This window comes from Acidaminococcus sp., from assembly GCF_057597765.1.
In genome coordinates this window covers 1-52,887 of sequence record NZ_DBMBXK010000005.1, presented here as the reverse complement: position 1 = coordinate 52,887, position 52,887 = coordinate 1, and the positions used below count along the sequence as shown (strand labels likewise).

At 54.9% G+C, this 52,887-nt stretch carries 72 protein-coding genes, 1 other RNA gene, 1 pseudogene and 1 riboswitch (1 of these 75 only partly in view); of the genes and pseudogenes, 6 read left to right on the top strand and 68 right to left on the bottom strand.

Features of this window, described 5'->3' with window-relative positions:
• The 6 genes from ACZOF8_RS04445 to ACZOF8_RS04420 all read right to left on the bottom strand — a co-directional run.
• A protein-coding gene (locus tag ACZOF8_RS04445) for a hypothetical protein (protein ID WP_154488171.1) crosses the window boundary here: on the bottom strand, positions 1–534 show its 5' portion. Its footprint begins 495 nt before the window's first position; the window shows 534 of its 1,029 coding nt (coding positions 1–534); its start codon is at positions 532–534; the stop codon falls past the left edge of the window.
• 143 nt (positions 535–677) lie between these two features.
• Positions 678–2,276 (bottom strand): bifunctional metallophosphatase/5'-nucleotidase, encoded by a 1,599-nt coding sequence (locus tag ACZOF8_RS04440; protein ID WP_022487609.1) that lies wholly within the window; start codon positions 2,274–2,276, stop codon positions 678–680.
• 16 nt (positions 2,277–2,292) lie between these two features.
• Positions 2,293–3,393, bottom strand: a complete 1,101-nt coding sequence (locus ACZOF8_RS04435) for a nucleoside hydrolase (RefSeq protein ID WP_487426611.1) — start codon at positions 3,391–3,393, stop codon at positions 2,293–2,295.
• A gap of 211 nt (positions 3,394–3,604) precedes the next feature.
• Positions 3,605–4,222, bottom strand: a complete 618-nt coding sequence (locus ACZOF8_RS04430) for a response regulator transcription factor (RefSeq protein ID WP_012938209.1) — start codon at positions 4,220–4,222, stop codon at positions 3,605–3,607.
• Positions 4,197–5,609: a sensor histidine kinase gene (locus ACZOF8_RS04425; RefSeq protein WP_303225037.1), complete on the bottom strand. Its 1,413-nt coding sequence runs from the start codon at positions 5,607–5,609 to the stop codon at positions 4,197–4,199. Before ACZOF8_RS04425 ends, ACZOF8_RS04430 begins: the two co-directional genes overlap by 26 nt.
• A complete protein-coding gene (locus tag ACZOF8_RS04420) occupies positions 5,603–7,192 on the bottom strand; it encodes a hypothetical protein (RefSeq protein WP_487426610.1) in 1,590 nt (529 codons plus the stop codon). The genes ACZOF8_RS04425 and ACZOF8_RS04420 overlap by 7 nt, the downstream gene beginning before the upstream one ends.
• Positions 7,193–7,511: 319 nt before the next feature.
• Between ACZOF8_RS04420 and ACZOF8_RS04415 the strand changes: the two genes are divergently transcribed.
• Positions 7,512–8,969 carry a class I adenylate-forming enzyme family protein gene (locus tag ACZOF8_RS04415; RefSeq protein WP_487426609.1) on the top strand — a complete coding sequence of 486 codons (1,458 nt, stop codon included), beginning with the start codon at positions 7,512–7,514 and terminating at the stop codon, positions 8,967–8,969.
• Positions 8,970–9,058: 89 nt separating this feature from the next.
• Here the strand turns inward: ACZOF8_RS04415 and tyrS are convergent, their stop codons facing one another.
• From tyrS to ACZOF8_RS04310, 21 genes are all read right to left on the bottom strand, one after another.
• A complete protein-coding gene (gene tyrS / locus ACZOF8_RS04410) occupies positions 9,059–10,285 on the bottom strand; it encodes a tyrosine--tRNA ligase (RefSeq protein ID WP_022487603.1) in 1,227 nt (408 codons plus the stop codon).
• Positions 10,286–10,363: 78 nt separating this feature from the next.
• Positions 10,364–10,804, bottom strand: coding sequence for a large conductance mechanosensitive channel protein MscL (gene mscL, locus ACZOF8_RS04405; protein WP_195839627.1), 441 nt, complete (start codon positions 10,802–10,804; stop codon positions 10,364–10,366).
• A gap of 12 nt (positions 10,805–10,816) precedes the next feature.
• Positions 10,817–11,182 (bottom strand): VOC family protein, encoded by a 366-nt coding sequence (locus ACZOF8_RS04400; RefSeq protein ID WP_012938203.1) that lies wholly within the window; start codon positions 11,180–11,182, stop codon positions 10,817–10,819.
• 15 nt (positions 11,183–11,197) lie between these two features.
• A complete protein-coding gene (locus ACZOF8_RS04395) occupies positions 11,198–12,127 on the bottom strand; it encodes a DMT family transporter (protein ID WP_022487602.1) in 930 nt (309 codons plus the stop codon).
• A gap of 76 nt (positions 12,128–12,203) precedes the next feature.
• Positions 12,204–13,115, bottom strand: coding sequence for a UDP-N-acetylmuramate dehydrogenase (murB, locus tag ACZOF8_RS04390; protein WP_022487601.1), 912 nt, complete (start codon positions 13,113–13,115; stop codon positions 12,204–12,206).
• Positions 13,115–13,450, bottom strand: coding sequence for a YlbF/YmcA family competence regulator (locus ACZOF8_RS04385; protein WP_022487600.1), 336 nt, complete (start codon positions 13,448–13,450; stop codon positions 13,115–13,117). The genes murB and ACZOF8_RS04385 overlap by 1 nt, the downstream gene beginning before the upstream one ends.
• 102 nt (positions 13,451–13,552) lie before the next feature.
• The gene (locus tag ACZOF8_RS04380; protein ID WP_195839626.1) at positions 13,553–14,575 is read right to left on the bottom strand and encodes a M15 family metallopeptidase; all 1,023 of its coding nucleotides are present in this window, start codon (positions 14,573–14,575) and stop codon (positions 13,553–13,555) included.
• Positions 14,568–16,220 (bottom strand): sensor histidine kinase, encoded by a 1,653-nt coding sequence (locus ACZOF8_RS04375; RefSeq protein WP_279127104.1) that lies wholly within the window; start codon positions 16,218–16,220, stop codon positions 14,568–14,570. The genes ACZOF8_RS04380 and ACZOF8_RS04375 overlap by 8 nt, the downstream gene beginning before the upstream one ends.
• The gene (locus ACZOF8_RS04370; RefSeq protein WP_022487597.1) at positions 16,217–16,915 is read right to left on the bottom strand and encodes a response regulator transcription factor; all 699 of its coding nucleotides are present in this window, start codon (positions 16,913–16,915) and stop codon (positions 16,217–16,219) included. The genes ACZOF8_RS04375 and ACZOF8_RS04370 overlap by 4 nt, the downstream gene beginning before the upstream one ends.
• 160 nt (positions 16,916–17,075) lie before the next feature.
• On the bottom strand, positions 17,076–17,459 hold the full coding sequence (locus ACZOF8_RS04365; protein WP_022487596.1) for a metal-dependent transcriptional regulator: 384 nt from the start codon (positions 17,457–17,459) through the stop codon (positions 17,076–17,078).
• Positions 17,460–17,941: 482 nt separating this feature from the next.
• Positions 17,942–19,087, bottom strand: a complete 1,146-nt coding sequence (gene fucO / locus ACZOF8_RS04360; protein ID WP_154488177.1) for a lactaldehyde reductase — start codon at positions 19,085–19,087, stop codon at positions 17,942–17,944.
• A gap of 129 nt (positions 19,088–19,216) precedes the next feature.
• The gene (locus tag ACZOF8_RS04355; protein WP_022488300.1) at positions 19,217–19,804 is read right to left on the bottom strand and encodes a TetR family transcriptional regulator; all 588 of its coding nucleotides are present in this window, start codon (positions 19,802–19,804) and stop codon (positions 19,217–19,219) included.
• Between the two features lie 122 nt (positions 19,805–19,926).
• Positions 19,927–20,832 (bottom strand): 4-hydroxy-tetrahydrodipicolinate synthase, encoded by a 906-nt coding sequence (dapA, locus tag ACZOF8_RS04350; protein WP_022488301.1) that lies wholly within the window; start codon positions 20,830–20,832, stop codon positions 19,927–19,929.
• 12 nt (positions 20,833–20,844) lie between these two features.
• Positions 20,845–22,056, bottom strand: a complete 1,212-nt coding sequence (gene dapG, locus ACZOF8_RS04345) for an aspartate kinase (protein ID WP_022488302.1) — start codon at positions 22,054–22,056, stop codon at positions 20,845–20,847.
• Between the two features lie 42 nt (positions 22,057–22,098).
• Positions 22,099–23,130, bottom strand: coding sequence for an aspartate-semialdehyde dehydrogenase (locus ACZOF8_RS04340; RefSeq protein WP_022488303.1), 1,032 nt, complete (start codon positions 23,128–23,130; stop codon positions 22,099–22,101).
• 21 nt (positions 23,131–23,151) lie between these two features.
• Positions 23,152–23,925: a 4-hydroxy-tetrahydrodipicolinate reductase gene (gene dapB / locus ACZOF8_RS04335; protein ID WP_022488304.1), complete on the bottom strand. Its 774-nt coding sequence runs from the start codon at positions 23,923–23,925 to the stop codon at positions 23,152–23,154.
• A gap of 118 nt (positions 23,926–24,043) precedes the next feature.
• A riboswitch (Lysine riboswitch) is annotated at positions 24,044–24,205 on the bottom strand.
• A 72-nt stretch (positions 24,206–24,277) separates the two neighbouring features.
• Positions 24,278–24,721, bottom strand: a complete 444-nt coding sequence (locus ACZOF8_RS04330) for a hypothetical protein (RefSeq protein ID WP_022488305.1) — start codon at positions 24,719–24,721, stop codon at positions 24,278–24,280.
• Between the two features lie 9 nt (positions 24,722–24,730).
• On the bottom strand, positions 24,731–25,183 hold the full coding sequence (locus tag ACZOF8_RS04325; protein ID WP_022488306.1) for a dCTP deaminase/dUTPase family protein: 453 nt from the start codon (positions 25,181–25,183) through the stop codon (positions 24,731–24,733).
• Positions 25,164–25,655: a hypothetical protein gene (locus ACZOF8_RS04320; RefSeq protein WP_022488307.1), complete on the bottom strand. Its 492-nt coding sequence runs from the start codon at positions 25,653–25,655 to the stop codon at positions 25,164–25,166. Before ACZOF8_RS04320 ends, ACZOF8_RS04325 begins: the two co-directional genes overlap by 20 nt.
• A 59-nt stretch (positions 25,656–25,714) precedes the next feature.
• Entirely contained in the window at positions 25,715–26,293 is a 579-nt protein-coding gene (locus ACZOF8_RS04315; protein WP_022488308.1) for a thiamine phosphate synthase, read from the bottom strand.
• Positions 26,294–26,438: 145 nt separating this feature from the next.
• Complete coding sequence (locus tag ACZOF8_RS04310; protein ID WP_022488309.1) at positions 26,439–26,813, bottom strand: desulfoferrodoxin family protein; 375 nt, start codon at positions 26,811–26,813, stop codon at positions 26,439–26,441.
• A gap of 177 nt (positions 26,814–26,990) precedes the next feature.
• On the opposite strand from ACZOF8_RS04310, the gene ACZOF8_RS04305 reads away from it, so the two are divergent.
• Positions 26,991–27,272: a hypothetical protein gene (locus ACZOF8_RS04305; RefSeq protein ID WP_022488310.1), complete on the top strand. Its 282-nt coding sequence runs from the start codon at positions 26,991–26,993 to the stop codon at positions 27,270–27,272.
• Between the two features lie 26 nt (positions 27,273–27,298).
• Positions 27,299–27,647, top strand: a transfer-messenger RNA (tmRNA) gene (gene ssrA / locus ACZOF8_RS04300).
• Positions 27,648–27,895: 248 nt separating this feature from the next.
• On the opposite strand, the gene ACZOF8_RS04295 is transcribed toward ssrA, so the two are convergent.
• The 41 genes from ACZOF8_RS04295 to ACZOF8_RS04095 all read right to left on the bottom strand — a co-directional run bounded on the left by ACZOF8_RS04295 (position 27,896) and on the right by ACZOF8_RS04095 (position 51,291).
• Positions 27,896–28,465 (bottom strand): hypothetical protein, encoded by a 570-nt coding sequence (locus ACZOF8_RS04295; protein WP_441094524.1) that lies wholly within the window; start codon positions 28,463–28,465, stop codon positions 27,896–27,898.
• Between the two features lie 131 nt (positions 28,466–28,596).
• Positions 28,597–29,175: an N-acetylmuramoyl-L-alanine amidase family protein gene (locus tag ACZOF8_RS04290; protein ID WP_441094523.1), complete on the bottom strand. Its 579-nt coding sequence runs from the start codon at positions 29,173–29,175 to the stop codon at positions 28,597–28,599.
• Positions 29,147–31,861, bottom strand: a complete 2,715-nt coding sequence (locus tag ACZOF8_RS04285; protein WP_487426608.1) for a tape measure protein — start codon at positions 31,859–31,861, stop codon at positions 29,147–29,149. The genes ACZOF8_RS04290 and ACZOF8_RS04285 overlap by 29 nt, the downstream gene beginning before the upstream one ends.
• Complete coding sequence (locus ACZOF8_RS04280; protein ID WP_487426607.1) at positions 31,848–32,168, bottom strand: hypothetical protein; 321 nt, start codon at positions 32,166–32,168, stop codon at positions 31,848–31,850. Before ACZOF8_RS04280 ends, ACZOF8_RS04285 begins: the two co-directional genes overlap by 14 nt.
• A 38-nt stretch (positions 32,169–32,206) precedes the next feature.
• Positions 32,207–32,638 (bottom strand): hypothetical protein, encoded by a 432-nt coding sequence (locus tag ACZOF8_RS04275; protein ID WP_487426606.1) that lies wholly within the window; start codon positions 32,636–32,638, stop codon positions 32,207–32,209.
• Between the two features lie 11 nt (positions 32,639–32,649).
• Complete coding sequence (locus ACZOF8_RS04270; RefSeq protein ID WP_487426605.1) at positions 32,650–33,177, bottom strand: phage tail tube protein; 528 nt, start codon at positions 33,175–33,177, stop codon at positions 32,650–32,652.
• Positions 33,178–33,189: 12 nt separating this feature from the next.
• Positions 33,190–33,591 (bottom strand): hypothetical protein, encoded by a 402-nt coding sequence (locus tag ACZOF8_RS04265; protein WP_487426604.1) that lies wholly within the window; start codon positions 33,589–33,591, stop codon positions 33,190–33,192.
• Positions 33,558–33,953, bottom strand: coding sequence for a hypothetical protein (locus tag ACZOF8_RS04260; RefSeq protein ID WP_154488324.1), 396 nt, complete (start codon positions 33,951–33,953; stop codon positions 33,558–33,560). Before ACZOF8_RS04260 ends, ACZOF8_RS04265 begins: the two co-directional genes overlap by 34 nt.
• A gap of 4 nt (positions 33,954–33,957) precedes the next feature.
• Positions 33,958–34,410: a hypothetical protein gene (locus ACZOF8_RS04255; RefSeq protein WP_303814737.1), complete on the bottom strand. Its 453-nt coding sequence runs from the start codon at positions 34,408–34,410 to the stop codon at positions 33,958–33,960.
• A 2-nt stretch (positions 34,411–34,412) separates the two neighbouring features.
• Positions 34,413–35,261: a phage major capsid protein gene (locus tag ACZOF8_RS04250; protein WP_303344992.1), complete on the bottom strand. Its 849-nt coding sequence runs from the start codon at positions 35,259–35,261 to the stop codon at positions 34,413–34,415.
• Positions 35,262–35,267: 6 nt separating this feature from the next.
• On the bottom strand, positions 35,268–35,948 hold the full coding sequence (locus ACZOF8_RS04245) for a phage scaffolding protein (RefSeq protein ID WP_487426603.1): 681 nt from the start codon (positions 35,946–35,948) through the stop codon (positions 35,268–35,270).
• 114 nt (positions 35,949–36,062) lie between these two features.
• Positions 36,063–36,341, bottom strand: a complete 279-nt coding sequence (locus ACZOF8_RS04240) for a hypothetical protein (protein WP_071142614.1) — start codon at positions 36,339–36,341, stop codon at positions 36,063–36,065.
• A 106-nt stretch (positions 36,342–36,447) separates the two neighbouring features.
• Positions 36,448–36,603, bottom strand: coding sequence for a hypothetical protein (locus ACZOF8_RS04235; RefSeq protein ID WP_487426602.1), 156 nt, complete (start codon positions 36,601–36,603; stop codon positions 36,448–36,450).
• Between the two features lies 1 nt (position 36,604).
• On the bottom strand, positions 36,605–38,386 hold the full coding sequence (locus ACZOF8_RS04230; RefSeq protein ID WP_487426601.1) for a hypothetical protein: 1,782 nt from the start codon (positions 38,384–38,386) through the stop codon (positions 36,605–36,607).
• A 7-nt stretch (positions 38,387–38,393) separates the two neighbouring features.
• Positions 38,394–39,797 (bottom strand): hypothetical protein, encoded by a 1,404-nt coding sequence (locus ACZOF8_RS04225; RefSeq protein WP_487426600.1) that lies wholly within the window; start codon positions 39,795–39,797, stop codon positions 38,394–38,396.
• An 8-nt stretch (positions 39,798–39,805) separates the two neighbouring features.
• Complete coding sequence (locus ACZOF8_RS04220; RefSeq protein ID WP_487426599.1) at positions 39,806–41,062, bottom strand: PBSX family phage terminase large subunit; 1,257 nt, start codon at positions 41,060–41,062, stop codon at positions 39,806–39,808.
• A 2-nt stretch (positions 41,063–41,064) separates the two neighbouring features.
• Entirely contained in the window at positions 41,065–41,517 is a 453-nt protein-coding gene (locus ACZOF8_RS04215) for a hypothetical protein (RefSeq protein WP_487426598.1), read from the bottom strand.
• A 251-nt stretch (positions 41,518–41,768) separates the two neighbouring features.
• On the bottom strand, positions 41,769–42,269 hold the full coding sequence (locus ACZOF8_RS04210) for a hypothetical protein (protein ID WP_235819592.1): 501 nt from the start codon (positions 42,267–42,269) through the stop codon (positions 41,769–41,771).
• Positions 42,270–42,300: 31 nt separating this feature from the next.
• A complete protein-coding gene (locus ACZOF8_RS04205; RefSeq protein WP_337543529.1) occupies positions 42,301–42,516 on the bottom strand; it encodes a hypothetical protein in 216 nt (71 codons plus the stop codon).
• A 13-nt stretch (positions 42,517–42,529) separates the two neighbouring features.
• Complete coding sequence (locus tag ACZOF8_RS04200) at positions 42,530–42,910, bottom strand: hypothetical protein (protein ID WP_288310724.1); 381 nt, start codon at positions 42,908–42,910, stop codon at positions 42,530–42,532.
• Entirely contained in the window at positions 42,907–43,092 is a 186-nt protein-coding gene (locus ACZOF8_RS04195; RefSeq protein WP_487426597.1) for a hypothetical protein, read from the bottom strand. The genes ACZOF8_RS04200 and ACZOF8_RS04195 overlap by 4 nt, the downstream gene beginning before the upstream one ends.
• Positions 43,089–43,229, bottom strand: a complete 141-nt coding sequence (locus tag ACZOF8_RS04190) for a hypothetical protein (protein WP_487426596.1) — start codon at positions 43,227–43,229, stop codon at positions 43,089–43,091. Before ACZOF8_RS04190 ends, ACZOF8_RS04195 begins: the two co-directional genes overlap by 4 nt.
• Entirely contained in the window at positions 43,226–43,411 is a 186-nt protein-coding gene (locus tag ACZOF8_RS04185; protein ID WP_487426595.1) for a hypothetical protein, read from the bottom strand. The genes ACZOF8_RS04190 and ACZOF8_RS04185 overlap by 4 nt, the downstream gene beginning before the upstream one ends.
• Positions 43,398–43,583 carry a hypothetical protein gene (locus tag ACZOF8_RS04180; RefSeq protein WP_487426594.1) on the bottom strand — a complete coding sequence of 62 codons (186 nt, stop codon included), beginning with the start codon at positions 43,581–43,583 and terminating at the stop codon, positions 43,398–43,400. The genes ACZOF8_RS04185 and ACZOF8_RS04180 overlap by 14 nt, the downstream gene beginning before the upstream one ends.
• Positions 43,580–44,077 carry a hypothetical protein gene (locus ACZOF8_RS04175; RefSeq protein WP_487426593.1) on the bottom strand — a complete coding sequence of 166 codons (498 nt, stop codon included), beginning with the start codon at positions 44,075–44,077 and terminating at the stop codon, positions 43,580–43,582. Before ACZOF8_RS04175 ends, ACZOF8_RS04180 begins: the two co-directional genes overlap by 4 nt.
• Complete coding sequence (locus ACZOF8_RS04170) at positions 44,074–44,481, bottom strand: RusA family crossover junction endodeoxyribonuclease (protein WP_487426592.1); 408 nt, start codon at positions 44,479–44,481, stop codon at positions 44,074–44,076. The genes ACZOF8_RS04175 and ACZOF8_RS04170 overlap by 4 nt, the downstream gene beginning before the upstream one ends.
• Positions 44,478–44,765 (bottom strand): hypothetical protein, encoded by a 288-nt coding sequence (locus tag ACZOF8_RS04165; protein ID WP_487426591.1) that lies wholly within the window; start codon positions 44,763–44,765, stop codon positions 44,478–44,480. Before ACZOF8_RS04165 ends, ACZOF8_RS04170 begins: the two co-directional genes overlap by 4 nt.
• On the bottom strand, positions 44,713–45,330 hold the full coding sequence (locus ACZOF8_RS04160) for a hypothetical protein (RefSeq protein WP_487426590.1): 618 nt from the start codon (positions 45,328–45,330) through the stop codon (positions 44,713–44,715). Before ACZOF8_RS04160 ends, ACZOF8_RS04165 begins: the two co-directional genes overlap by 53 nt.
• Positions 45,317–46,177, bottom strand: a complete 861-nt coding sequence (locus ACZOF8_RS04155; protein ID WP_487426589.1) for a DnaD domain protein — start codon at positions 46,175–46,177, stop codon at positions 45,317–45,319. The genes ACZOF8_RS04160 and ACZOF8_RS04155 overlap by 14 nt, the downstream gene beginning before the upstream one ends.
• Positions 46,178–46,198: 21 nt before the next feature.
• Positions 46,199–47,047: a recombinase RecT gene (locus ACZOF8_RS04150; RefSeq protein WP_487426588.1), complete on the bottom strand. Its 849-nt coding sequence runs from the start codon at positions 47,045–47,047 to the stop codon at positions 46,199–46,201.
• A gap of 58 nt (positions 47,048–47,105) precedes the next feature.
• Positions 47,106–48,068, bottom strand: coding sequence for a YqaJ viral recombinase family nuclease (locus ACZOF8_RS04145; protein ID WP_487426587.1), 963 nt, complete (start codon positions 48,066–48,068; stop codon positions 47,106–47,108).
• A 108-nt stretch (positions 48,069–48,176) separates the two neighbouring features.
• Positions 48,177–48,392, bottom strand: coding sequence for a hypothetical protein (locus ACZOF8_RS04140; RefSeq protein ID WP_487426586.1), 216 nt, complete (start codon positions 48,390–48,392; stop codon positions 48,177–48,179).
• Positions 48,389–48,850 (bottom strand): helix-turn-helix transcriptional regulator, encoded by a 462-nt coding sequence (locus ACZOF8_RS04135; protein ID WP_106787544.1) that lies wholly within the window; start codon positions 48,848–48,850, stop codon positions 48,389–48,391. The genes ACZOF8_RS04140 and ACZOF8_RS04135 overlap by 4 nt, the downstream gene beginning before the upstream one ends.
• A 12-nt stretch (positions 48,851–48,862) precedes the next feature.
• Positions 48,863–49,078: a hypothetical protein gene (locus ACZOF8_RS04130; protein WP_370834189.1), complete on the bottom strand. Its 216-nt coding sequence runs from the start codon at positions 49,076–49,078 to the stop codon at positions 48,863–48,865.
• Between the two features lie 12 nt (positions 49,079–49,090).
• Positions 49,091–49,549, bottom strand: coding sequence for a helix-turn-helix domain-containing protein (locus ACZOF8_RS04125; protein ID WP_487426585.1), 459 nt, complete (start codon positions 49,547–49,549; stop codon positions 49,091–49,093).
• A 5-nt stretch (positions 49,550–49,554) separates the two neighbouring features.
• On the bottom strand, positions 49,555–49,836 hold the full coding sequence (locus ACZOF8_RS04120) for a LysM peptidoglycan-binding domain-containing protein (protein WP_487426584.1): 282 nt from the start codon (positions 49,834–49,836) through the stop codon (positions 49,555–49,557).
• 2 nt (positions 49,837–49,838) lie between these two features.
• A complete protein-coding gene (locus ACZOF8_RS04115; RefSeq protein WP_487426583.1) occupies positions 49,839–50,288 on the bottom strand; it encodes a helix-turn-helix domain-containing protein in 450 nt (149 codons plus the stop codon).
• A gap of 5 nt (positions 50,289–50,293) precedes the next feature.
• Positions 50,294–50,470, bottom strand: coding sequence for a hypothetical protein (locus ACZOF8_RS04110; RefSeq protein WP_487426582.1), 177 nt, complete (start codon positions 50,468–50,470; stop codon positions 50,294–50,296).
• Entirely contained in the window at positions 50,451–50,774 is a 324-nt protein-coding gene (locus ACZOF8_RS04105; protein WP_487426581.1) for a helix-turn-helix domain-containing protein, read from the bottom strand. The genes ACZOF8_RS04110 and ACZOF8_RS04105 overlap by 20 nt, the downstream gene beginning before the upstream one ends.
• Before the next feature lie 14 nt (positions 50,775–50,788).
• Positions 50,789–51,046: a hypothetical protein gene (locus tag ACZOF8_RS04100; protein WP_487426580.1), complete on the bottom strand. Its 258-nt coding sequence runs from the start codon at positions 51,044–51,046 to the stop codon at positions 50,789–50,791.
• 26 nt (positions 51,047–51,072) lie between these two features.
• Entirely contained in the window at positions 51,073–51,291 is a 219-nt protein-coding gene (locus ACZOF8_RS04095; RefSeq protein WP_487426579.1) for a helix-turn-helix transcriptional regulator, read from the bottom strand.
• Between the two features lie 146 nt (positions 51,292–51,437).
• Between ACZOF8_RS04095 and ACZOF8_RS04090 the strand changes: the two genes are divergently transcribed.
• The 3 genes and pseudogenes from ACZOF8_RS04090 to ACZOF8_RS04080 form a co-directional block, all read left to right on the top strand.
• Entirely contained in the window at positions 51,438–52,100 is a 663-nt protein-coding gene (locus ACZOF8_RS04090) for a LexA family protein (RefSeq protein ID WP_487426578.1), read from the top strand.
• An 83-nt stretch (positions 52,101–52,183) separates the two neighbouring features.
• On the top strand, positions 52,184–52,561 hold the full coding sequence (locus ACZOF8_RS04085; protein ID WP_154488347.1) for a hypothetical protein: 378 nt from the start codon (positions 52,184–52,186) through the stop codon (positions 52,559–52,561).
• 128 nt (positions 52,562–52,689) lie between these two features.
• A pseudogene (locus ACZOF8_RS04080) lies at positions 52,690–52,887 on the top strand (Abi family protein); the annotation flags it as partial.

Sequence of the window (52,887 nt, the reverse complement as noted above, 5' to 3'; positions counted from 1 at the left end):
GATGGGAATCAGAGTCGTGCCGGTGAAATCGGTGGGCACCATGGTCTTTCCGTCGTAATAATGCCAATAGGAAGCTTCATTTTTCTTTTCACGACTTTTATAATCCCCTTGTTTGTGCCAGTCATAGACAGTTCCGTTGGATACCACCAGTTTGTCCCGCCAGTAGGCCCGTTCATCCAGCACCTTCAGGTCACTGAGCGTCTCATCCTTGAAACTGACAGACCGGAGTTTGGTCCGGTATGTTTCGTCCTTGTTGTCGAAGCCGAAGAAGTAAATCCGGTCCCCGTCCACCGCCAGGGTGTCCGTCCACAGGATCTGGTCCTTGAATGTCAGCCCGGTATATTCATAGATGTTCACCGTCCGGCCGTCTACTTTAAAACTGGATGCCACCGGGGTGCTGATTTTCTTCCGCACCGGCAGGTCGGCGTTGGGGTCTTCAGGGGTTCCTCCGCCCCCGTTTCCCCCACCGCAGCCGGATGCCAGGACACACAGGGTCAATGCTCCCAACAGAATTTGTTTCCATGTCTTTTTCATAGTATGCTCCTTTCTCCAGATATCCGTTCGTTCTCTTTCTGCTTTTATTGTACAGAATTTTCAGAAGGAACACACTGTACTAAAGTACAGGTTTTGGTAAAAAAGAAGTCAGACCCAGCCCCTTAAGGGCCGGGTCTGACTTCTTATTTCCTATTTACTTGAATCCGTCCCTGTCCTTCCGGCTTCCGATAGGCTTCGCTGACGCCCTGTTTCTGGACGTAATCAGCCAGGATTTCCACGTCGGACAGGCCCGGTTCCGCTACCAGGGTGGTGTCCCGGAACATGGTATAGCCGTTGCCGCCGTCACTGAGGATGTAGCTGGTCCCGGCCACCAGATAGTCTTCCGCCGGATCCAGGGGTTTGCCGCCGATCATCACCTGGCGGACCCTCCGTTCCCCTTCCACCCGGGCGAAATTTCCCTGGTCATCCAGTTTCACCGGCGAGGGGATGGCCGGATCGTAGACAAAGGTCAGCCCGGATACCTGGAGGAACCCGCCGTTTTCTTCCGGCGCATGGGATACACTCAGTTCCAGGGCATCCAGCAGCTGCTGGCCGGAAACGCTCCGGAGCACCGCCTGGTTCCCAAAGGGGAACAGTGTCAGAAGGGTCTTCCGGGTCCAGGCGCCCCGAGGCAGACCGGAACGGAAGGAGCCCCCGTTGATCAGGGCCGCATCCGCCTTGAAACAGGTCCGGAAAGCATCTGCGGCAAAATCCCCCAGATTGGTTTCCTTCTGGCGCACGGCCCGCTGGCCCTCCAGGGAATCCACCAGTTCTACAGAGGATTCTCCCACCTTCTGGGACAGAACCTTGTCCACTTTAGCCAGTTCTTTCCGTACCAGTGTCTCCACTTTGGGATCCGGTGCCGGCAGATTTCGGATCAGTTCGCCCCGGATGGTACCGTCATCTTCGATGACCATGCGTCCCAGGGTTTGGAGCTTGGTCCCGGTCTGGGCCACCGGGATCATTTTGCCCTTCCGGTCCGGGTAATACACTTCGTACTGTTCGTGGGAATGGCCGTCGATGAGCCCATCCACTCCCGTTACATGGGCCAGGAGCGCCCGGCTGCTCCACACGGGGATGGAGCCGTCGCTGCCCAGATGAGATACCAGGATCACCGTATCCGCCCCTTGTTCCCGGGCTTCCTCTACGGTATCCTGGACCTGTCTGTAAAGCTTTACCCCTTCCTTGTCCTCGCAGAACCCATAGATGAAACGGCCTTTCCCGTCCTGGAAGAACCGGGGCGTGGACGAAACCAGGGTACCGGGGGTGGTGACCCCGATAAGCGCCACCTTCCGTTCTTTAAAGGGAAAGATCCGGTAGGGCGCCAGCACCGGTTTCCCCGTATCCCGCCGGACGAAGTTGCAGCTGGTATACCCACACTTCAGCTTTTGGGCCAGGGACAGGAAATTGTCCATACCATAGTCGAATTCATGGTTGCCGGGAATGGCGAAATCATACCCGGCAGCGTTCAGGATCCGGACCATGGCCCGGCCGTCGGTGAGCTTCCCCAAAGGTTCCCCCTGGATGGCGTCCCCGGCGTCCAGGAGCAGGGTCTGGGGATTTTCCGCTTTCTGCTGCTTTTTATAGGCCGCCACCCGGGCCAGGGTGAGATTTTTGTCCACCCCGCAGTGGATGTCGTTGGTGTGGAGCAGCACCACCTGGGCCCAGGCCTGGAGGGGCATCAAAAGAGCCAGGAGAGCCGCAGAGGCACCGGCCCGGAAAAGTTTTTTGCGGTTGGTCATAGTTTTCTCCTTTTGGTTACAGCCGGTCGAAGACTTTTTCCACCATGGGCCACAGCCGGTCCTGGTCCACGGCAAAGACGATCCGGGCCTTCTGGGTCCCTTCCGGTCCGAAGCCCCGGTAGGCCATGGTATCTCCATAGCCCGGTCCCACCTGGTCATTCACATCCACCGGCAGGGTTTCTTCCCGGGTGATCACCTGGGGATCGATGACCACCGCAGCAGCCAGCACATCCCAGACATAACTGGAAAAGCCCGGATCCTGCTGGAACAGAGGTCCGGCCCAGTACTCCTTCCACATGGTGCGGGCCCAGGGCTGGGTGATTTTCCCTGTAAGCCGCTGGTATTCCTGCCGGCTCAATTTGGCCGTGTTGCACACATCCAAAGGCAGGAACACCTGTTCCGTCCAGGGTGCCCGGTACACTTTCCGGGCGGATTCCGGGTCGATCCACACATTGAATTCTCCATGGGGCATCACATTGCCTTCCACCATGAAGGCTCCGGCCATGTACACCACCCGTTTCACCAGCCCGGCAATGGCCGGATCCCGGTCCAGGGCCGCCGCCAGGTTGGCTCCGCTGCCAATGGCCACCAGGGTCACCTGACCGGGATTATTCCGGATGGTCCGCACAATGAAGTCTGCCGCCCTTTCCTTCCGGGGCTCCAGTTCCGGTTCCCGGTGGTACCGTTCCCGGTATACCTGCTGCCAGGAAGCCGGACGGGAATAGCCGGCGGCTCCTTTATGGCTGTCGAAATTCTGTCCGTACAGGCGTTTTTCTTCCGCCATATGGGCAAACCGGTCTTTCCGGGTGGGTTCATTCACCCCCATGAACACCGGGATATCCTTCCGTCCCATCCCTTCCAACTGACGGATGGCCGCTGCGGTGCCGGTTTCCACCCAGGTGTTCCCAAAGACGATGGTCACCCCTTCCAACTGGATGTTGGGGGCCTGGGCCAGCATCATCATGGCCACCCCGTCATCCAGCAGTTCCACCATATCCGTATCCAGGATCACCTTTTCCTTCTCAGCCGCCAGCCCCCGCCCCAAAGGGGCCAGGACCGCAAGCGCCAGGATCCCCACAATACGAAAGAATTTTCTGAAATCATTCTGTATCTTCATTATCTTCACCTCCTGTCTCCAGTATACCGGAAGAAGGAGATTTCCGCACTGTACTAAAGTACAGGGTTGAGAAAAATGGAGGGGTTTTGCACAAAAAGTACAACACCCCTCCATTTTGTCAGCTTGTTGCCCTTGTTCAAAGCCAGTTTACTGGCTTCCTTCGGCAGTTGACAGTTGACTGCTGACAGGGTCTGTTGCCCCAGCAACAGACCTACTCCCTCCCCGCATACCCTTTCTCTGCCGCTTCCACAGCCAGTCCCACCAGGCTTTTGTGGCCGGTTTTGCTGAGCATGTTGCTGATGTGGAAGCTGACGGTCCGGCGGGTCAGCTGCAGCCGGTCGGCGATTTCCTGATAGCTCAGGTTCTGGCAGACCAGGTGCAGGATCTGGATTTCCCGCTGGGTCAGGGTGGCGTTGTAAAATCCAAAGGTGGTCCGTTCCTGTACATCCGGGAACAGATGCTCCCCCTCCATGGTACGGTGGATGCAGTCCACGAACTGGTCTGCAGCACTTTCTTTGTAGATGAAACTGTCCGCCCCCGCCTCCTGGGCCAGTTCCACAAAATGCACATCCTGGAAACCGGTCATGATGATGACTTTGATCTGGGGAAAATGCTTTTTGATCTTCCGGGTACATTCGATCCCGCTGGTCTTCCCTTCCATGCAGATATCCATCAGTACCACATGGGGCTTCAGCCGGCCGCAGGCTGTTTCCACCATTTCCGAAAAGGGCAGCTGCCCCACCACCTCCAGGTCTTCATACGGTTCCAGCAGCCTGGCCAGCCCATCCAGCAGGATTTTCTGGTCATCCACCAGCAGAATACGGATCATCGTTCGTCCCTTCCTTTTCTTCCATCCCAAAACGGATTTTCAGTATAAAATGAGGGGTCCCGGAAACGTCCAGTTTCCCGCCCCGGCTTTCCACTTTTTCCCGGATCCCGGTAAGCCCGCCTCCTGCCTGGACGGGTCCGGTGCAGCCCAGTCCATTGTCCTGGATCAGAAGGTTTTCTTCGTCCAGGACCAGAGCCACCTGGCTGGCCCGCCCATGGCAGACGGCATTGGTCAGGGCTTCCCGGATGATCTGCACATACAGTTCCCCTTTCCATTCCTCCTCCGGCAGATTTCCCCGCACGGTGACCAGTACCCCCAGCTTCCGGTACACAGAAACCAGTTCAGCCAGCCGCACCTGGGGTTTTACCCGGATTTCCTGCCGCACATCAGAAAGCATGTTGACCAAAAGGGGCATGATTCGCTGGTAATCGGCGAAATCCCTGTTGTTCAGCACCTGCTGGAGCAGGCTGATCCGCATCCCCATCAGATCATGGATCCGGATCCGGATTTCCCGGAGGGTTTCCCGGCTCTGGATTTCCTGGACATGCTGGAGCAGTTCCTTCAGCTCAGCATTTTTCTGCTGCAGCTGCCGGTTCTGCTGGTCCAGGGACTGGTTCAGCCGCTGGAGTTCCGTGACATCACTGGCAGTCAGCTGCCAGTGGGACTGCCCCTGGAAATAGATCTTGACCCGCTGGAACAGCAGCCAGCGGCCGTCCGGCAGCCGGAAAAGCAGCCCTCTGCCCTGGTTTTCCCGATGCAGCCCGGGCCTGCGGACTTCCTGGAGCAGGTGCCACAGCATATTGCCGTTCCGGATCCCCACCCCCAGGACACTTTCCGTATACCGGAACAGGGCCCGGTTCATCAGCACCGGTTCGCCGCTAGCCAGCGAGATCAGGACCCCTTCCTCTAAAGAATCAATGGCTTCCTGGATGGAATACTCCGTGATCTGCATCCGTTTTTCCTGGATGGTTTCCGGCAGGAGATCCAGGGACCGCACCAGAAAAAGCCCCAGGGCCAGGCCCATCTCCCAGGGATAGCTCCCGTCGAAAAAGGGCAGGATCGCCATTCCGGCCAGGCACAGGGACAGACACCTGATTGAATCTCCCTGCTGCCACAGGGCCAGCACCAGGAGACTGCCGCCAAGGACCAGACGGAACCCCGTACCATAGGGTTCTTCCCGACCCAGCTGGATATCCTGGATCAGATCGCTTTCCAGGAGGATCAGGAGGACCAGGATCACCCCTTCCAGCGCTTTCCGGCGGCGAAACCGGAACCGGGGAAGGGGCTGGAGGAAATAGATCAGGAGGCTCTGGCTCATCAGCCCCACAAAGCCCAGCAGCACCAGCACCCGGTGGAACAGAGGTCCCAGCTTTACAAAATCTACCATGATCCGTCCCCCTTCTGGTGCTGAAGAACCAGACTGCTCCCGTATTCCAGTTCCCGGCAGAACAGGCCCCTGCCATAACGAGATTGATGCTGCGCCACAAATTCCCGGACCCAGGGCCGGGGATCCCAGAGCAGGGACAGCTCCCATCCCTTCTCACTTTCTTTGAAGCAGCAGATCTGGGAACTTTCCCCCTGGCGCACCGCCTCTTCCGAAGCCTCCTCCAGCAGCTGGAAGAAAGCCAGGGACGTTGTCACCGGCAGCTGCCCCTCCAGACGATCGTCCACCAGCGTCTTCAGTCCGGTCCGTTCCAGGTAATGGCAGAGTTCCCGGACCGCCAGCTGCAGTTCCCGGACCGGCAGGCTGTTGTCTTCCCGTCCCCGGAGCAGCAGGACACATTCTTTCTTCAAATAACAAGCCAGCACATTGAGCCGTGCCACCATCTGCCGGGTGCCCTCTCCTGGTTGGGCCTGCTCCAGGGCCCGGGCATACTGCAGGAAAAGGGGCCCTTTGCTCTGGAGTATGCCCTCCACTTCCTCATAAATCCGTTGCCGGGTCTGCTGATGGATCCGTTCCCGCCGGATCTTTTCCCAGTTCCGCCGCAGCCGGTAGACCCGCTGCAGGGTCTGGGCCGTCAGTTCCAGTTTTTTCTTTTTTTGGCGCAGTTCGCCCATGTCCTGGTACCATACCACCTGTCCCCCGGAAATGGGCATGGTCCTCCGCTGCCAGTCTCCGTCCGGAGGGACGGGCAATTGTTGGCACTGGTACACCGTTCGTCCCTGCCGGTCCAGGATGGTCAGCCCCAGGCGGGAATGGAGAAAGCAGTCCCGATACTGGCTGTTCCCCGGCAGCAGCCGGGACCGGAGCAGGGCTTCCATCCAGAGGAAACCGAAAAATGCCGTCCACAGGACCAGTTCACTCCGGAAGATCCAGGAAACCCGCAGGATATAGCCGGCAATGTATCCTCCGTACAGCAGGATGACCGTAAAGGGCTGCCACAGCCTCTCCAGACTGATTTTTTCCCGGAAAGCCCTCCAGCACAGCCACCCATTGGCCAGAAGCAGCTGGGCCAGATAACTGAACAGGATCAGGTAATACACAAAGCCATAGGTATAGATATCCTGGTGGGGATTGGTACTGGGCTGGATCTGGAACACCAGCTGATGCCAGTCATTGGTCAGCGCCAGCCCGGCTAAAAGGAGGTCAACAAGCAGCAGGCCCTGGAGCCAGCGGGGAAGAGCCCTGTCTTCCGGTCTCCGGTTGCTGGCATAGCTGATCCAGACCACCAGAAAAGCCAGCAGCCCCATGCAGGGATAATAGCCGTACCAGAGCAGGCGGGCCAGGGCAACCCAGCCGGTAATCAGGGTCAGCCGCAGCAGCCGGATGGTCAGCCAGACCAGCCACACCCAGATGCTCCAGCCCACCGCCTCCCGGGCCCCCAGCTGGAAGATCCGTTCCCGGAGGGACCCACCCCACAGGATCACCCCGATCATTATGATCAGATACAATACAGGCAGAGGAATGCCAAACCGGGGTTCCTGCAGGAACGGCAGGAGCTCTGTCATTTCCTGTAAAAATTGCTCCATGGTCCCCTCCCTCCTGTCAAGCTAAGTGATTAGCATGACTTTTTCCTCATTATACCATGAAGGAAAGGGAAAGAAAAAGGGACTGCTGCCTGCGGTATGCGGCAACCAGTTTTTGCAGCATATTCAAAAATTTGCCTGCAAATTCAACATTTGGCTCCAGCCTTCAGGCTCCAGACTTAAGCCGCTATGCGTCTCTACGACTAGGGGGTTGTTGCACAGAACGTGCAACAACCCCATCCCGGCCTCCCTCTTCACTCTTCCCTATTTTCTTTTTTCACGGTACAATAGAAAGAGAAATCTGATAAAAGGAGGCCTTACCATGCTCGTCCACCATCTGTTGTCCTTTGGTGAACCGGACCGGCTGGCGGTCTTTGACCAGGGCCGTTCCTATACCTACCTGGATCTCCGTACTCTGGTCCGTCAATGCCGGAATGCCCTGTATGCCCAGGGGATCCGGCAGCAGACCCGTGTTGCCATTTTTTCCCAGAAAACCGTCCACTATATCGTTGCTTATCTGGCCCTGGCTTCCCTGGGCGCCATTGCCGTACCCATCAACAGCCAGCTGAGCCAGCGGGAAGTGGGATTCATCCTCCGGGATTCTGAGTCCAGTTTACTGCTCTATACCGGTAATCCTTTTGCCTGGAACGCCCTGGAAGCCACGGCGGATCTGGAGGGATCCATCCGCCAGCTGCCTCTGGACGGGTATCTGGACAGCCCGGCCCCGGAAGCGCCGTCTCTTTCGGAAACCTTCACGGACCAGGAGCCTTTCCTCATCATCTATACTTCCGGCACCACCGGCCGGCCCAAAGGGGCTCTGCTGTCCCACGCCAATGTGACCTGCAACGCCCGCCAGTTCCAGGAAATCCTCCGCATCACCCCAGAGGACCGGGTGCTGGCGGTGCTGCCCCTGTACCACTGTTTCTGCCTGATCACCGCCTTGATCAATCCACTGCTGGTGGGAGCCTCCCTCTTCCTGTATGACAGCGTGAACCTGAAGGACATTGTCCATTTCATCCGGGACCAGCAGCTGACGGTGCTGTACCTGGTGCCTTCCCTCTGTTCCCTGCTCATCCGCCGGGGACAGCCGGAGGACCTGACCTCCGTCCGGTACACCGTGGTGGGAGGCACCGCCATGCCGCTTTCCCTTCTCCAGGCTTTTGAAGCCCGGTACCATCAGCCCATCATTGAAGGATACGGCCTTTCGGAAGCTTCGCCGGTGGTGTCCGTCAATCCCCCGGAGAAGGTGAAAAGCGGCACCATTGGCCTGCCCCTGCCGGAGATCCAGGTGAAGGTGGTGGATCCGGAGGGACGGGAAATGCCCCAGGGCAGCCGGGGCGAACTGCTGGTCAAAGGACCCAATGTGATGCTGGGCTACTGGCATCTGCCGGAAGCCACGGCAGATGCCCTGGTGGACGGATGGCTCCACACAGGCGATGTGGTGGTGGAAGATCAGGACGGATACCTGCGGATCGTGGACCGTCTGAAGGACATGATCATCAGCATGGGGGAAAACATCTATCCCCGGGAAATCGAAGAACTGGTCTATGCCTACCCGGGCATCGACGAAGCGGCGGTCATCGGCATCCCGGACAAGCTCCGGGGCCAGGCCGGATGCTGCTTCTACACGGTCCGGGAAGGGGAAACCGTGGACCCCAGGGCCCTGAAAAAATACCTGCAGCAGAATCTGGCCATCTACAAAGTCCCCCGGGTATTCCGCCAGCTGGAAGCCATGCCCCACCTGGCAACGGGGAAAATCGCGAAGAAGGAACTTAGATGAAAAAGGAGTACTGCACATGAGCGTGCAGTACTCCTTTTTTGTCAGCTGACCGTTGACAGGGCTGTTGCTCACGCAACAGCCCCATTTTTTTATCCCCTTACCAACCGGTAGTACTTCTTCTTCCCCTTCCGGAGCAGCAGGCTTTCTTTGCCGTCGAACAGAGTGTCGTCCACAACGGTGTCCACGTCGGTGATCTTGGCATCTTCGATGGACAGGCCGTTCTGCTGCATCAGCCGGCGGCCTTCGCTCTTGGTGGCGATCACCTTGTTTTCTGCCAGGAGATCCAGCAGACGGCAGCCCCATTCGTCCTTCCGGACGGTGATGGTGGGCACATTGTCCATGTTGCTGCCAGAACCGAACAACGCTTCCGTGGCGTTTTTCGCCTTTTCCGCTTCTGCTTCCCCATGGACGATCTTGGTCACCTCGTAGGCCAATACCTTCTTGGCTTCGTTGATTTCCGCACCCTGGAGAGCCCCCAGCCGCCGGACTTCATCCATGGGCAGGAAAGTCAGCAGCGCCAGGCATTTTTCCACATCCGCATCGTCGATATTCCGCCAGTACTGGTAGAAATCGTAAGGAGAGAATTTCTCCGGATCCAGCCACACAGCGCCGCCTACGGTCTTGCCCATTTTCTGGCCCTGGCTGTTGGTCAGAAGAGTGTTGGTCATGCAGTAGGCAGGCTGGCGGTCCTTCCGGCGGATCAATTCCACCCCGGCGATCATGTTGGACCACTGGTCGTCCCCGCCCAGTTCCATGACGCAGTTGTATTTCTTGTGCAGGGTATAGAAGTCATAGGCCTGCATGATCATGTAGTTCATTTCGAAGAAGGTCAGCCCGTTGTCGCTGGCCAGACGGGTTTTGTAGCAGTCAGCGGCCAGCATCCGGTTCACGGAGAAATGGACCCCTACGCTCCGGAGCATGTCCACATAGTTCAGCTTCAGCAGCCAGTCGGCGTTGTTGGCTACAATGGCCTTCCCTTCGGACAGGTCGATGAACCGGCCGATCTGTTTCTTGAAGCATTCGATATTGTGGTTGATGAATTCCGGGGTAAGCATCTTCCGCATTTCATTCTTGCCGCTGGGGTCTCCGACCATACCGGTGCCCCCGCCCAGCAGGATAATGGGACGGTGGCCGGCCCGCTGCATATGGGCCATGACCATCAGGGCGATGAAGTGACCAACATGGAGGCTGTCCGCAGTAGGGTCAAAGCCAATATAGAAAGTGATCTTTTCCTTTCCCAGCAGTTCTCTGATTTCATCCGGGTGGGACATCTGTTTCAGGTATCCCCGTTCTTCCAGTACATCCAATACGTTCATGGAACATCCTCCTGTAGCAATTTTCAACACAAAAAAGCCGGCTGGCCCGGCCGATGGCAGCCTGACCAGCCCGGTTCCTTATTTCTTGGGTATTTCAGACGTGCAATGAGGGCAGCGGGTAGCTTCCGGATCCACCGGCATTTTGCAGAACGGACACAGGGTGGGTTCTGCTTTGGGTTCTTCTTTCTTGAACCGGTTCATCAGGGACACCAGGCAGAAGATCACAAAGGCCATGATGATGAAATCGATGACATTGGTGATGAAGCTGCCATAGGCGATCACCGGCAGGTTGGCGGCTTTGGCTTCCGCCAGGGTATTCACCTTTTTGCTGGACAGATTGATGAACAGGTCAGAAAAATCCACGCCCCCGATCAGGATCCCCAGAGGGGGCATGATAATGTCGTTGACCACGGAAGAGACAATCTTCCCGAAAGCACCCCCGATGATAACACCGACGGCCATGTCCACCACGTTGCCCCGGAGGGCGAAGTCTTTGAATTCCTTGAAAAAGCTCCCCATCATTGTTCTCCTTTATTTTTTCGGCGGCAGGATTTCCAGCCAGTAGTTGTCCGGATCGGTGATGAAATAAATCCCCATAGCCGGGTTTTCAAAACAGATGCAGCCCATTTTTTCATGCTTGGCATGGGCGGCGGCAAAGTCGTCGGTTTCAAAGGCCAGGTGGAATTCATTGTCCCCCAGGTTGTAGGGTTCCTTCCGGTCCTTCAGCCAGGTCAGTTCCAGCAGATGGCTGGTCTGATGGTCCCCCAGGTACACAATGGTGAAATCCGGGGTTTCGATCCGCCGGGTCTCTTCCAGGCCCAGGGCTTCCTTATAAAAAGCCAGGGATTTCTGAAGGTCCAGCACATTGAAGTTGTTGTGGACAAATTTGAAGTTCATGGATTCTTCCTTTCTTCAGGCTGCCTTTTTCCGTTTGGAAATAATGGACAGGCAGGAACCGAACAGGATCAGGGCGATGCCCACGATCATGTTCACCGTAATGGGCTCATCAATCACCAGCCAGGCCATAAAGGCGGTGAGGATGGGTTTGATGTAAAAAGCCAGGGACGCGGTAGCAGGGTCCGTATATTCCATGGCCAGGAAATAGCTGGCGTATCCCAGCCCCGTCACCCCTACGGCGATGTAGGCCAGAGGCGGGATGTGGGCAGCGGTAAGGCCGCTGAGAATGGGAATGTCCGTAAAGACTTTCAGTCCCAGGGACAGCATCAGGTTCCGCACCGGTTCAAAGGTGGAGATCCCGATCAGGACCAGCATTTCCAAAGACCCGCAGATGAAACTCAGGCTGGTCATGGCAATGCCCCCGTAGCGTTGGGCGTGTTTCCGTCCGGCGATGCCGTACAGGGCAAAAGTCAGGGCAGACAGCAGGATCAGGATGATGCTCAGCTGGCTGCCGGACATGTTCACCGGGTTTACGATGCAGATGATCCCGGCAAAGCTGGCCATCAGGGAAAAGACGGTCAGTTTGTCAATGGGCTCACCCAACAGGAAATAGGCAAACAGCACCACGAACACCGGGTTGCAGCTGAAGATGACCCCGTTTACCGAAGCCTTGCCGTAGACAATGGCCATCTGATACAGGATCATGCTGACCACAACCCCCAGGAAACCGGAAAACAGGAAGAATTTCAGATCCTGTCCGTTCAGCTGGACGTTCTTTTTCTTCAGGGCGCTGAAGGCCATGGGCATCAGCACCAGTCCCCCGATCAGGAACCGGAGGAATGTGATCTGGATGGGATGGAACATGTTCCCGAAAAACTTCAGGGCCGTTTCCATAGTCCCAAACAGAAAGGCGGTTACAAGGACGAAAATATACCCCTTATTCATAAAATTTTACTTGACTCCTTCCAGGATAAAATCCAAAGGAAGCGTCGCGGAGGCGTTTCCTGGGTATAACAGATGGTTATTTCTCACCGATGATCCGGACTTCCGGCTCCAGCCAGACGCCGCTCATGGCGTGGACCCGTTCTTTCACGTCGTCCATCAGCTGGAGGATCTCCGTGGCCGTGGCATGGCCCCGGTTCACCACAAAACCGGTGTGTTTCTCTGATACCTGGGCATCACCTACCCGGTAGCCCCGAAGGCCTGCCTGGTCGATCAGTGCCGCTGCAAAATATCCTGGAGGTCTCTTGAAAGTGCTTCCCGCACTGGGGAAATTCAAAGGTTGTTTACTCACCCGTTTTTGGGTCAGATCATTGATCCGCTGCCGGATAGCTTCCGGATCATCCCGGGTCAGTTCCAGGGTGGCATCCAGAATGATGTCCCCGGTCTCCATCACCACAGAATGGCGGTACCGGAAGTCCATTTCTTCCCGGTCCAGGGTCCGGCATCTGCCCTGGGTATCCGCCACAGTCACCGTACGGACCAGGGTGCCGATTTCGCCCCCGTAGGCACCGGCATTCATAAGAATGGCGCCCCCCAGGCTGCCGGGGATCCCGGAAGCGAATTCCAGGCCGGACAGTCCTCCTTCTGCCGCCGCCGAAGCCAGCCGGGAAAGAAGCACCCCTGCTTCCACCCGGATGGTGGTACCTTCAATGGCCAGCTTCTTCAGGCTGCGGCCCAGTTTCACCACACAGCCCCGGACGCCTTTGTCCAGGACCAGCAGGTTGGATCCGTTGCCGATTACCGTAAGCGGGACGTTCTGATGGTGGATCTCCTGAAGGAGGCTGCACACCTCTTCCCGGGTCTCCGGTGCCACCAGAAGGTCCGCCGGCCCCCCTACCCGGAAGGTGGTGTACTGTTCCATAGGGGCATTGATCTGGAATTTCCCGGGCAGGTGTTCTTCCAGAAAAGAAAGTAAACCAGACATGGTCATCAGTCCATAACTTCCTTCAACGTATCACTGAGGGTCTTGGACAGGTCTCCGAACATCATCTGGAACCGGATGTAGGCCTGGATGTATTCTGCGGCCACCGGGTTCAGCTGGAGCACGTTGTACAGTTCCTGCATTTTCTTCACTTTGGCATCATCAGGTTTCTGGCCCTGGTACTGGGCGATTTCCAGTTCCTGTTTCTGCTTCAGGAAATCCTTCACCATGGATTCTGCAGAAGAATCCGAGGCCAGTTTCCCTTTGGCTTCCACCAGCACTTTATATTCATGGGATTCCTTAATGGCTTTGCAAAGATTGTTCATTTCGTCATAAACGTTCATGGTCTGAACCTCCTAAAAATAGATTCATATCTTATTAATTTTACCATAAAAGGATAAAATTTGCAGACAAATTTTTCCAAAGGAAACGCAGCCGGCTCCTTTTCACTGGTTCAGCACCTGGTACCGGCTGCCGGCGTCGTAATCGAAATGCCACCATTCCATATCGCTGGCCGTAAAGCCCTGCAGGGTCATCTGCTGCCGGAGCAGGTCCCTCAGGTACCGCTGCTTCTGGGTCCCTCCGGCAAACTGGGCATACTGGGCCGGGGAGGGTTCGTCAAAATCCGAGATCATGGGTACTTCTTCTCCCGTGTCCAGGCTGTACAGGCTCACGTCGATGCTCCGGCCGGAATTGTGGGAATACCCTTCTTCCGCCTTGGGAAGCATATCTGCATGGTCCTTGCCCAAAGCCAGGGTGGCCAGTTTGAAATCCTGCCAGGACCGGTAGGCTTCCCACACCACCAGGCCGTATCCATAGGGCCGCAGTCCGTTCTGGACCCTGGCCAGGGCCTGGGCGGCGCTCCGGTCCAGCAGGGCGTTCTGGCGCAGCACCAGAGGCGCCCCGAAAAGATTGTTGTCCGTGGTGTACCGGAGATCCAGCTTTACCCCGGGTACGGTCTGGGCCACATCCACCAGGTCCGCAGTCTTGTCATAGGGCAGACTGGGTGGCACGGCTGCCGCCGCTTCCTTCCGGAGTTCTTCCATGGGGTTGGGAGGCGTCACCCGGACAGGTTTGCCGTTTTCCCCACCGGTGAATCGGCGGGTATAGCTTTTCTGGCCCAGGTTCAGGCTGATCCCCAGGCCGTTCTTGTCACGGTCGAACCGGACCGTGCTGTCCGCATCGGTGTTGGGTCCCACTTCCCGCAGGTCATAATTGTCGTAATGGTTCTTCACCAGCTGGTACACATTACTGCCGGTGTAATCCCGGTCCTGGCTCTGGAACCGGTACAGCAGCTGGAGCTGGCCCTTGTTTTCCCGGACCGCCACCTGCTCTCCGTTTCCCTGATAAAAGCCCACCAGGGCCGCTTCTTCCCGGTTCAGTTCCTCCGGTTCCCAGGCTGCCGCCCGGGCCGTCAGTGCCAGCCCCACACAAAGACAGGCTGACAGGATTGCCGTTTTCTTAAACATCCCGGTTCTCTCCTTCCTGTTCCACCGTATCGTCCTCCGGCAGGGGATGGACGTTTTCCACCACTTCCGCCTCGTGGGCCCCGTTGGCATCCACCTTAGACGGAGGGGCACAGGGCGGGAAGGTGATCACAAAGGCCGTGCCCTTGCCCACCTTGCTCTGGACCTGGACCCTGGCCTTGTGCATCCGGATGATTTCCCTGCCGATGGCCAGTCCCAGCCCCGTCCCGGGAATATGCCGGGAATGGGATTTGTCCGCCTTATAGAACCGCTCCCAGATATAGGGAATGTCCTCTTCAGGAATTCCGAAGCCCTGGTCGGCCACGGTAAGCACGGTACCCTTCTGGCGGTTTTCCATCACCTGGAACCGGATTACCGAACTGTCCGGGGAATACTTCATGGCATTGTCCCCCAGGATCATCACCAGCTGATACAGCCGGTCCCCGTTGCCGTACACCAGAAGGCTGTCATCCACATACTGTTCCAACCGGATATCCCGTTTCTTGGCCCGGCCTTCCAGCATGTTCACCACGCTTTCCACCACTTTGCCCAAAGGGATGGGTTCCATTTCCTCTCCTTCACCCCGCTGGAGCCGGCTGATGTCCAGCAGTTCGTTGATCAGCCGTTCCAGCCGCTGGGTTTCGTCGTTGATCAGCTTCCGGTATTTCCTGATGTCTTCCGGATCCGTAATGGTCCCATCGGACAACGCTTCATTGTAGCCCTGGATAATGGTAATGGGAGTCCGGAGCTCGTGGGACACATTGGCCACGAAATCCCGGCGCATCTTTTCCATTTTCCGGCTTTTCCGTACGAACTGTTCCAGATCCCGGCCCAGGGAATTCAGACTCCGTCCCAGGTCCGCCACTTCGTCATCTCCGTCCACTGCCACTTTCAGGGAATAGTCCCCCAGAGCAATGGCCTTGGCGGAATTCTTCATGGAAATCAGAGGCTTCACCATCCGCCGGGTAAGCCCGCTGACAATAATCACACTGACGAACAGGGCGATGATCCCCACAATGATGGTGTAGATGTAAATATCCTTCAGCACCTTGTTCAGGCCTCCCAAAGGAGACGCCAGCAAAAGGGCCCCGGTCACTTCCCCCCGGGTGTCCTTCAGGGGGATCCCCACCATCAGCACCTGTTCCTTGTAGTAGGGATGATAAATCCGTTCATTGACCCGGTCCCCGCTGTACACTTTCGCCAGGGTTTTCCGGAACCGCTCGCTGTTGGGGCCTCCTTCCTGGATCTGCTGATCGATGGCCGCCACGCTTTTCATCCATTTTTCCCGGCGCTTGGCTTCCCGTTCCTGTTTGGAGGAATCTGATCCATCATGGACCTGTTCGTATTCCGTACCAGTTTCCGAAGCCCCGATCAGGTCGAACTGGTTGTTGAACACCCAGATCCGGGCCCCCACCAGCTGGTCCATGGAAGTAAGATATTCCCGAAGGATGGTCTTGTCCATGTGCGTGGCGTCGAAGTACCGGATCATCATGGCCACCTGGCCGCCTTTGTCATTGAGTTCCAGTTCCTTGGTCCGGAAGAAATAATCGGTGATCAGGTAGCTGAGGCCTACGGAAATTCCCACGATAATAGCCAGAATCAGGCCCATGTAACTGTACATGAGCCTGGTGCTTAATGACTTCTTCACTTTTTGACCTCAAACTTGTAGCCCACACCCCAGACGGTCATAATGTCCCAGGTGGAATCCGGCGGAATGTCCAGTTTGTGCCGGACCCGCTTGATATGGGTATCCACAGTACGGGTATCCCCGTAGTAGGTGTAGCCCCAGATCTTTTCCAGCAGCTGGTTCCGGCTGAACACGATCCCCGGATTGGAGGCCAGGCACCAGAGCAGTTCCATTTCCTTGGCGGTGAAGGTGATTTCCCGGCCAAAGGCAACCACCCGGTATTCGCTGAGATTGATCATCAGGTTGGGATATTCCAGCACCTGTTTGTTCTGGCTGTTCATGGAGGCGTTGGTCCGGCGGAGCACCGCTTTCACCCGGGCCACCACTTCCCGGGTATTGAAAGGTTTGGAAATGTAGTCGTCCGCCCCGATCTCCAGTCCCAGGATCCGGTCGTCATCAGAATCCTTGGCCGTGAGCATGATAATGGGAATGTCGGAAATCTTCCGGACCTGTTTGCACACTTCCAGTCCGTCCAATACAGGCATCATAATGTCCAGCAGGATAATGTCCGGCTTGCCGGCCTGGACCTGGACCAGGGCTTCTGCCCCGTCCGCCGCTTCAATGACCTTGAAGCCCTCTTTTTTGAAATAAATGCTTAAAATCTCACGGATCTGCGGTTCGTCATCCGCGATCAATACGGTCTGTTGTTTGTTCATAGAAAGCCCTCACTCTTCTGGCAGAAAGCTGCCGGATTGAAAGAATCCCTTCTTCCAGGACCCATAACTGAGTGTCCAAAAGCGGCACTCCATTGGTTTATTATATCATAAAATGTCAACAGAGGGGGACCGTTGCCTTTGCAGCAGTCCCCCTCCTGGCTCATTTCTTCGACCGGAGCCGGAGATATTCTTTTTTCAGAGCATCAAAGGTTTCGTCACAGATATCGTGTTCGATTTTGCAGGCATCGTGTTCCGCATGTTCCTGGGAGACGCCCAGGGATATAAGGATGTGGGTCAGCACCTGGTGCCGCTCATAGATCCGTTCCGCAATATCCCGGCCGGTTTCCGTCAGGTTCACAAAGCCCGATTCGTCCACCGTAACCAGGCCCTCTGCCCGGAACTTTTTCATGGCCACACTGATGGTGGGCTTGGAATAGCCCATTTCGTTGGCAATATCAATGGAGCGTACCAGCCCCAGACGATTTTTCAGCACCAGGATGGTTTCCAGGTACATTTCCGTGGATTCTGATTCATGGTATTCCATACGTTTTCACCTTATTGCTGCAGCATCGGAGATGCTGGTTATTTTGGTTAGTGTTTACATTCTATTCTACACTATGTTCAGCAATTGTGCAAACGGGGAAGGATCTCCGGTATGTGTCAACAAGTTCTCAGTAAAACCTTCATCACAGTATAGTTATTCATTCATGTCCGAAAGTAAAGAGTGAAGAGTGCAGAGTGAAGAGCATGGGCCCGTAGAGGACGCACAACAGGCGGTTCGCCAGATGTACGAGTCTCCGACCCCAACGCTGTAGGGGCGGGCCTGTCAGGCCCGCCCGTCCCGGCCGCCCAGAGGGCAAAAAATTCTATACCCATACACCCGCGTGCTCCACCCCAGGAGCGACAACACCCGATGTTGTCCCGTAACCAAGGAATCCAGATGTGTCCCCCTTTCAGGGGGACACAGAAGAGGGGCTGCTGCATGCGCAGCAGCCCCTCTCCTCAGGCTGGAGACTTTCCCTTTCCTTACATCAGTTTCCGGAACATTTCGATGACCTGTTCCTTGGTGGCTTCTCTGGGGTTGCCGGGATAGCAGGCGTCGGCCAGAGCGTCTTTGGCCAGCTGGTCCAGGTCTTCTTCCCGGATCTTTTCGTTCTTTTCCGGGATCCCCACGTCCTGGGACAGCTTCCGGACAGCGGCAATGGCAGCATCCCGGTATTCTTCCTGGGTCATGGAATCCACTCCTTCCACCCCCATGGCTTTGGCGATGGCTTTGTATTTGTCGCCGGTGTATTCCTTATTGAATTCCATGGAAATGGGCAGCAGCATGGCGCAGGCTACTCCGTGGGGAGTGTCATAATGGGCGGACAGGGTGTGGGCCATGGAATGGTCGATGCCCAGGCCCACATTGGAGAAGCCCATGCCGGCGATGTACTGGGCCAGGGCCATGCCTTCCCGGCCTTCTTTGGTGTTGGCCACTGCGCCCCGGAGGTTTTCGGCGATCAGCCGGATGGCTTCGATGTGGAACATGTCGGTCATTTCCCAGGCGGCTTTGGTGGTATACCCTTCAATGGCGTGGGTCAGGGCGTCCATGCCGGTGGAAGCGGTGAGGCCTTTGGGCATGCTGGACATCATATCCGGATCCACGAAGGCCACCACGGGCATGTCATGGGGATCCACACAGACGAATTTCCGTTCTTTTTCCACGTCGGTGATCACGTAGTTGATGGTCACTTCCGCAGCGGTACCGGCGGTGGTGGGCACAGCCAGGATGGGCACGGAAGGATTCTTGGTGGGAGCGCAGCCTTCCAGGCTCCGGACGTCAGCGAATTCCGGGTTGGCGATGATGATGCCGATGGCCTTGGAGGTATCCATGGAGGAGCCGCCGCCGATGGCGATGATACAGTCAGCGCCCGAGGCTTTGAAGGCTTCCACCCCGTGCTGGACGTTGGCAATGGTGGGATTGGGTTTGATGTCGGAATAGACGGTGTAGGGAATGTTGGCCGCATCCAGCAGATCGGTGACTTTGGCGGTGACGTTGAACTTCACCAGGTCCGGATCGGAGGCTACGAAAGCTTTGGTGAACCCTCTGTTCTGGAATTCGGTGATGATGTCTTTAATGGCACCGCTGCCGTGATAGGAAGTACCGTTCAAGGAAATTCTGTTTGCCATAAAAAAACTCCCCTTTCTTTTGTTACGGAATCGGAACACAGTCCGTTGTTCTTTGATTCCATTGTAAAAAAGAAAGAGAAGTTCCACAAGTGACACTTTTCCTCATCTGTCACCTTGACTGTTCAGTCATTACCGGAGCAGGTCACAGCGGACGAAAAGGTCCGTAAGAGCAGGCGGCATGGCCTGGAGCATCAGGTCCGCCAGCTGTTCCGGAGCTGCATCCCGGGTTCCCCGTCCCACCCATTTGGCGGTCATGTAGACGGAGGCCTGACAGTACATTTCCAACAGGGCCAGCACTGCCCGCTCCAGGTCTTTCCCGGTCTTTTTCCGGTACAGGTCCTGGTAGAACCCATAGATTTTCCGGAAGTCGTGGTCTTTCAGATTGTTCTGCTGGTCCGACTGGAACGCCGCCCGGAAGAACACCTTTTCCGCCTGGATATAGCGGAATTTCCGGACCAGGCCTTCGTAAATGGTCCTGCCGTAGCCCATTTCCCGGAAGGAATTGGCCAGCAGTTCATCAAAGTACCAGTTCACCAGATCATATTTGTCCAGAAAGTGCCGGTAAAAGGTCTGGCGGGATACCCCGGCCTCCCCGGTGATTTCCTTTACGGTGATGTCTTCCAGGCTCTGCCGGGCCATCAGCCGTTTCACCGCCTCTGCCAGCCGGTATTTGCCCCCGGATTCCCCGGTATGCTGTGATTCCTGTGGTTCTGCCATTGGGTCCGTCCCTCCCTGCTATGGTGTACAGACCCTATTATAGCAAAAAAAGGGGGGTGTGAAAAAATGAAGAATCATTTTTTCACACCCCCTGGTCTCAGGCCGTTGACCCTTGACCTTGTTTACTTCAACAGCCCGCTTTCTTTCCAGGCCCGGGTGACCTTTTCTCTTTCTTCGTCGGTCATGGGGCACAGGGGCAGACGGTAGGGCCCCGGGTTGAAGGGTGTCATCAGTCCTACGGCTTCTTTGATGGGGATGGGGTTGCTCACCAGGAACATGCTCCGGGACTGGAGGACCATGGTCTTGTTCAAGTCCCGGGCCTTCTGGACTTTACCCTGTTCGAAGCTCTGCATCATCTCCTGGATCAGTTCTCCGTTCACATTGCTCAGGACGGAAATCAGCCCTACGGCGCCTACGCTCATAAAAGGCAGGATCAGGGCATCGTCCCCGCTGTAAATGGAGAAATCTTCCGGCACCAGACGGTACAGGTCTTCCACCTGGCTTACATTGCCGGCAGCTTCTTTAATGGCCACAATGTTTTTGCATTCATGGGCCAGACGGGCAACGGTGGCAGGCAAAATATTGCTGCCGGTCCGTCCGGGCACGTTGTAGATCACAATGGGCAGGCTGGTATTGTCTGCAATGGTCTTGAAATGACGGTAGAAACCTTCCTGGGAGGGCTTGTTGTAATAGGGCCCCACCACCAGGACTCCATCGGCGCCCACTTTTTCTGCCAGTTTGTTCATTTCCAGTACATCCGCCGTGTTGTTGGAGCCGGTGCCTACGATCACCTGGCCTTTGCCTTTGGCTCTTACCTTGGCGATGACTTTGGTAAACAGTTCTTCTTTTTCTGCATAGGTCATGGTGGGGGCTTCCCCGCTGGTGCCGCTGACCAGGATGGAATCAGAGCCGTGGTCCAGCAGCCAGGAGGCGAATTCCGCCGTCCCGTCCGCGTTCAGGGAGCCGTCTTCGTTGAAGAAGGTCACCATTGCTGTAATCAGTCTTCCGAAATAAGGTTTCTTGTTCATGCTAACCACCTTTTATTGTTGGAAAGCAGCGTGCAGGGCATTGACTGCTTCTTTTACCTGGGATTCCCGTACAATGGCGGAAATCAGGTTGTCAGAATCTGTAGTTTGAAGGATCTCGATGCCGGCTTTGGCCAGAGCGTTGATGAACCGGGCCATGATGCCAGGCACACCGCCCATATGGGAGCCCACCACGGTCACTTTGGCGCAGTCTTCCACTTTGGTGTACTTGCAGTTTTCCGCTTTCAGCACTTTTTCCGCATCAGCGGCAGCAGCACTGTACACGGCGAACATCAGGGAATGGGGCTGGAGGCTCATGGTACCGATGCTCACTCCGTTTTTGGCCAGGGTGTCGAACAGTTCAGCCCCGTCATTGGTTTCCAGGTTCACGGAGAAGAAGGCGATGTTGTTCTTGCTGGCCACCCCGCAGGCATGTTTTTCTTCCAGGGAATCGGTTTCTTCCATTTCCTTGGGCTGGTCTTCCTTGCTGATCAGGGTACCAGGGGCTTCGGAGAAGGTGCTCTTTACCACCATGGGGACCCCGTAACGCATAACGATTTCCACCGCCCGGGGATGGATGACCTTGGCGCCCTGGTGGGCCATTTCACGGATTTCATCATAAGAGATCTGTTTGATGATGTGGGCATCCTTTACAATCCGGGGATCGGCGGTCATGACCCCGTCCACGTCGGTGTAGATTTCCACCTTGTCCGCATGGACGGCTACCCCGAAGGCGGCGGCAGAGGTATCGCTGCCCCCACGGCCCAGGGTGGTCACGTTCTTGTGATCGGCGGTTACCCCCTGGAACCCGCAGATTACAGGGATGATCCCCTGTTCCACCAGTTCCAGCAGGTTGTCCGGTTCCACCGTGCGGATTTTGGCATTGCCGTATTCATCATCGGTGATCATGCCGGCCTGGCCCCCGGTAAGGGCTTTAGCCTTCAGGCCTTTTTCCTGGAGGGTGGCGGCCATTACCGTGGAGGAGATGATTTCTCCGCAGGCCATCAGAAGATCCAGTTCATGAGGAGCCGGGTTGGGGTTCACACTTTTCAGCATATCGATCATGGTATCCGTAGCAAAGGGATCTCCCCGGCGTCCCATGGCGGACACCACCACAATGGGAGAATATCCCTGGGCAATGGCTTCCTGGACTTTGCCCACCACTTTTTCACGGGTGGCAGGCGTAGCAACGGACGTTCCACCGAATTTTTGTACAATGATTTTCATTTTAAACTCAGGCTCCCCTCGAATATCTCGTTTGGTTTTCTCTTACAGCCAGCCGTTCTTCACCATGGTTTCCGCAATCTGCAGGGTGTTCAGGGCAGCCCCTTTGCGGATCTGGTCCCCTACGCACCAGAAGTTGAAGCTGTTGGCCGCGGATTCATCCCGTCTCAGACGGCCCACATACACATCGTTCTTGCCGGAGGTGTACAGAGGCATGGGATAGATCTGCTGGGAAGGATCGTCCTGGAGCACCACGCCGGGGAAGCCGGCCAGAGCCTTGCGGATGTCTTCCAGTTCCACGTCATGTTCCAGTTCCACGTTGACGGATTCGCTGTGGCTCCGGTATACGGGAACACGGACGGTGGTGGCAGTAATGCGCATTTCCGGATCGGAGAAGATTTTCTTGGTTTCGTTGACCATCTTCATTTCTTCCTTGGTGTACAGGTTGTCCAGGAAGATATCGATCTGGGGCACCAGGTTCAGAGCCAGCGGGAAATGTTTCTTGGCGCTGGCGCTGGGGAAGATCTTGGCGGTCATTTCTTCGCCCCGGGCAGCCTGTTTGATCTGGTTTTCCAGTTCGTCCAGCCCGTCTTTGCCGGCGCCGGAAGCAGCCTGGTAAGTGGAGACGATGATCCGTTTGATCCGGGCCAGATCGTAGATGGGTTTCAGGGCCATGACCATGATGATGGTGGAACAGTTGGGGTTGGCAATGATCCCGTGATGTTTGGTAATGTCCTGAGGGTTCACTTCAGGGACGATCAGAGGCACATCCGGATCCATCCGGTAGGTGCTGGAGTTGTCGATCACCACGGCACCGGCCTTTACGGCAATGGGAGCAAAGGTCTTGGAGATGCTGCCGCCGGCGAACAGGGCCACATCCACCCCATTAAAGGAGTCGGCTTTGGCTTCTTCCACTTTATATGTCTTGCCCCGGACGGTGAGTTCCTTGCCGGCGCTGCGGGCAGAAGCCAGCAGTTTCAGGTTTTTGAAGGGGAAGTCCCGTTCGTTCAGCAGATTGATGAATTCCTGTCCAACGGCGCCCGTAGCACCCAGAATTGCCAAGTTGTATTCTTTCATGATTTTCGTCTCCTCTTATCCTTAATCCAGAATCTGATCCAGTCCGTACACCAGGCCCTTGCGGTTTACCATGGTCCGGCAGCCCAGCATCACACCGGGCATGTAGCATTCCCGGCTCACCGGGTCGTTGCGCACCGTAAGGGTTTCGCCCATGCTGCCGAAGATGATTTCCTGGCTGGCCACGAACCCGGGCAGCCGTACGCTGTGGATCCGCATCCCTTCATATTCGCTGCCTCTGGCATGGGGCAGTTTCTCCACTTCATCGGGATTCCCCTGCTGGACAAAGCCGCCCCGGACTTCCGCCAGTTTCTGGGCGGTAAGGATGGCCGTGCCGCTGGGAGCGTCCAGCTTTTTGTCATGATGCATTTCGATGATCTCCACCTGGGGGAAGTATTTGGCCACTTCTGCGGCGATTTTCATCATCAGCACCGCCCCCATGGCAAAGTTGGGACAAACCAGGATGCCCACGTTGTTCTTTTCCGCCAGGCCCTTCAGTTCACCCAGGTTTTCCTGGGTGAAGCCGGTGGTGCCTACTACGGCGTTGACCCCGGCGTTCAGGATGATCCGCAGGTTCCCCATGACCACATCCGGCCGGGTGAAGTCCACCACCACATCGGGCTTATGGGCTTCCAGGGCCTGTACCAGGTCCGTATCCACCGGGCAGCCTTCCACGGTTTTGTCCTTGCCGAACACGTCCACGGCGCCCACCAGTTCCATATCCTTCTGCTGCAGGACCGTTTGTACCACTGTATGCCCCATTCTGCCCAGGGCACCGTTTACCATCACTTTGATCATTCTGTGCATCTCTCCTTTGTTGATCCTTTGGGAGACAAAAAAGCAGGTCATCGAGGCGAGCCCAATGACCTGCAAGAAAAGAAGCCGCTCCTGCCGTGGCAGGGGACTTGGTTCCGTTCCCATTGATAGCTCTCCACCCAAAGGCGACAGTCTGCAGATTGTTCACCTGCATCCCAGCATAAGCGCGCACCCGCAGCTTTGCTTCGGCGGTTCCCCTTTCATTCCCCTCAACGGTGTCCCTCAGAGAATTACTGATGTTTTCCGCGCCTCTATCTTTTGTTTAGTTATGGTAACAGTATAGGAGTTTATCTTCAACTTGTCAACCTTTATTCACTACCGAAGACAACTTTTTTCAGTCCCGGAGCCCTTTCCGCAGTTCCGCCTGGGTCCGGCTGAAGAAATTTGTTAAATCTTTTACAAACTGCTGGGAATATACCGTGCTGTCAATGGTGCTCCGTTTGGCAAAGATGGCTTTCTGCTGGGCCAGGTTCTGGCCTTCGTAGCCCCGGAGAGCTTCCACCAGCCCATCATAGGTGGCTCCGTAGCTGTAATCCGGAGTGGCTTCCATCTGTTTGCCCAGGGCCAGGTAGAATTCATTCCATTCTTCTTTGGAAAGGTCCTTTTTCAGGGCCGTCAGGCAGCCCCGGATCAGGTGAGCCTTCAAATAAATATATTCCCGGAGGGCCGTTTCCCGCTGTTCCGGGAACAGTTTGAACCATTCATACAGCTGGTAGCCGCCCCAGTCTCCCATGGTGTCCACCAGGCCGATCATTTTCTTCCATTTATTGTCCGTCATGGTCATCCCTCATTTCGTGGTGCTGCCGAAGCCGCCGCTCCGCTCCTGTTTGGGAGCCCTGGCGTCATCATCGGCCAGCAGATACGTATAGAAAATCCCCTGGGCCACCCGTTCCCCTTTTTCCAGGGTCACGTCCTGGCTGCTGTCATTGGCCAGGGCCAGCAGCAAATGGCCTTCGTTGTCTGGATTGTTGTAGTAATCCGCATCCACAATGCCTTCGTTGTTCACCAGGCGCAGGTGGCGTTTCACCGCCATGCTGGACCGGATGTGGATGCCCAGGTATTCGTTGTCCTGCATGTAGGCCTTTACTCCGGTGGGGACCATTTTCTGGCTGTGGGCCGGAATGGTCACGGTTTCCGGCAGATAAATGTCGTACCCGGCACTCCGGGCGGTCTGCCGGCTGGGCAGGGGGAAATCCACCTCTTTATAGGAAGAGATTTTTTCAAATCCGCGGATTTTCATGTTTCACAGGCTCCTTTTTGTTCTCCAGATTCCAGGCCTGGATCTCTTTTTCCAGGGCGGCCACAAAGGTCCGCTGAGGAATGGGGAGAAATTCTTCTTTGATCTTTTTCTTTTCCAGGCTCTTCCCTTTCCGGGTCAGCACCTGGATCTGGTTGATCCGGTAGGTGTGGTCAGCTTGGTTGATTTCCACATCCATAATGCATTCTTTGGCCGAATCATCCTCTTTCAGATCCTTGGCATACAGGTGATCCAGCAGCCGGATGAACGAGGGATTCTTCAGCACTGCCCGGGCTGTGGCCTGGGTCAGGGACGGGGTCCTGGATTCCTGGCGGAACGAGGCAAGGTCCGTATAGTAGGCTCCGGAAGTATTTTCTCCCAGAAGGCTCCAATCAGTGGGTTTGGCCGCCAGGGCATCCCCGCTGCCCCAAAGGACAAAGCAGGAAAACGCCAGGGCCAGCAGTTGTTTTTTCATAGGCCCACTCCTTCACAGTTGGTTTTATTCCTTCATATTATAGGATACCAGGTTGCAAGTCAAGGGGTTGGACTGGCAACAGTTCCCCACCACCCCATCATCACCGCCCCGGCGGCTCCGGCTTCTTTCAGTTCCGGGACCTTTTCCGGGGTGATGCCTCCCAGGGCGTAGACGGGGATGGGGCTTTGGGCGCACACCTGCCGGAGCTGTTCAAGGCCCCGGGGCGCCAGACCCGGCTTGCACCGGGTGGGATAAATATGGCTGAAGGTGCAGCAGTCCGCCCCCAGCCAGGCTGCCTCCAGCACCTCTTCCAGACTGTGGCAGGAGGCCCCCACTTGCCCTGGGAATTTCTGCCGCCACCTGTGAGGCAAGGCCCGGAGCACCGGCATGGGCAGCTGGATTCCCTCCGGCTCCAGTTCCAGCGCCGCTTCCACAAAAGTATGGAACCAGCAGGGAACCCCCGCCCGGCGGCATTTTTCCAGCACCTGCCGGCCCAGGGAAACATATTCCTCCAAAGAAAGGTCCTTTTCCCGCAAAATCACTCCCGCCGGACGAAGGGTCAGGATCCGGTCCAGCTGGTCCAGAAAGGGCATGGAGTACAAATGCCGGTTGGTGATGCAGAAAAGGGGAAACGACATGGGAAAGGCCTCCTTGACAGGGATTTTATGTTGATTATAGCATAAAAAAGGGCCTGCCGGATGTTCGGCAGGTCCTTTTTATCCATTCAAAGCCAGCTGTGCTGGCATCCAACGGCCATTGACTATTAACCGTTAACAACCAAATTCACTTTTTCCACAGCCCATGGAGGTTGCAGTAAGCGTAAGCGGATTCCACTTCATCCCCATCCACCAGGGCGAACACGGCCTTGGGAGCATCCCCCGGCTTCAGTTCTTTTCTCTGGTTCCCCTGTTTGGTGTGCAGGGAGATCCATTCAATGTAATGTTCCGGCTGCATGGGATGGAGCACGGAACCAACGGTCACCGTTACGATATTGCCGGAAACTTCCACTACCGGCACATGTTTTTCCTGAGCGGCGTCCGTGGTATTGGGCACCAGTTCATCCATCTTCTGGCCGCAGCACATTACCGGCACGCCGGTTTCTTTCACAACAGCGATGATCTTCCCACAATGAGCGCATTTGTAGAATTTCTGTTCCATAAAAAATTCCTCCTCACAAGCAAATGGTATGGTTGTCAGCCTTCGTCGACAATCTTTTCTGACAAGTCCATGATACCATAAAAACAGGAGGAAAGAAAGGGGATAATGTGATATAATAGTAAATAAATAATAATTCTTTGCTTAAAATATTATCTGCTATTTGAAAGGAGGCCCCTTATGGGATTTTTCACCAAAAAGATCACTGTTTATAAGGAAAAAGGCTGCAAAGCCCACTGGCAAACTGCCAAAGAAGCCCTGAAAAACGCCGGCATTTCCTTTTCCTCCACCTCCCTTCCCAGCGAAGCCCCCGCCTGCGGCTGCGGTGCCAAGCTGGATATCCGGGATTTTGGCCCTAAAGGAAAAATCGACCGGGATATGTACTACATCGATGTGGAAGAAAAAGATGTAGACCGGGCCCGGGAAATCCTGGCCTCCCTTGACGGAGCCACATGGGCATGATAAAATACAATGTACACACTATACCTGGGGATGTACCGGTTTCGACGGGGGTAGATGGTGTGTGATAAGCGAGCTGGGATTCCGCCAACCCCATTAAACGGTGGAAACGCGTTATAAACGCAGACGATTCTTACGCTTTAGCAGCTTAAATTGCTAACGTCTTTCCTCTTCATTCCTGCTGAAGAAGAATAGACGACACTTGCAGGATACCTGCCATCCAATTCTCGGAGGATGACAGGGAAACCCATCGAGATAGCAGGTCGACTGGCCCGTCTGCAGGCAAGCCGGCTGCGAAACAAAATATGCAGTCTGCGCTCGGAGAAGTTCGCATGGCAATGCTTTCGGACAGGGGTTCGACTCCCCTCATCTCCACCAACCTTTAAAGATACAACCATATGGTTCCGTAGAAGTCCGCACCGGCTTAAAATCAAGGCCGGGCGGGCTTTTTACTATCTGTATTCTTCCGTATGAATCCATATCATTAACTGTTCCATTGCCCACCTGGTGCCCATCTCTGCCCACTGTCAGGGATAACCTAGTGGGCAATGCCCACTTTTCCAAAGAGCCCATAGAATCAAACGCTTTCACAATTTGGCCCCCTGGTTTGAAAAGGGGACTTCCCGTTACCATTCCGCTAGAGTGTAAGTAATGGCCGCAGCATCCACCTTTCTTCCACTGCGGGTGTAGATCATCCCTTCCCATTTCCCTGCCTGGTAACCAATTCCCCCGTACGTCTTGCCATCGGCCGTCATGATACCGGCTTTAATCTTATGGCTGCGCCGTAGGTTGATCTTGTACACGTCCACCTTCTGCCGTTCGGTATCGGCCGTGACCACGGTCCTGTCCGTCTTTTCCGCTGCTGCAGCGGGGACGGTCGGCTTGCCTGCCTGAATGTCTTTGGCTACCTGCCGGGCTCCGGCTTCCACGTCCGGGGCCTGGACGTAGTAGGTAATGGCTGGTGGGGCATCGGACTGCTGCACATGATAGATCTCCCTGGTGATTTCTCGCGCAGTGCCCTGATTCACGTCCAGTTTTTTCTGGATAGCGGCCGGGTCCGTAGTCTGCTGGTAGTCCATGACTTTGGGTTCCTCTTTCTTTTCCCGACTGCAGCCGTAAATCAGTCCGCCCATGATACAGAGGACACAGATACCGGCAGCAGCCAGGATGATTCTCCATTTTGTCTCCTGTTCCACAAAAATTCACCTCCTAAATTGCGTTTTGAGCAGATTTGTTTTTCGTCGCAAGTAAGTAGTAGCGTATAGCAGAAAAAAGGCGTATGAGGCCAGCAGAAGCCCCATACGCCGTTTTCATTGTTTTGATGATTTTATTGGCCCATTTTGGTCTGCTGATAGTCCGTAACACCTCTGGCGATGGCCCGAGCGAAATCATCGTACCCGGTCCGCAGAAGTTCAGCGTCTGCATCGTTGTCAATGAAGGCGGTCTCCACCAGACAGGCCGGCATGTCGGTATGCTTTAACACCATGAGCCCGGGCATGACCTTGACGCCTCTATCTGTGGTGTTGATGCTGGCCACCATCTGCACCTGGATCTTTTCGGCCAGAAGGGCCCCGTCCGTCCCCTCTGCATAGCACCAGGTTTCCGTGCCTCGGGCATCGTGGCCTGCGCAGGCATTGCAGTGGATGCTCACAAAGACGTCAGCACCCCAGCCGTTAGCGTCGTCACAGACGGCAACCGGACGGTCCGTGTATTCGCTGTCGTTGCACAAGTTGTCGCTCTGGAGCATCCGGACCTGGCACCCGGCGGCTTCCAGGTACTGTTTAGCCAGGGCTCCGATCCGGGCAGCTACGTCGCACTCCCGCAGGTCCACATCCCCATTTCCATCTGTATGGATAGCGCCGCTGTCATATTCCAGGTCATGGCCTGGGTTGATGTATACTTTCATTTTCTTCTCCTTCTTTCTTTTCCCATTCATCGGGAACCCCGTCTTCATCTTCATCCACCAGGCTCTTCCCGATGAAGCCTATGGCTGCGATGAAGGACACCCCGGTCAGAGTCTGGAGCAGCATGTTCAGGGCCGGGAGATCCACCCGTCCCAGGGTTGCCCACAGCCAGATCCAGCCGGAAATCACCTTTTGGATAACGCCCTGGATCAGCTGCTTCAGCAGGGTTTTGCCCAAATTGCTCATAACCTGGCTGAATTTTTTCCCTTCCACTACGCACTGGGCGATTCCGGAGGCAATGCCATCCTGGATCTGAACCGCCATGTTGGTAAGCATGGTCTGCATGTATTCGCCCCAGCTGACGGAAGCCAGCATCAGCTCGTCCATCCACACCCGGCGCTGTTCGGCCAGGTACTGTTCGTTGGCCAGGGTCGTTGCATAGCTCTGACCGGTGATTTCGTCCTTGGCCGTCATCTGGGCAAGGAAATCGTCCAGTTCGGTGGCCATCATGGCCTTTTTCTGGGCATATTGTGCCTCAGCTACCTGGGTTTCGTAAGAGCCCATCTGGTCAACCGCTTGCTGTTTGACCTTCTGCCGGGCTGCTTCTGCCTCAGCGTCAATGTTGGTGATGGCATCCTGGGTTTCCTGGGCTGCAGCAATGGCAGCAGCTTTCTCCTTTTCGTATTCAGCGATCCGATTCTGGGTCTGCAATTGAAGCGTTTTCAACGCTTCGGCGTCTTTGGCATCCCCATTCCCAGAACTGATCTTCTCCTGGAGTTTGGCAATCTTTTCCTGATTGCTGGCCATCTGTTTCTGGAAGGCCAGGGTCTTTTCCCCGCCTTCCGTGTACTTGGCCGCATCCTCCTGGGCCTTTTGCCATTCCTCATGGAATTTGGCCTGGGCCTCGTTGATTTTCAGGATCTTCTGCTTGGTTTCATCCAGGATTTTGGTATAGGCGTCCACGTCTTTGGGTTTGGTCGTGTCAGAGAAGGATTTCCGGGTGTTGTACACCGGGTTCTTCTTGTTGGCATCCATGCTCACGGCATCTTCCACAGCCCCTTGTACAAAGCTGGAGATTTTAGCAGATTCTGCAATGGATTGACCAATAGACCCCAACACAGCTTTTTTCAAAGGTATTACAGCCTCCGGTCCTGCTTCCCCGACAACGGCTGGAGTACCATGTTTCAGCTGGCCGCCATTGGCCAGGGCCGGAATTCTTCCACCAACGACACCGCCGGTGGCAAAACTGCCGAAGACACCGCCCTGGGCATAGCCATCAGGCATAACACCAGGTGCATCATGAGAGCCTCGAATAATTTTGTTTACCACAAAATCAATGGGATGAGAGCAAAGCTGTACAAAGCCTTCCCATAAGCCCGTTACAAACTTGATGGCGCCACCAATTACACTTCTTATGTCTTTACCAATATTTTCAAAATAAGGAGAAACTGCATTGTAAACATTCGCTACGACATTAATCAGGGCTACAAAACCTTGGACAAGCATAGTAAGCGCAGCTACGGCAACCATCACAGCTGCTTCAACTATGGGACCGATACGTTCCAAAAGGTCATTCACCATTATAAGAATGGCCGTAATATCAAGGTCTGCAAAAGCATCACAAATCTTTTTCCAACCAGATGCCACAATATCGCAAACATTTCTTGCTGTATTTCCCAAATCCCAAAAAACAGCCAGAAGCTCGGGGCTGACAGCGCTCACTTGGTTTAAAATCGCCTGCCCAATCCCGACGCTAGAGACGTCTTTTTTGACTTGTTCCAGCCCTTCTCGGAATTTAGATATTACATCTCCCCAACCGGTTAAAATCCCTGTAAGATTAAACGACTTACTGATAATATCTCCAATTCCAGCCATGCTGTTGGATATGCTTTCCTGTAAGTTGGAAAAAGCGGCCATCAAGGTACCATTCATTCTGGCTGTAGCCCCTTTAGTCCTCTCTTCGATTGCATTCCATAGCTCATTAATAGCATCTTCCCCCAGCTGCCCCGCTTCAGACATCTTCCTGAGTTCCGCCACCGACAACCCCATATGATCTGCCAGCAGCTTCCAAGCGGGGATATTGGCATTGGTCAACTGCAACATGTCCTGACCATTAATTCTTCCAGCAGCTGTCATTTGGGTAAGCGCTAATGTAGCCGAACCAATTTGTTCTGTTGTCAGCCCAAAAGCAGAGCCCAAATCAACGATTTTTGCCATCTTGCTCACAGCTGTATCCGCATCATCCCCCATGTTGACCCATTGTCTGGCTAAAGGAATGAGTTGGCTGGTGTCATAGGCAGATGTCTCCCCTAAATCACGCATTTTGGTAATGAGCTTTTCTGTTTCTTCAGAAGACCCCAGTACAAAATCCAAACCCTGCCGCAGCACTTCCATGTTGGCAGAGGCTTCCAGAGCCTTTTTCCCGAAGCTGGTAATGGCTCCCAGGGTAAAGGCCCCGGCAATCATCCCTTTCAGCTTCCCGATAGAAGAGGCCAGGGCATCGGTTTCGCTTTTGGCTTCCCGCATCCCCTGGGCCGCCTGTTTGGCTCCTTTTCCCAGGTCCGGCATCCCTGCATTGCCCACTTTTTTGCCGCTCAGTTCATCCACAGACCGGGTTACCTGTTTGATGACGCTCAGACAGCCGTTGGCATCAGCCTTCAGCGTAACAGTAATTTCATGGTCGCTCATGTTTCAGTTTCTCCCTCCTTTCTTCCTCAGCCTTGGCCATGGCCAGCCATTCGTCCTGTTCCTCCTGGTCCGTGGCCGTCCTGAAGTCCTCCGGGAGGAGTTTTGCCGGAGTCACCGGGCGTTTCGGGGACCGATAGCCTGCATTGATCACCGGGGTGGTGATGAAAGAGGCGGTGAACATCCGCTGGTTCTTCATCCGCACCCCATAGCCTTCAATCCGCCGCTGGATTTCCCAGGGCGTGGCCTGTCCGATTTCGTCCCCGGTCATGCCCAGCTCCCCGTAGCAGATGGGAAGGATCAGCCCCACATATTCGTCAAAGGATGTCCAGGGGGCTGATTTCCCCTCTACACGTTTTTTTCGGTCTTTTCCTGTTTGGCTTCTTCCTTTTCTTCCACCAGGTCTTTGCTTTTCACCTTCATGGTCTTCAGCATCTCATTGGACTGTTTCACCCCGAAGATGCCGGAAACCGCCAGGGTAATGAAGAACACCGCTTCGGCCTGCTGGATGCCTTCTTCCAGGGAAATAGCCTCGATGACCTTCCCCGCAGCCTTGGATTCTTCCTTGTCTCCGGCTGCAAAGAGCATGATCCGGTAGGCTTCCATGAGAGCAGCCAGGGGCATGGTCTGGTGTTCCTTCTGGAAATCGAAATAGGACTGCCCGCCGAAGGCCACCGCCTCCAGCTCCTGCAGCCCGTTGATGGTCAGACGGAAGTGATACAGCTTGTCACCGCTCTTGACCCAGACAATCCGGGTCACTTTGTTATAGGAAATATCCATTACTCAATCCCTCATTTCCCGGTAGTGGTAGTAGAACTGGAAGAAGCCGCCGTGGTCCCTACGGAATCCACGCTGGTCAGATTCTTGTAGTATTTCGGAGCCCCGATGCCTTCAAGCTTCATGGAGAAGGTGGCCACATCGTCATGGGGCGTTTCATCGCTCAGTTCGGTAATGGAGTACCAGTTCCGGTCTGCCGTCTTGTTCTTGCTGTCGTACCGGCAGATGTCAACCGGTTCCCCGGCATTGAAGGCATCCCGCAGGGCCTGATAGGCTTCGTCACCGCCTACGATGTTCCCTTCTACGCTCAGTTCAGACGTTTTGATGCCAGGATACTTTTCACCCCAGCCGCCGCTGGTCTTGTCGCTGGCGTCGATGGAGTCAGCGCTCAGATCCAGGTCACCGGATTTCTGGCCACCGATCATGGCCCACTTGGGAGAGGTTTCCGTAGCACTTTCCCCGAAATTCAGGTATACAAGTACATATTTGCCTTCCAGCTTGGTGTGTACCGCCGCCAGTTTGGCACGAACTTTATCTGCCATTCTTATTCCTCCTTACATACATGCTTTCACAAGGTATTCCAGGACTGCCGTGCCCGGGTTTCGCCCCCTTTGGCCCTGGGCAATCCCGAAAGTGATGGACGCCACGTGTCCATCCATGAAATCTGCCTCGTTCAGTACCTTACGGACCTTTCGGGAGAGGGTTTCCAGCCGTCTTTCCGTCTGATCAGGCACAACGATGTAGATTATGAAGGTGATCACGCCTTCCTCGTCCTCTTTGTCCTGGCCGGAAAAGGTCACTTTATCCGCTGCAATGGTGCCCTCTGTCTCACTTGAAAGAGCCGGCCCCTTCACTTCCTCATTCCAGGGAATTTCCGGGATCGCTTCCTCCAATAGCTCACGGATGGCAGCCGAATAGTCGTCTATCCCCGGTAAATATTCACCGTTTTCGTCCATGGGCTGCCTCCTTTTTCCGTTTCTCCGCCGTTGAAGTCCGATGCTGTCAGATCTTTCAAGAGGCTCTTGGCCTGATCGTCATACAGCTTGTACTTCCGTTCATAAATGTCATCTTGCCGGCTGCCGGAATAGCTGCCAATCTGTACCGTGGGATCAGTCCCCACCAGTTCCAGGCAGCAGGCCCGGCAGGCTTCCACAATCCCGTACCGCTTCAGCAGGTTGCTGGGTACGATGGCAGCCTCGTCCACCCCGTAGGTGGCTGCCAGCCGCACGATTGTTTCATTAGCCAGTGCCAGGTTCCCGGCCGTGACCCGTCCTTTCAGGATGGCGTCCGTAATGTCTTCTGCTTTGATCAGATCCATAAAATCACCCCATCCCCAGTTTCTCGGCTGCCTTCTTGAACCGGCTGATGATAGCCGGTTTTTCCTTGTCGAAGGCATTGAAGATGAACGGATCTGCCTGGATTCCTTTCACCTGGGAGCGTTTGGCGAACACGAACTGACCGCCCTCGGACCATCGCAGCACCGTCTTGCTCCGTGGCACGATGGTATGAGAACGGGTGCCCTGGTGCTGGTAAACGGCATGGGGCAGAGCCGTGTAGACCGTTCCCGCCAGGTGGTCGCCGCTCCCTTCCACAGTTGTATGGATGGAGCCTTCGGCCTGGCCGGTCCGGGAGATGAACTTATGTTCCTCCCGGGCTCTTTCCTGCACATCCCGCACAGAAATGTCCATGGCTTCCCGCAGCTGCTTCTGGATTTCTCCCGGTGCGTGTCTCAGCTTCTTGCTGAGGGCATCAGCCCGGAACGATACCCTAACCATGATCAGGGCGTAACGGTTTCAGCCTTGGGGTTGGTGTTCAGGGTCACCAGGGCTTTCGGCTGCACCACCAGGGACCCATAGACCAGCAGGCCACGGACCGCATCCGCAAAGTCTTTTTCCAGCCGCAGGGATTCCGTTTTGAGGATCTGCACAGCCAGGGAGATGGCGGCGTTGGTACCGGCCATGACGGACGTCGTATTGGTAGATTTCACCGTAGCCAGGTTGTTGCTTTCATAGATCTGGAAGCCGGCCGCAGATCCCACATTGCCGGTGGTCAGACGGGTTTCCGCTGCGGCGCTGCCAGTGCCCACAAAGCGCTTGTCCTTCTGGAGCAGGCCATACAGCCAGGGCGGGATCACCAGCCACCGGCCGGCACGGGTCACGTTGTTTTCGTCCAGGGTGGTTCCCAGCTTCACAATGGAGTCATAGGCCTGTTCCGGATCGTACATGTCCTTCACGGTCAGGGTGGAACCGGCTTCCTTGGCATGGCCGGCAATCCGCTGGTCGATCACATCCCGGAGGGAGTAGGAAGCCCGTTCCAGGCTCCGGTCCATCAGATCGATGTTGGCCTGGGCAGCGTCCACGTCGTTGACCTTGAAGCCGAAGTAGTGGGCCTGGTCAATGACCAGTTCGGTGGGGGTACCGTCGGTGTCGTCGTAGACCAGGTCGGTGCCCTTCACGTATTTCTTCACAACCACATCTGCAATCTGGTTGATTTTCACCCGGTCGCCCAGGTTCTTGATTTCCCCTTCATAATCCCGGTTCACCAGGTTGCCCAGGACCAGGTTCTTGTCCAGGTGGTCCAGAAGTCTGGCAGACCACAGGGCAGGGATAAAAGTGCTGATTGCCATAATTCATCATCCTTTCTTCATGCTGTCTTTGATTTCATTCCAGTGTTCGTTGATCTGTGTCGGCGTCATGCCTTTCAGATCGTCCATGGTATACACCTTCTTGGGGCTTCCGGCACTGCCGCTTCCAGCTCCGCCTGCGGCCGTGTTCTTCACCGCCCAGGGGTTGCCTGCCAGCCAGCCGTTCACACCCTCTTCGATGGAAACCGTCTTGTCCCCGGACTTCATGCCCAGGGAATCGTCGTCTCCAACAACAACCTGGTCAGAGAGCAGCTTCACAAAGGCGTCCGGGTTTAGGGCATTTCCTTTGGCCAGGGCGGCCTGCAGTGCAGAATGCATTGCCGTGTTGATACGCTTCGTGTGTTCAGCTTTGGCTTTTTCTTCAGAGGCAGCATATTTGTCCGTCAGCTCCTTCACCTGGTTCTGCAGGGTGTTGATCTGGCCGCCCAGAGATTCCGGGTTCCCCAGCTTTCTCACTTCGTCGAAGAGAGTCCGCATGTTCAGTAAAGATTCCTCCGGATTCTTACTTTCCCGGATGCCAAGGGCGTCCAGCACCTTGTTCCGGTCCACCCGATAGGCTGCGGCTTCATTCCGGGCGGTGCTGATAATGGACTGAAGATCAGCCACCATAGCACCCCCGTTGTCAGCCTTGCCAAGGGCCTCGAAGATTTGTTCCAGTGTGTATGCCATGTTTGTTCCTCCTGCCCGCCTGGGGCAATTGATTTATATAGACCGGCGCCTGGCCGATGCTATCAGGGTAATAAAAAAGCAGGCCCATAAGGTCTGCACAGGGTAATGTATGGGTTATTGGTTGGAATCGAAGTCGAAGGGGACAAAGTCGCTCCGCTGGATTTCATATTCCAGCACCACTTCCCCATCCTCCTTCGTGATGGCCACATCATTTTCTACGTAGGATTCCAGGGTGTGGCCATTAAATACCCGGGTCTGGTAGCAGGTCGGGTTCCGGTCCGTGATCTCGGTGCCAGGATCCCCTACGATTTCCCGGATGTCAGCGGCAAAGGCCGTTCCCGTAATACCGGCCACCAGGGCCATCGTCATTGCAATTGCTTTCAGGTTCTTCATTTTTGTTCTCCTCTCTTTTCAATGCATAAAAATAGCAGGCCTGATGGTCTGCTAAAAAACTATCTGATTTTAGGCATAAGAAAAGCCCGCTGCCGGAGCAGAGGGCTTAGAACCACGATTCTTCTTTAACAAGTTTTTTATATTCCTCAAACGCTTCTTGTATTTCTTTTGGAGCATCAGGAACAATACCGCCCATTCTTGCAAAATAAGGCTTCAATTTCTTTTCAAGCTCTTCCACTCTTGGGGAAAAGGTCATCCTCATTTTACATTCCTCCTAAAAGTTTTTTTACTCTATACTCGGTCATAACTTCTGCATATTCTTTCGAATTAAGTTTTTTATAAGCATAGTCACTTATTTCACTAATATTATATCCTGAGTCAATCAATTTTTCTACATCCTTTTCGTAATAACTGTTAATTGCATCAACGTAACTTTGCTGGCTTATTATTTTACCATACTTGGCGATGTAATTTTCTGCATCTATCCAATGGAACAATTCATGTACCATAGTAGATAAATGACTGGTGGATGATACCTTTATTCCTTCTTTTAAGCTTTGTTTTAAAGAAGATACGTACTGTTTCCGTTTTAAAGAATCTGCATTAATATAAAGTGTATTTTTTTCTGCTGAATAGTTTCCCCAAGCTCCTTGCGCCTCGTTATCACTCATAATAATGAATCTTGGAAAATGTTCCATGTTTTTGATTCTCATGACTTTTATACTTTCGCCAATTTGCTTTTGCATTTCATCAAGCATTTTGGGCTTTAAATACAAATCAGTGGAAACATATAGGTCATAATTTGTATTTTTTACTTTTCTAAGATTTAATGTCAAATCATTTTTATAATGCTTTTCTTGATGAGCATCCCCGTATATTGGTTTCTTATATGCCTGCAAGTTAGCAAGCCTGCTTTCTGTCTGTCCAAACATATCAGGCAGATTTCTTGCCTTCTCCATCCACCCAGCCCTGCCGGCCTTCCACTCCTGTTCTCCCTTCACCCCCAGGATGGCCTGACGAATGTGCAGTGGCTGCCGTTTCAGCCAGGCATTGCCACGGCCTTCTACATTGTCAGACCGCTTTTTGCCCTTCAGCTCGCTGGCGTAAACCGGAGCATAATGGCACAAGCAATGGGGATGGGCCGGATTCACCGGAGCCTGGTCTTTTGGGAAGACTCCTGCCCCCAGGCCATACAGATCCGCATGGGCATACATGTCACAGATGTCCTCTGCCGGGTGCCGGCTTCCCAGCTTCCACTGATAGGCCACAACGCTGTCATCCTCGCCGTAGCGGGCAAGGAAAGCATCATACCGTGCCCTGGCGGCTTCCGTCCGGGCGATCCGTTCGGCCACATATCGGCTTTTCTCCTGTATGGCGTTCTGGAGGGCCCTCTGGGCAGCCTTTTCACTGCCGTGCTCCAATTTGTCCATGAGCTCCTGGAGGGAGGTCCTGAAGTGATTGTAGGTGGCTCTGTCATCCACCAGATCATCCGCCTGGTATTTCACCTTACGGATGGACCGCTGGAGGTCTTTCAGTTCTTCCTGGGAAAGGTTCTCCCGGCTTCTCCGGGTCCACCGGGTCAGTTCATCCAGGTACTGGGGCAGCTGCTGTTCCCTGACTACATGGCCACTTTTGTAGCCATCGTAGAGGGTCTGGGCTGTGTCCTTCACCGTCTTGTTCAGGTGGATCTGTTTCCGCACCGTGGTGATCACATCGTTCAGCATGGTGTTGCTGGCACCGTGGATCTTCTCCGACAGGGTCAGCCCGCTGCCGTCCCAGGGATTGGACAGGGCTTCCAGCAGAGCAGCCGCAGGAAGGTCTTTGGCCATTTCCTGTCCCAGGGCATCCTGGGCCGTGCCAACGATCACGCTGGACACATTGGCCTGCAGCCATTCCTCCACGCCGTATTCCTTAAATACCTGGCGGATGGCTTCCTCCGGGCTCTTGCCCTGTTTCATGAGAATCTCAATGCGGGCTTTCATCATCTGGCCCTGGAATCCATATCGTTTGGAAAAGGCTTTCAGCTGCCGCTGCAGTTCGTCCATGGTTCACCTACTCTTCCGGTGGTTCCTCTTCGTCCTCTGGTTCAGGAGGCTCCGGTGGTTCAGCCGGCTGGGGCGGCTCGTTATAAGCCGGCTCTGTCTCCTGCTTTTCAATGTCGGCAATGATGGCATCGAACCGGTCAGCAGGCAGATCCGGCACATAGGCCGTCAGCACCTGTTTGGCCACTTCCACCTTGATTTTGTTGGTCAGCTGCATATCCAGAACGGCCTGGGCGTTCTTCAGCTCCGTGGCCACGTCCGTGATGCCGAAGTCATTGGAGTAGGTCGCCGTGTATTCCAGTTCCAGACCCATCCATTTGGCCACCAGGGCCAGGATCTTCTTTTCTGCTGCTGCACACCGCTTGGCAAAAGCAGAAAGGCGCTGGTTCGTCCGTTCGAACTCCCACTGCCGGCTGATGCCGCTGGCTTCCTGTTTGGTCGTGGTGGAGAAGGTCAATCCGGAAATCCGGTACATCTCTTCCACCATATTCTTGATCTGGCTCTGGATCAGCGCAGCCGGATCGCTGGGAGGGGAAATGAACCCGGGCTGGAACCGCACCGTGTCCCCGTCGTAGCACAGGGCATTGTTGTTCCCAATGACCAGGTCGCTGGCTTCCTTGCTGGGGAAGGTCAGCAGCGGGAAGGTCTGGTTCCGGAGGATTTCCGTCAGCCAGGAACAGTGGTTGTACAGGCTGCAGGAGATACCGGCAATGGGGTACAGCTCCGGCGTAGGATTCAGTTCCCCGTTCTTCACGTGCTGGCTGGGGAACCAGACCACCGGCACCTCTCCCAGGTTGTGCTCCCCAGAAGATACCAGAGCCCCGTCTTCATAGACAGCCCAGCTGTGGGTGTCAAAGTACACCGTCCGTTCCTTCTCTCCGCCCATGGTGCTGCTCACCGCCGTATCCCGGAACTTGATGGACAGCACCCGGCCGTTCTTGTCAATGGAAACCCCTTCCACCCGATCCGGGTCCAGGGTGTAGGCATAGGGGAATTTCCGCTGAGCCAGGGCTTCCCCCATGCTGGCCGGAAGTTCCATAGCCTGGAAGTTCTCCACCACAATGAAAACAGCTCCATACAGCTTGGCGGATAAAGCCGCTGCCTGCATGAAGCTGTCCATATCGTTCCCGGCTCCGTCCACATCTTCCAGGAAGGCTTCGGCAACTGGTCCGGCAGATCCGGACCAGTCCCGCAGCGGCCGGCGCTTGAAGATGGGATTCACCAGGGCGTTGACGATCAGGGCGAAGTGGTTCAGATAATAGGCCGTCTGCTGCCGGTCCAGATAGTTCTGCCGGGTTTCCCGCTTGTGGGGGATCAGATACGCTCCCCGATAGCCCCCGTCCCCATAGTAGGAATCCCGCATCAGACGGTACATATTCCCGTTCGGGCTCAAAAAGAAATCTTTCTCATTCATGGTTTACCTCAGTAATCAAATCTGGCCGGGCGGATGGTGGTCCGAACCGGCATCACGCCGCTGCACCCGTACCGCACCGCATCAATGGCATGGTTGTCTTTGTCCGGGTAGGCGCTGATGTACTGTCCCAGCCGGTTCCGTTCATATTCGTAAGTCATGAATTCCCGGTAGGTATTGGGGCACCTGCGCTTGTCAATGTAGATGTGCCGCAGGCCCTGCAGCCATTTGATTCCATATTCCACACTGTCGGGTCCTTTGGCCGCCCCGATGATGTTCATGCCCAGGGAGCGCATTTCCTTGATGGACTTGGGTTCCGCCGAATCACAGCGGACCAGCTCCTGGGGCAGGATGATCTTGCTGATCCTGGCCACAGACTGGGGATTGGTCAGCTTCTGTTCGTAGATCTCTCCCCAGATATACAGGTCTTCGTGTTTGGCGTCGAAATGCATGGCCACAAAGGCCAGCGGATCCACAGCGAACCCGAAGTCCAGGCCGAACAGCCGGCGGTCGAACTGCTGCAGCTGCTCGCTGCTCATGGCCAGGTCTTCCACATTTTCGAAGACCGCCCCGCCGGTCCCGGTGACTTCTCCCAGGTACTCATGACGGTAAGCCGTTTCGTTCCGCTCTTTGAGCTTTCCAGCTTCCTGGAGGAACTGCTCCCCCAGCCATTCCGGCGGCACCTGAAGATAGGTGGAGCGGTGCACCAGCCGGTCAGGATCATCCATCAGGATTTCCTCATTCACCCAGTTGCTCCGGCTCTTAGGCGGATTGTACGTGCAGAACACCCAATAACGGGGCCCTCCACGCAGCAGAGACTGGCACAGGTTCCGAAATTCTTCCATACCGCTGAACTGGTCCAGCTCTTCCAGCCAGACAATGCCTACATAGCCGAAAGGCAGCTTGATGGATTTCACCTTCATGGGGTCGTCGCAGCCCAGGAAAAGGATTTTCTGGCCGGTCCCCTTCAGAGTGATCTCTGGCGGCGTCATCTTGTACTTAAACCGGTCGATGATCTGCAGCTGTTCAATGCCCCACTGGATCTGTGGATACACGCTGTTCTTGATGGTCCCGCCTACTTTCCGCAGGACCACTGCATGGCATTCCGGGTGCTGCAGCATCAGCAGGGGGATTTCCATGCCCACGAAGGACGACTTGGTGGAGCCCCGCCCGCCGGCTAGCCAGTAATAGGTATGGCCGTGCTGCTGGGCATCCCAGAATACAGGGTCGAAAGCCGGCCCCATGCTGTCAGCCACATTCACCTTCATGGTCATTTCTCCCTTTCGAACGTGAATTCCACCTGTTCAGAGGGTTCGTCCTCCTTCAGGTCTTTTTCGGCCAGCTTCTCTTTGATTTCGATTTCCCGTTCACGCAGCCGCAGCTCTTTTTCTTTCAGCTTCACGGCAGGGCTCTCTTTCATCAGATCCAGCACCAGCTGACTCATGAGGGCATTGCCCCGGATCATGGCCAGCACCATGCCGTTCGTCATGGCCTCCCCGATGGTGATCTTTCCATCCTGGGATTTGGCTGCCGTCATGAAAGCCTTGCGGACTCCCGGGTCCTCGATATCGCACAGCCGGATGTTCCAGGCTCCTGCCAGGATTTCCTTGATGGCCTTACGGCGGCGCCGTGCCGCACCGCTCTTGATGCCACCTTTTTTGGCAATTTCCTTTTGTTCGTCTTTTGTTCGCCGGTTCAAAGGAATCAAATCTTCTCGGGCCATCTACATCTTCACCACCGTCCTCAAAATGGATTAAAAAAAGCACCTTTTCAGGTGCCGGTCATAAGCTATATGGTTCCTCCCACGAAAAAAGCGCCCTTGGCGGGGCGCTTCCTCCGGTTCTACATATCTTAAAAGGAGGTGTTAATGAACTGGACTGCTTTCCGCAAATCCATGATATCAGTATAGCACGATTTCCTAAGAAAAAGTGGGATAAAAACGGGACAAAAGCGGGATAAAAACGGGATTGGTTCTCACAGTTCCACCAGGTTCAGCCGTGTCTGTGTGGGCGCTGCTTTCGGCCCGTACTCCATGCCGGTCATCTTCCGCAACCCGTCCCGGAATTTCCGCCGACACCAGCTTTCATCATGGCAGGTATCCAGGGCAATCTGTTTCCATTGCTGATGATTGATGCCCCGCAGCCGGATCATCTGACGTTCAGCCCCTTCCAGAGCGTCCATATGATCATCCAGAGCTTTCAGGACCGCTTTCTTTTTCTGGTATTCTGCCTTCAGCCGTTGCAGCCGGCTTTCCAGGATTTCTTTCTGCTGGTAGGCCACTTCTTCCGGTGAAGGTTTGTCCCACCCGCCGCCAAAGCTGTCATAGCCAAACCGGGTGGTCTTGGGTGCCGCTTCCAGCCGAAGCTGGCCGGCGATTTCCCTGATCTGGGCTTCCAGCGTATTTACCCTGGCCGTCCAGATATTGTAGTTTCGAAGCCTGTCCCGGATGATGTTCTCCCACTCGTTGTAATACATGGGCTCCACCTCCTATCTGATGTGATTCTTGTTACCGCTGTACCAGCTTTCTCTTCAGGAAGTCTTCCTCGTCCTTCAGCTTATCCCGGGTATGGCTCACCCGGTCGATGGCCTGGAGCAGCACATCATGGGTCATTTCATCGCTGCTGTCAGGCCGGAGCTTGGCAGCCATGTAGGACAGCTCTGTTTCCACACAGCCCATCTCATTGCTCAGGTTCTGCAGATGGGTTTTGATCTCAAGGCTCATTTCCAGTCCTCCTTTACTCTTCGTCAAACCTCGGTGCATCTTTGATGCCCTCAATTTCGTTCATGATGTCTGCGTCATCCTGAGCATCATGCCAGTCAAAGTAAAAGTGCTCGCCGCAGCAACGCCCTTCTTCACGATCACTCAACCGAACAACCGTATACTGGTCGGCATCACAGGCTACCACCCATGGATCTGGCGGGTTCTCCACTTCGATATAGGTATACGCCCAATCGGCTCCACCGATTCTTGGGCAAGCGTAAATCACTTGGAAATCCAGTACAGGCTCTAGTTCCTTGCTTTCCGGCTTCGCTTCAATCTCCGTGCCGTCATCAGTCCGATGGACAAAAACCTCTTCGCTGCTTTCGAACGGCTCCAAAAACTTTCTCAGCTTCATTTCGGTCCCTCCCAGCAAAACTCAATGTCCAGGATCTTTTCGTCTGCCTTGTCGCAGGTCAGATAATCCCATAATCTGGGATAGGCCTGGAACGCCTTGGGTCTAACGTGCGGACAGCCCAGGCAGCGACTCAGCCGCCGTTCGAACTCTTTCCGCATGTCCTTCTTAGGGTTCTTTTTCATACTCCTGCACCTCCCATGATCAGCAGATACGCCGCCACGATAATCCCGCCCCCGATGAAGACGGCTGCAGCCATCAGGATGATGCTGATGGCCAGCAGCGCCAGCTTCACGCAGGTGGTGGGGCTAACCCGGTTCATCGTCTCCACCCACGGTGTTTCTTTTCTTTCCGGACCTTCTGAGCATGGTTCCAGCGGGAAAGGCAATCGTTCCCGCAGAACCAGTGGGTACCCTGGTAGTCTTTCGTCTGCCAGGTCCAGGGTCTCTCTCCCGGGTCTTTGAAGGTCATGCCGCAGGTCTCGCACTTTCTAAACGTCTCCATGCTGGGCCTCCTTTGCCGCCCGGTTCAGCTCCTTGGCCTTCTCCGTTGCGAACATTCGCATATCGAACCGGCGGGGATAGGTTTCATCCTTCCCCGTCTGGTAGTTATAGCGGTGCAGCTGCCACTCCTGGGTGCCGCTGTGCCGCACTTTCCATGTACCCCAGATTCTCATGCTGTCTTCCCCCGCTTTCCATCGCCGTCCGACGTGCTTTTCTGGGCTCCGCTAAAATCCAGTACCGTCTGGGCCGTCCTGCCCTGCACCCAATCTGCAGCCTCCTTCAGGATGCACTTGATGTCCTTCTGAATGTTTTCCGGCAGGTCTAGCAGGTCATAGGCCGGGGTGCAATACTCTTTCGGCTTCGCCTTGTCGAAGGACAGTTCGCACTTGACCACAATCCGCTCCAGGTTGTCCGCTTTCAGCCCGGTGAAGTCCACCCGTTCTGCCAGCATTTCCCCGTCCAGGATGTTGAGCTGCATCATCTGCAGGAAATCCTTCGCCATCCTCTTGGCCGCCATTACGAATTCAGGTTCCGGTGCGGCCTGGGTCATGCTCAGCCCATCCACCTCCTTCACCTGCGTACCCGTGACTTCCCGGTAGGATACCGTCGGGCAACACACGTCCCACTTGATTTCCGTCACTGTGATGTTCCGTTTATCCTCGTTCATGGTTTTACCTCCCAAATCCTGACTCTGATATACCCCTCATCCCGTCCATAACGCTTCCTGATGATCATATCTGACACCTGGGTATCGTCCTTATAGGCCAGCCCGTTGAGCGCATCACAGACGATTTTGAGGATATTGTCCCCATCCGGTTTCTTCAGGGGCAGCTCCAGGTTTCCCCTACACAGCCCTTTCCGCCGTTTGCTGTAGCTCGTGGGGATCCGGAAGTAGCACTCCACTTCCACCCCCACCGGGACTTTCTCCGGGAACATGCTTTCCCCGCTCTGGAGGAAAGCACCCTGGATCATCCGCTCATAGGCCCGGGTCTTGCTGTCCGTGTAGGCGTGTCCCCTGAACCGGGGGCGTCCCTTGCCTCTGGGGTCGCCGAACACACAAAACTCGATCATGCGGCGCCCGTGCCTTCCTGCCGGTTCTTTTCGGCCATAAGGGCCCGGGCGGTCTCTGCCATGTCCTGGTAAAGATGCCGCTGCCGGTTGGCCTCCTGCTCGGCGTGGATCCGGCGGCGATGCTCTTCCTCGTACCGCCGGGTCATGTCCTGCAGGGCTGCCTTCAGGTTGCCTACCATCCGGTCTTTGCCCTTGATTGCCCGTTCCAGGGCCAGGTTGGCCGCATCCAGCTTATACTCCAGCTGGACACGCTGCCGTCTGGCCTTTGTTTCCTCCGTCCTCATTCCGTCCTCCTTCCAGGCGTTTGGGCTCCTGCCCTGCGCCCAGCTTCTTGGCCAGGTTGGCCACAATCTGCTTTCCGGTCTGCCCCCGCAGCGTGTTCTTCATCCGCCGCTGGGCCTTCTCCTGCGCAGCCAGCTTTTCCCAGGTGGCGATGAACTGCCCCCGCAGGTAGCCCATGGATGCGGTTTCCGTCCCGCACAGGGTGAGCCAGCCGATTTTCTTCACAGCGCTTTCCGTGAGAGGATTGCCCCAGACTGGGGCCTCGTTGGCTGCCAGCGGTCCCTTGTCCTTCATGACAGGGATCCGGTAGGGACCGACGCTTCCCACAGCCCGCAGCACCTTTTCCCACTCTTCTTCGGCCATGGGGGCCCGGGTGCCGGTGGCTGCCTTGACGATCCTGGCAGCTTCGTCCCGGATTTCCGCCACAGTAGGCTGGTACCGGCTGGTCTTGATCACGTTTTTCACAGCCTGGGCCAGCACTCCCTCGGGGATGTCGGCTGTCAGCTGGGCATAGGCTTCCCCCTGCACGTCCGTGAACTTGGGATAGCAGGCCTTAATCAGAGCCATGGCCGCCGCTCTTTGCGATAGAATCAATGTCCACACCTTCCTCTTCCATCCAGGCAGCAATCTTCTCCGGATCATCGCCCTGGTCAGAGATTACACTGGCCATGCCCTGATAAAGATCCGTCGCTGTCTGGTTCTGCTGCTGTCTGGGTTTCCCCGTATCGCCCCTCCGCCAGTGCTCCAGTACACGCTCCACGTAGCGGATGCTCCTGGCGTTGTTCCTTGCCCCTTCACGGATGGCCCAGATTACCCGGTCTTTCCCGTAAGTCTCGTAGAGGTCGTGGAGATCATCCGCCTGGAAAGGCGTGATGGGGTTGATGTTGTCGCTGAACGCCTGGGCTACTTCTCCAAAATCCAGATCGTTCACCGGATTCCGGGTGCTCCTCGCGCGCGCGGCTCCTCCTCCCTTATCTACTCTACTCTTCTCTACTCTAGGAATATTCGGGGTTGATGTCGGGGTTCGTGTCGGGGATGGTGTCGGGGTTCGTGTCGGGGTTCGCGTCGGTTTAACCGACGCCATTCCCGACACGGGGTTTTCATCCCCAGCTTCCACAGTGAAAAATATCAGGGAGTAAACGGCTGCCTTTCCTCCTTTCCGCTGGGTGACTTTGATGCGCCCGGCCTGGATCAGAGAATTCCTGGCGGCATAGATTGCATCTCTCTTAAGCCCGGTATCAGCCTCGATTGCCGATAGTGGCACGGCGAAATCCACCTTCCATCCGCAAGAGTTACAGTAATGCATAAGGGAAAACCATAATATTCTCGCTGATGTCGAAAGTGTAGGATTCGTAGCCAACCACATATGGAAGGCGTTGATCTCGGAGACATAGTTGATTTGCAATCTGTTCACCCCCTTTCTTTTCAGGTTCCGTTACTTCTGGGGGACTTTTACGTCCTCGGTCTGCAGTTCCATGGCAGGTGCCTGGATGCTGCTGTCTTTATCCTCGATGGCTGCCACCGGTTCTTCCTGGGCCTCTGTGTCCACATAGTCCATTTCGTTCGGCTCATCCAGGATATCAATGCCCGGGATTTCCTTGGGATCTTCGATATTCTTCACCGATCCGTCCGACATCATGGCTCTCTGGAAGTCCGCAGCCATGGGCGCATACTTCAGGGCTTTTTTCAGGACCGTCTTTTTCGCCATTTCGTCGAAGGCTGTAGACCAGGGGCTGAACCCTTTCTGGCTGGCCTTGCTGAACTGGTTCCTGTGCTCTTCCACGTCTTCCTTGCTCATGACTGCGAACCCATGGCCGCCGTCTTTCGTGTGCCACACCGCATAGTAGGCGATCACTTCTCCCCGGTCCCGGAGCGCCGGCTTGTGGAACAGTTTGCTTTCCAGCCCCAGCTCATAGTCGAACCGGTCGTTTGCCCGGACCTCATAGGCGGCTATGTCAGTGACCTTGCCGCTGCGATAGGCCAGATTGATCATGCCTTTATATCCAAGCTGGAATTGGCATTCGTATGCTGCTTTATCCCGGTTGTAATAGGGGATCAGGTAGGCCTGTCCCAGCGGGGAGTTGGGTTCCATCCCCAGCTGTGCTGCCATCAAAAGGGCGCCCAGGAGGCTTCCCTGGGTGCATTCATAGAGTTTCGGTGTCTTGCTGAATGCCGTCAACGTCAGCCGGATGAACCGTTCCGGGCTCATTACATCCGGCAGGGCGGCCGCAAACTGCGGCCGCATATTGATGATCATCTGCTGCACGATGCCTCTTTCACTCATAACCTTCACTGCTTTTGATGCTCCACCTTTTACCGTTGCCATTGTTATGCCTTCCTTTCTATGCTCTGAACACTCTGGTTTCCTTTCCGATCTTCAGGACCTTTTCATAAACATCCGGGAATTCCTCCTGGAGCTTCTTGTCGTCCACTTTAGGTTTCCCTGGATAGGTCTTCCAGGTGATCTTGTGCCCGGCAATCCGGGCCTCTTCGATGTCGCCCATAAGGGCCTTGATCTTGTTCCCGCACTCTTTGATGGATGCTTCCGCCTCTTTCTTCTTATCCTTGCTCTGCTGCAGCACCGTATAGATGGTTTCTGCTTCCGCGGTCAGGTCCACCGGCCCCGGCTCCCCGCCGGGGAATTCGATTGCCAGCGCATCTGCCGTACTGCTGGATCCGTCGACCAGGGGAGGCTTTTTCTGGAGGACGTTCTCTTCCCAGAAGGTTTTCTCCGCCTCCCACAGCTGCTTGATGGCTGCTTCATCCCTTGGAAGGGTCATCTGGACATACTGCTGCCCTCCGATCAGGACCGCCACATACCAGACCGGAAGGCCGGTCACCAGCATGTAATGCATACATTGCCAGTAGTAGGTATCCGGGATATGCTGGCCTTCCGCATCCTCCCGCCATTCGTCGTCATTGAAGGCATTGGTGGTCTTGATTTCCAGCCCCGCCTTTTCACCAATCACCAGCCGGTCCACATTGGCGATCAGCCAGGGGCAGTCGGTCCGGTAGACGGTGCCGCACCGGGCTACCCGTTTCCCATTCTTTTCTGCCCAATGGTCGGCGATCACCGATTCCAGCTTTGTCCCCCAGAATACTGGTTCCTTCCCGGAGATGTCTTCCGGGATCAGCTGCCCAGTCTTTTCCATCCAGAGGGTGTAAGGGCTTTTCCAGGGGCTCGCCCCCATGATGATTCCGGCGTCAGATCCACCGATACCTTTATTCCTGACAGCCAGCCAGGCTTTTCTGTTCTTTCCTTCTTCCACGGTCATGGCCATGGTGCAGTTCTTGATTTTTGACATTTCAGTCCTCCCTTGCTATACTGGAGGTGAATCCCCTGCCAGAGTGAGATTCACCTGCCGTCGGCTGCTCCACACAGCCGGCGGCTTTTTTATTGTTCTCCATAGCGGTCACCCAAATACCGCAAGGCTGGCTGCGAAAACGAACATTGCCATTGCCGCCCAGATTCCCAGAATAAAACCCTGGAACCTTGGGCCCAGGCGCTGCAGCCCGTCCCACACGATGGATACAAGCCAACCGGCCAGGTCCCACAGAGTCATCACTGCCACAAAGGGCAGCAGAATCATCAGCACCGGCCAGGGTGCGTTCTTAGGTTTCTTTTTCATTGTTCATCCCTCCCAATCAAAATCTTTAGGTCCATGTTCAGCTCCTTGGCAATCCGCCACCAGCTCTCAATGGAAAACCTGCTGTATTCGTTGGTCACTGCGGAATAGCAGCTTCGGGATATCCCCAGCTTGTCCGCAAACTTTCTTTTGGACAGCTTGTGATGCTTCCGGATCTTTTCCAGGTTCTTAACACCCTGGTCATGTTCCTGGTTGCTGACCTCCAGAACAATGCTGGACGGCAGCGGCGTTACCATCTGTTTCAGAGATAGCCCCAATTCCCTGGCAACAGCCAGCATGTCCTTCGATGCCGGCCACCGTGCATAAAGACCGGCTTCCACCTGGCTCACCCAGGCAACGGATTTTCCCATCCTGGCGGCCATCTCTTTCCCGGTAATGCCCTGGATCAACCGGAAGTACCGCATATTCTCCCGGAAGTTCAGCCATTGTTCACCATCCACACGCCCACCCCCTCAGTGCTTCTTTGCCCAGTCCCGCCAGAAGGCGTCAAACATCTGGGTGTTGATTCTCATGCCCTTGCCTGTGCCGACTACGCCGGCCTTCCAGGGGCTTTTCCGCATGGCGCTGATCAGATTGCTCATGTGGCTGTGTCCGAATTCGTACATGGTCCTCAGGGTACGCATGGAAGCGTACAACTGGGGAATCTGGGAAACCTCTACCTCTCTCATACCCACACCTCCTTACGCTTCTTCTAACAGGTCCCGCCCTGCCGACTTGAAGATGTCCACCATCATGGCCATGGGGTTGTCCATGTTGACGTTGACCACTATCCTAGGCTTCTTGCTCACCCAAAAGTCGATCAAGACAACCTCACGCTGCTCGTCATACTCCAGGATCACGTGTACAGCAGCGGCATTTAATGCCCTTGTCAGCAGGTCCAGCACCTGCTTTTTTTGTTTGGTGTCGATTTCCCGGAGCCGTTCCTGCTTAGATTTAAGGGGATCTGCCATTAACAAATCGTCAGCGGAAACATTGAGCAGTTGGCAAATCCTTTTCAGACTGTCAAATCTAGGCTCCCGCCCTTTGTATTCGTAACCCATATAAGTTGTGTAGGGAATGCCTACTTTTTCGGAAAAATCTTTTGCGGTTTTATACCCAGCCTTTTTCCGGAAAAGTCTAAGTCGTTTACCAAAGCACATTTCACTCACCTCTTGACTCTGATCGTAATGACCTGGCCCGGCTTCAGTGCCCCCGGGTCCTTGATGTCATTGTCCAGGCGTACCCGGTCGATGACTTCCCAAACGTCTTCCCGCCCTTGGTTAACCTTGCTGCAGATTTCCCAAAGGTTTTCCCCGGCCATCACCCGGCGGGATACCATCGTGTACTGGGGATTCCGGCGTTCCTGGACAGCCTGGCCAGCGTGACACGCCATGGTGAGAGCGCCCAGGACGATGACGGCCGCAGCGCAAATCTTGTTCAGCTCCATCTTCATTCCCTCCCTATCAGCACTTTCAGATCCATGTTCAGGGCATCGGCGATAAGCAGCCATGTCTTGATTCCAAACTCCCCATAGCCATTGATTGCCCTCTGCAGCCGCCCTCTGCCCAGCCCCAGGCGGATGTTGAGCTCCGGCACCGTCAGCCCCTTGTGCTTCCGGATCTTTTCCAGGTTCTTCATTCCTCTCCTGCGCTCTGCTTTCGTAACTGAGAGGACGGGGCTGCCTGCAGGCTGCGACAGGTCTTTGATTCTGATGCCCAGGGCCTTTGTAATCTTCTGGATATCCTTTTCGCCCAAGGTCTTGATCACCCCGTGTTCAAACATGATGATCCAGGATTCACAATGGCCCGTGATTTCGCCAATCTGTTTGGCGGATACTTCTGCTTTCATCCGGTAGTACTTTTCGTTCTGCCGGACGTTCTCCATCATTTCCGCATCCATTTTCATCACTCCTTTCCCATCGGCACGATCTTCCAGCCGCCCCAGACCTTGACGATCCGGTCAAAGTCGCTGTGCCAGCGGCTGTGCTGCCGGGCTGTCACGGCGTCCTCATAGCGGCGGAAGATGTGCCCATACCAGCACACATATCGGAGCTGGTAGGTTTCATCGTTTTTCTGGTTCAAGTAAACCTTCCTTTCCCAGCCCATCCATGACCCCAGAAGCCAGCCTGTAAAGCAGGCTTTTCAGATTTTGGATGGTGGCATCCCTGCGGGCGATTTCCCGCTCCAGCTCCCTTTCCCGGGAGCTTTTCCAACCGTTGTGGACCTTGTCCATGACGGTTTTTTCGACTTCATCCCTGGAAAACCGGATGCGCCCTGCACTGTTGACCCGGTGCAGCACCCCATCGGCTTCCAGCTTGTAAACGGTGGATTTCCCCACGTGGAGATACGCTGCCGTTTCTTTCACATTCATCAGCGGCGATTCCATGGCGGACCTCCTTTCTACTTCTCTTCGACCTCCTGCAGCTCGTACACGCTGGCGTAGATGTCCAGCTCTGCCTGGGCCGCCTGCTCGGTCTGGTGCCACTTGGTATCCGGCACCACCCGGTAACTGCCGCCTACCCGTTTGTGCGGCCGGTAGATGCACTGGCCGCCAATCCATTTCACCCACACGGTGTACAGGGTGCCGTCAGCGTCCAAATAGTTCCGCCTGCCCTTGCCGGGCTCAATGGTCTTTCCGTCTGCCAATTGGATTAGCATGGTTGAGCCTCCTGCAACATTTTCTGTCACCCGATAACTTCACGTTTCATGAAGTTTGTGGGCGAAAAAATATCATCAACTTTCATTCCGTAATGACGGGCAATAAGGAACATTTCATTGGATTTAAACTGAGTAGCTCCAGATTCCTTGTTCTGGTAGGTTCTCAAGTCAACCCCAATCAGCTTTGCTAAGAAACTTTGAGATTCCAGATGTGCTCGCCGAATTCTCAGTAGCTTTTCCTGCATCGTTATCACCTCCATTTCATGACTTCATGATACATGAACTTTCGAATTCTGTCAACAGTTATCTTCACATTTTATGAAATTATTTTCTTGATTTCCGCAATTTTTTCATGTATCATGTAGTTATCTTATAAAGAGGAGGCTTTTATATGAGCTCTGATGTCGTTAAAAAGTTCGTTGCTGATAAAATCAAATTTTATAGAAAATTATCTGGCTTTACCCAAAAAGAACTTGGAGAAAAGATTGGTGTAAAGCATAATACTATTTCCAGCTATGAGAGCGGGAAGAATGAACCCGAACAAGACATGCTTTTTAAAATTGCTGCAGCATTAGGAATAAGTATCAATGACCTCTTTCCTCCTACTTCTAAATCCGTTCCCTCTACAGCCCCAAATACCCCGACGCTGGCCCCTCGTGGCGTCCGTATCCCCGTGCTGGGCCGTGTGGTGGCGGGCATCCCCATCGAGGCCATCACCGACATCATCGACTACGAAGAAATCCCCGCCCAGATGGCCAAGAGCGGTACCTATTTCGCCTTGCAGGTCAAGGGGCGAAGCATGGAGCCGACGCTCCACGAGGGTGATGTGGTCATTGTCAGGCAGCAGCCGGAGGTGGAGAACGGAGAAATTGCCATCGTGCTGGTGAACGGCAACGATGCCACAGTGAAGGAAGTCAAAGAGGGGCCGGACGGGCTGACGTTGATCGGGCACAATGTCGGCGTGTACAGCCCCCATTTTTATACCAGGGAGCAAATCCAGGACCTCCCCATCCGGATCATCGGCAAGGTGGTGGAGCTGCGGAGAAAGTTTTGAGGGAAAGAAAAAGCTCGCTGATAATGAGCAATACCACAACAGGTTCCACTTTGAGACAAAGTGGAATGAAAGGATGAACGAAAATGAGAAGTTTTAAAGTATTGGAAGTAATTGACGAATCTTCACTCCTGATAAATTTTGGATTGAAAGATGGTGCAAAAAAAGGCAATACTCTACGAATTATTGAGAAGGGTAAACCTGTAGTCATTGATGGTGTCGATTATGGCACACTGGATGCAGTGAAAGAAATTGTTGAAATAGATGTCCCTTATGAAAAATTTTCTATCTGTAGAAAAGTAATTTATAAAACCGAGAATGCCCTTAATCCATTGTCTGCATTTGAGCGCACAATGAGACTGCTGCGGCCCATGAATGTAAACGAAGATGAACTTTCACACCGTGAATTACCGCCTGCGTCTCCTATTAAAAAAGGCGACTTGGCGATATTAACTAATGAATGATATTTGACATTCTCTAATTCCGTGTTATAATTTGGGTAGTGAAAAGCTTTCAGCAGTTTCTTGCTGGGCACTGGACCCACTACCCTTAATTGGGTAGGGGGTCCTTTTATTTATAATGGAGACACATAATGAAGTATGATAAACCGTTTTTAACATATCATGACCAAATTTTATTACTAAAGGAGAGAGGCTTGATAATCAAAAATGAAGCCTTTGCCATTCATGCTTTGAATACTATTTCCTATTATGATTTGATTAACCGCTATAAAATTTATTTTATGGATTCAGAAGATTGTTTCAAGCAAGGAATATCTATAGAAAACCTG

Coding starts and splice junctions, on each gene's coding strand:
- ACZOF8_RS04440 (WP_022487609.1), bottom strand. CDS start 2,276: ATGACCAACCGCAAAAAACTTTTCCGGGCCGGTGCCTCTGCGGCTCTC.
- ACZOF8_RS04435 (WP_487426611.1), bottom strand. CDS start 3,393: ATGAAGATACAGAATGATTTCAGAAAATTCTTTCGTATTGTGGGGATC.
- ACZOF8_RS04430 (WP_012938209.1), bottom strand. CDS start 4,222: ATGATCCGTATTCTGCTGGTGGATGACCAGAAAATCCTGCTGGATGGG.
- ACZOF8_RS04425 (WP_303225037.1), bottom strand. CDS start 5,609: ATGGTAGATTTTGTAAAGCTGGGACCTCTGTTCCACCGGGTGCTGGTG.
- ACZOF8_RS04420 (WP_487426610.1), bottom strand. CDS start 7,192: ATGGAGCAATTTTTACAGGAAATGACAGAGCTCCTGCCGTTCCTGCAG.
- ACZOF8_RS04415 (WP_487426609.1), top strand. CDS start 7,512: ATGCTCGTCCACCATCTGTTGTCCTTTGGTGAACCGGACCGGCTGGCG.
- tyrS (WP_022487603.1), bottom strand. CDS start 10,285: ATGAACGTATTGGATGTACTGGAAGAACGGGGATACCTGAAACAGATG.
- mscL (WP_195839627.1), bottom strand. CDS start 10,804: ATGGGGAGCTTTTTCAAGGAATTCAAAGACTTCGCCCTCCGGGGCAAC.
- ACZOF8_RS04400 (WP_012938203.1), bottom strand. CDS start 11,182: ATGAACTTCAAATTTGTCCACAACAACTTCAATGTGCTGGACCTTCAG.
- ACZOF8_RS04395 (WP_022487602.1), bottom strand. CDS start 12,127: ATGAATAAGGGGTATATTTTCGTCCTTGTAACCGCCTTTCTGTTTGGG.
- murB (WP_022487601.1), bottom strand. CDS start 13,115: ATGACCATGTCTGGTTTACTTTCTTTTCTGGAAGAACACCTGCCCGGG.
- ACZOF8_RS04385 (WP_022487600.1), bottom strand. CDS start 13,450: ATGAACGTTTATGACGAAATGAACAATCTTTGCAAAGCCATTAAGGAA.
- ACZOF8_RS04380 (WP_195839626.1), bottom strand. CDS start 14,575: ATGTTTAAGAAAACGGCAATCCTGTCAGCCTGTCTTTGTGTGGGGCTG.
- ACZOF8_RS04370 (WP_022487597.1), bottom strand. CDS start 16,915: ATGAACAAACAACAGACCGTATTGATCGCGGATGACGAACCGCAGATC.
- ACZOF8_RS04365 (WP_022487596.1), bottom strand. CDS start 17,459: ATGGAATACCATGAATCAGAATCCACGGAAATGTACCTGGAAACCATC.
- fucO (WP_154488177.1), bottom strand. CDS start 19,087: ATGGCAAACAGAATTTCCTTGAACGGTACTTCCTATCACGGCAGCGGT.
- ACZOF8_RS04355 (WP_022488300.1), bottom strand. CDS start 19,804: ATGGCAGAACCACAGGAATCACAGCATACCGGGGAATCCGGGGGCAAA.
- dapA (WP_022488301.1), bottom strand. CDS start 20,832: ATGAACAAGAAACCTTATTTCGGAAGACTGATTACAGCAATGGTGACC.
- dapG (WP_022488302.1), bottom strand. CDS start 22,056: ATGAAAATCATTGTACAAAAATTCGGTGGAACGTCCGTTGCTACGCCT.
- ACZOF8_RS04340 (WP_022488303.1), bottom strand. CDS start 23,130: ATGAAAGAATACAACTTGGCAATTCTGGGTGCTACGGGCGCCGTTGGA.
- dapB (WP_022488304.1), bottom strand. CDS start 23,925: ATGATCAAAGTGATGGTAAACGGTGCCCTGGGCAGAATGGGGCATACA.
- ACZOF8_RS04330 (WP_022488305.1), bottom strand. CDS start 24,721: ATGACGGACAATAAATGGAAGAAAATGATCGGCCTGGTGGACACCATG.
- ACZOF8_RS04325 (WP_022488306.1), bottom strand. CDS start 25,183: ATGAAAATCCGCGGATTTGAAAAAATCTCTTCCTATAAAGAGGTGGAT.
- ACZOF8_RS04320 (WP_022488307.1), bottom strand. CDS start 25,655: ATGAAAAAACAACTGCTGGCCCTGGCGTTTTCCTGCTTTGTCCTTTGG.
- ACZOF8_RS04315 (WP_022488308.1), bottom strand. CDS start 26,293: ATGTCGTTTCCCCTTTTCTGCATCACCAACCGGCATTTGTACTCCATG.
- ACZOF8_RS04310 (WP_022488309.1), bottom strand. CDS start 26,813: ATGGAACAGAAATTCTACAAATGCGCTCATTGTGGGAAGATCATCGCT.
- ACZOF8_RS04305 (WP_022488310.1), top strand. CDS start 26,991: ATGGGATTTTTCACCAAAAAGATCACTGTTTATAAGGAAAAAGGCTGC.
- ACZOF8_RS04290 (WP_441094523.1), bottom strand. CDS start 29,175: ATGAAAGTATACATCAACCCAGGCCATGACCTGGAATATGACAGCGGC.
- ACZOF8_RS04285 (WP_487426608.1), bottom strand. CDS start 31,861: ATGAGCGACCATGAAATTACTGTTACGCTGAAGGCTGATGCCAACGGC.
- ACZOF8_RS04275 (WP_487426606.1), bottom strand. CDS start 32,638: ATGGATATTTCCTATAACAAAGTGACCCGGATTGTCTGGGTCAAGAGC.
- ACZOF8_RS04270 (WP_487426605.1), bottom strand. CDS start 33,177: ATGGCAGATAAAGTTCGTGCCAAACTGGCGGCGGTACACACCAAGCTG.
- ACZOF8_RS04265 (WP_487426604.1), bottom strand. CDS start 33,591: ATGGACGAAAACGGTGAATATTTACCGGGGATAGACGACTATTCGGCT.
- ACZOF8_RS04260 (WP_154488324.1), bottom strand. CDS start 33,953: ATGGATCTGATCAAAGCAGAAGACATTACGGACGCCATCCTGAAAGGA.
- ACZOF8_RS04255 (WP_303814737.1), bottom strand. CDS start 34,410: ATGGTTAGGGTATCGTTCCGGGCTGATGCCCTCAGCAAGAAGCTGAGA.
- ACZOF8_RS04250 (WP_303344992.1), bottom strand. CDS start 35,261: ATGGCAATCAGCACTTTTATCCCTGCCCTGTGGTCTGCCAGACTTCTG.
- ACZOF8_RS04245 (WP_487426603.1), bottom strand. CDS start 35,948: ATGGCATACACACTGGAACAAATCTTCGAGGCCCTTGGCAAGGCTGAC.
- ACZOF8_RS04240 (WP_071142614.1), bottom strand. CDS start 36,341: ATGAAGAACCTGAAAGCAATTGCAATGACGATGGCCCTGGTGGCCGGT.
- ACZOF8_RS04235 (WP_487426602.1), bottom strand. CDS start 36,603: ATGAGGATGACCTTTTCCCCAAGAGTGGAAGAGCTTGAAAAGAAATTG.
- ACZOF8_RS04230 (WP_487426601.1), bottom strand. CDS start 38,386: ATGGACGAACTGCAGCGGCAGCTGAAAGCCTTTTCCAAACGATATGGA.
- ACZOF8_RS04225 (WP_487426600.1), bottom strand. CDS start 39,797: ATGAATGAGAAAGATTTCTTTTTGAGCCCGAACGGGAATATGTACCGT.
- ACZOF8_RS04220 (WP_487426599.1), bottom strand. CDS start 41,062: ATGAAGGTGAATGTGGCTGACAGCATGGGGCCGGCTTTCGACCCTGTA.
- ACZOF8_RS04215 (WP_487426598.1), bottom strand. CDS start 41,517: ATGGCCCGAGAAGATTTGATTCCTTTGAACCGGCGAACAAAAGACGAA.
- ACZOF8_RS04210 (WP_235819592.1), bottom strand. CDS start 42,269: ATGTATTACAACGAGTGGGAGAACATCATCCGGGACAGGCTTCGAAAC.
- ACZOF8_RS04205 (WP_337543529.1), bottom strand. CDS start 42,516: ATGAGCCTTGAGATCAAAACCCATCTGCAGAACCTGAGCAATGAGATG.
- ACZOF8_RS04200 (WP_288310724.1), bottom strand. CDS start 42,910: ATGAAGCTGAGAAAGTTTTTGGAGCCGTTCGAAAGCAGCGAAGAGGTT.
- ACZOF8_RS04195 (WP_487426597.1), bottom strand. CDS start 43,092: ATGAAAAAGAACCCTAAGAAGGACATGCGGAAAGAGTTCGAACGGCGG.
- ACZOF8_RS04190 (WP_487426596.1), bottom strand. CDS start 43,229: ATGAACCGGGTTAGCCCCACCACCTGCGTGAAGCTGGCGCTGCTGGCC.
- ACZOF8_RS04185 (WP_487426595.1), bottom strand. CDS start 43,411: ATGGAGACGTTTAGAAAGTGCGAGACCTGCGGCATGACCTTCAAAGAC.
- ACZOF8_RS04180 (WP_487426594.1), bottom strand. CDS start 43,583: ATGAGAATCTGGGGTACATGGAAAGTGCGGCACAGCGGCACCCAGGAG.
- ACZOF8_RS04175 (WP_487426593.1), bottom strand. CDS start 44,077: ATGAACGAGGATAAACGGAACATCACAGTGACGGAAATCAAGTGGGAC.
- ACZOF8_RS04170 (WP_487426592.1), bottom strand. CDS start 44,481: ATGATCGAGTTTTGTGTGTTCGGCGACCCCAGAGGCAAGGGACGCCCC.
- ACZOF8_RS04165 (WP_487426591.1), bottom strand. CDS start 44,765: ATGAGGACGGAGGAAACAAAGGCCAGACGGCAGCGTGTCCAGCTGGAG.
- ACZOF8_RS04160 (WP_487426590.1), bottom strand. CDS start 45,330: ATGGCTCTGATTAAGGCCTGCTATCCCAAGTTCACGGACGTGCAGGGG.
- ACZOF8_RS04150 (WP_487426588.1), bottom strand. CDS start 47,047: ATGAGTGAAAGAGGCATCGTGCAGCAGATGATCATCAATATGCGGCCG.
- ACZOF8_RS04145 (WP_487426587.1), bottom strand. CDS start 48,068: ATGTCAAAAATCAAGAACTGCACCATGGCCATGACCGTGGAAGAAGGA.
- ACZOF8_RS04140 (WP_487426586.1), bottom strand. CDS start 48,392: ATGAAAAAGAAACCTAAGAACGCACCCTGGCCGGTGCTGATGATTCTG.
- ACZOF8_RS04130 (WP_370834189.1), bottom strand. CDS start 49,078: ATGAGAGAGGTAGAGGTTTCCCAGATTCCCCAGTTGTACGCTTCCATG.
- ACZOF8_RS04125 (WP_487426585.1), bottom strand. CDS start 49,549: ATGTGCTTTGGTAAACGACTTAGACTTTTCCGGAAAAAGGCTGGGTAT.
- ACZOF8_RS04120 (WP_487426584.1), bottom strand. CDS start 49,836: ATGGAGCTGAACAAGATTTGCGCTGCGGCCGTCATCGTCCTGGGCGCT.
- ACZOF8_RS04115 (WP_487426583.1), bottom strand. CDS start 50,288: ATGGATGCGGAAATGATGGAGAACGTCCGGCAGAACGAAAAGTACTAC.
- ACZOF8_RS04105 (WP_487426581.1), bottom strand. CDS start 50,774: ATGGAATCGCCGCTGATGAATGTGAAAGAAACGGCAGCGTATCTCCAC.
- ACZOF8_RS04100 (WP_487426580.1), bottom strand. CDS start 51,046: ATGCTAATCCAATTGGCAGACGGAAAGACCATTGAGCCCGGCAAGGGC.
- ACZOF8_RS04095 (WP_487426579.1), bottom strand. CDS start 51,291: ATGCAGGAAAAGCTACTGAGAATTCGGCGAGCACATCTGGAATCTCAA.
- ACZOF8_RS04090 (WP_487426578.1), top strand. CDS start 51,438: ATGAGCTCTGATGTCGTTAAAAAGTTCGTTGCTGATAAAATCAAATTT.
- ACZOF8_RS04085 (WP_154488347.1), top strand. CDS start 52,184: ATGAGAAGTTTTAAAGTATTGGAAGTAATTGACGAATCTTCACTCCTG.